Raw genomic sequence first — 55292 nt, 5'->3', positions numbered from 1 at the left:
GAGCTCGCCGCGGCCGGCACCGTCATGCGGCACTGGACGAGCAATCTGTCCGTCACCCCGCGGCCGGACGGCACCCTCAGCGCCCGGTACTACTCCCTGGCCATGCGGGCGCCCCGGGGAGAGCGGCCGGACATCTTCGCCCATGTCGTCTGCCGGGACGTGCTGGTCCGGGAGGGCGAGCGGTGGCTCATACGGCATCGGCACGTCGGCATCGACGCCCTGGAGAAGTGAGGGAACATGCGGATCGGAATCGTGTTCTTTCCCACCGTGGGACCGGCCGACAAACCCGCCGACCAGTACTTCGACGAATGCCTGCGGCTCGTGGACCTGGCGGAGGAACTGGGCTACGACCACGTCAAGATGGTCGAGCACTACTTCTTCACCTACGGCGGTTACAGTCCCGACGCAACGACATTCCTCGCGGCCGCGGCGGGCCGGACGCGCCGGGTCAGGCTCGGTACCAGCGCCACCATTCCGGCTTTTCAGCACCCCGTGAAACTCGCCGGAAAGCTCGCCATGCTCGACAATCTTTCCGGCGGGCGGCTCGACGCGGCTTTCGGACGGGCCTTTCTGCCCGACGAGTTCGAGGCGTTCGGTATTCCGATCGACGAGAGCCGCAGGCGTTTCACCGAGAATGTCGCGGCCATTCAGAAGCTGTGGTCCGAGGAAAACGTCGTGTGGGACGGGGAGTTCCACAGGTTCGGGCCCGTCACCCTGCTGCCCCGGCCGGTGCAGCGGCCGCATCCGCCCGTCTTCGTGACCACCGCGCAGAGCCTGGGCTCCGTCTCCGACGCCGCCCGGCTCGGCCACCACCTCCAGACGGTGCCGAACGCCATGTCCCGGGAGGCTCTGGAGGAGCGGCTGCAGCTGTTCCGCACGGAGTGGGAGGGGGAGGGCGAGCCGCGGATCCACCTCAGCTATCCGACCGTCGTGAACGAGGACGGCGAGGTCGCGCGCAAGGCGGGGCGGGCGGACGACGAGGCCAACACGGTGTCCTTCCGGACGGCGGTCGAGTCCTGGCGCACGGTGTCCAGTGAGGCGTACCCCGGTTACGGCAAGCTCGCCGAGAAGTTGGCCAAGGGCTCCGACTTCGACGGCAAGGTGGCCGCCAACAAGCTGCTGGTCGGCACGCCGGACTCGGTGCGGGGCCAGCTGGAGACGATCGCCGAGTGGTTCGGCGACGACGTCACCCTCAGCCTGGGTGTCCACTCGGGGCATCTGTCGTACGAGGACGCGGCCACCACCTTGCGGCTGCTCGCCGAGAAGGTGCTGCCGACGCTGTGAACAGGACTGTGCCGTCCCGGTCGGCCCCGGGACGGCACAGTCCTGTCAGACGGCCAGCGCCGCCCGGTCCAGCAGCGGCTTCCACCAGGTCGGGTTGTCCTGGTACCAGGCGACCGTGGCGGCCAGCCCTTCGTCGAGGGAGATCGCGGGGCGGTAGCCCAGCTCCTCCTGGATCTTGCCGATGCTCAGCGAGTACCGGCGGTCGTGCCCCTTGCGGTCCTCGACCGGCCGCACCCGCTCCCAGCCCGCCCCGCAGGCCTCCAGCAGTCGCCCGGTCAGCTCGCGGTTGGTCAGCTCGGTGCCGCCGCCGATGTGGTAGACCTCTCCGGCCCGGCCGCCGCGCAGCACCAGTTCGATGCCGACGCAGTGGTCGTCGACGTGCAGCCAGTCGCGCACGTTGCCGCCGTCCCCGTAGAGCGGGACGTCCTCTCCGGCCAGCAGTCGGGTCACGAAGAGGGGGATGACCTTCTCCGGGAACTGGTGCGGCCCGTAGTTGTTGGAGCACCGGGTCACCACGACGTCCAGGCCGTGGGTGCGGTGGTGGGCCAGGGCCAGCAGATCCGAGCCGGCCTTGCTCGCGGCGTAGGGCGAGCGCGGGGCCAGCGGCTGGTCCTCGCGCCAGGAGCCGGTGGGGATGGAGCCGTACACCTCGTCCGTGGAGACGTGCACGAAGCGGCCGAGGCCGTGCCGGTGGGCCGCGTCGAGCAGGACGCCCGTGCCGGTCACGTTGGTCGTGATGAACGGCAGCGCCCCATGGATCGAGCGGTCCACGTGGGACTCGGCGGCGAAGTGCACCACCACGTCATGGCCGGGCAGCACGGAGTTGACGAGTTCCACGTCCCGGATGTCACCCTCGACGAAGGTGAGACCGGGATGGTCGGCCACGGACCGGAGATTGGTGAGCGTGCCCGAGTAGGTCAGCGCGTCCAGTACAGTGACTTTCGGATCCGGGATCTTCGGAAATCGTCCCGAGAGTAAATTTCGCACGAAATGGGAGCCGATGAAACCGGCGCCGCCGGTGACGAGAATCCTCATGTTCGCAGAGACTGAGGACCTCGGCTCAATATGCGGTGGTGCCCTGCTCGGGTGGTAGTGGAATTCTGCTTTTCGCTTGTGCACCGGGGCAGTTGCCGTGCCTATGCTGCAATACATGCGCGGCATACTTCTCGCCGGTGGCACGGGGTCGCGTTTACGGCCCCTCACCCAGGCGGTTTCCAAGCAGCTCATGCCAGTGTTCAACAAGCCGATGATCTATTACCCGTTGACCACCCTCATCAATGCGGGGGTCTCGGAGATTCTGATCATCACGACACCCCATGAGCGGGAACAGTTCCAGCGCCTGCTGGGCGACGGTTCGCAGTGGGGGCTCCGGCTGGAGTACGCCGCCCAGGAACGCCCCGAGGGGATCGCGCAGGCCTTCCTGATCGGGGCCGAGTTCATCGGCGACGACCCGGTGGCGCTGATCCTGGGCGACAACATCTTCCACGGCACCGGGCTCGGCACGCAGTTGCGGTCCAGGCGGGAGATCACCGGTGGCTGGATCTTCGCCCACCAGGTGAAGGACCCCACCGCGTACGGCGTGATCGAGTTCGACGAGCAGGGCAGGGTGACCTCCATCGAGGAGAAGCCGGCCGAGCCCAAGTCGCCCTACGCGGTCCCGGGTCTGTACTTCTACGACAACGACGTCATCGACATCGCCCGCAATCTGCGCCCCTCCGCCCGGGGCGAGCTGGAGATCTCCGACGTCAACGCGGAGTACATCCGGCGCGGCCGGCTCCAGGTCACCGTGCTGGAGCGGGGCACCGCCTGGCTCGACACCGGGACCTTCACCTCCCTGGTGGAGGCGGGCGAGTTCGTCCGGGTCCTGGAGGCACGGCAGCGGCTGATGATCGGCTGTGTCGAGGAGGCCGCCTGGCGCGCCGGGCTCATCGACGACACACAGCTCGCCAAGCTCGCCGAGCCGCTGCTGCAGAGCGGATACGGCCGGTACCTGCTCGAACTGCTCGAGCCCAACCCCCCGACTGCCACTGCCCACTAGGAGGCACCGTGCGGATCCGACCGCTGTCGATCGAGGGGCTGTGGGAGGTCACCCCCCAGCAGCACGCCGATGCCCGGGGCCGGTTCATGGAGTGGTACCGCTTCGACCGGCTGGCCGAGGCGGTGGGGCATCCGCTGGACCTGCGGCAGGCGAACCTCGCGGTCTCCTCGCTCGGCGTGGTGCGCGGCATCCACTTCGCCGATGTGCCGCCCGGCCAGGCCAAGTTCGTGACCTGTCCGGCCGGCGCGGTCCTCGATGTGATCGTGGACGTGCGTGAGGGCTCGCCGACCTTCGGGAAGTGGGAGGCCGTACGGCTGGACGGGGACACCCGCAAGGCGGTGTACATCTCGGAGGGGCTCGGGCACGGGTACTGCGCGCTGACCGACGAGGCCACCGTCGCCTACCTCTGCTCCGCTGTCTACGCCCCCGACCGGGAGCGTGCCCTGCACCCCATGGACGCAGACCTGGACATCGACTGGCCGCGGCTCGGCGAGCCGTGTCTCTCCGAGCGCGACGCCGGTGCGCCCACCCTCAAACAGCTCGGCCAGGAAGGGCTGTTGCCCGACTACGACGCCTGCAGGCGCTTCACCGCGTCCCTCGACGCGCAGGCCCTGAAGGGAACCTCCGCATGAGCGCCCCCGCCGCAACGCACGTGGAACACCGCGCCGAGGTCGCCGCGCCGGCCGCGCTGGCGTACCGGCTGCTCGCCGACGTCAGCCACGGGCCACGGCTGTTCCCGAACGTCGTGCACATGGAACGCTTCTCCGGCGAGGGCGACACGGAACGGGTCGGCGTCTGGCTGACGTCCGGGGACCGCGTGTTCCCCTGGGTCGCCCTGCGCACCCTCCACGCCGACGAACTGCGTGTCGACTACCGCCAGGAGACCACCCAGGCTCCCGTCGCCGACATGGGCGGCGGTTGGATCGTGGAACCGCTGTCGGAGCGGACCTGTCTCGTGCGGCTGCTGCACGACTACCGGCCGGCCTCCGACGACCGAGCCACCCTGGACTTCATCGCCGAGACTCTGGACCGCAACAGCGCGGCCGAGCTGGCCGCGTTCAAGGAGTCGGCCGAGCGTGAGGCCGCCGACGAGCGGCTCGTCGTGGAGATCGAGGACACCGCGACGGTCGACGGCTCGGCCGCGGACGTGTACGAGTTCCTGGCGGACGCGGCGGCCTGGCCCGGGCGGATCCCGCACATCGTGTCGGTGGACGCGCGCGACGGCGGCGAGAACGTGCAGCTGCTGGACTGGGTCACGCACACCGAGAGCGGGGTGGACCACCCCTCCAAGGTCGTCCGCGTCTGCTTCCCGCGGGAGCGGATCGCGTACAAGCATCTGCTGATCCCGCCGCTCGCCGTGGTGCACACCGGCAGCTACCTCGTCGAGGAGGACGGGGACAAGACCCTCGTGGCCTCACGGCACACCGTGGTCCTCGCCGAAGGCACCGACGATGTGCCGCAGGCCCGCGACTTCACCCGTCGGGCGCTGAGCACCAGCAGCCGCCAAGTCCTCGCCCGCGCGAAGGAGTTCGCGGAGCGCAGGCGGCACGGCGGGTGACGATCCCCGAGCGGTCAGACGGTGAGCACCACCTTGCCGCACACATGGCCGCCCTCGACCTCGCGGTGTGCCTCCTCAGCGGCCGTCAGCGCGTAGGAGGCGCCGATCGGCAGCACCAGCAGCCGCCAAGTCCTCGCCCGCGCGAAGGAGTTCGCGGAGCGCAGGCGGCACGGCGGGTGACGATCCCCGAGCGGTCAGACGGTGAGCACCACCTTGCCGCGCACATGACCGCCCTCGACCTCGCGGTGTGCCTCCTCAGCGGCCGTCAGCGCGTAGGACGCACTGATCGGCAGCACCAGCTCGCCACCCGCCGCGAGGCCCGCCAGCTCGGCCAGCACATCGGCGGAACGGGCCCCTCGCAGCCGTACGATGCCGTGCTCGTCGGCCGCCCGCTGGTCCACGGTCGTACCGATCCGGGAGCGGTCGGCGACGAGTTCCAGGGAGGCGTCCACGGCCGCCCCGCCGACGGCGTCCAGGACGACGTCCACGGGGGCGATGTCCCGGACGCGCGCGACGAGCCCTTCGCCGTACACGACCGGTTCCGCGCCCAGGGACCGCAGGTAGTCGTGGTTGCGCTCGCTCGCGGTGCCGATGACGCGTGCGCCCAGGCGCCGGGCGAGCTGGACCGCGACGGTGCCGACTCCCCCGGCCGCGGCGTGCACCAGCAGGGTGTCGCCGGCACCGACCTTCAGCTCCCGCAGCGCGTTGTACGCGGTCTGCCCCACGGCGGACAGGGCGCCGGCCACCTCCCAGGACAGCGCCCCGGGCTTCACGGCGACCGCGTCGGCGGGGACCGTGAGGACCTCGGTGTAGGCGGCCATCGCGGTGAAGCCGAGCACCTCGTCGCCCACGGCGAATCCGGTGACCTCGGCGCCGACCTGGTCGATCACGCCCGCGTACTCGTTGCCGAGCCGCTGCGGGAACGTGACCGGGACCATGCCCTCGAAGTCCCCGCGGCGCAGCTTCACGTCGACCGGGTTGACCCCGGCGGCGCGGACCCGGACGCGCACCTCGCCGGGTCCCGCGACCGGTTCCTGGAACTCCAGCGGGCGCAGTACCTCGGGACCTCCGTACGCGGAGAACGCGACTGCCGTGGCCATGTGGTGTTCCTCCCGTTGCAGCACATCCGGTCAGCGATTCCCAACCACCCTACGATGCTTGGCAGTTGAGGCGCTGGAGGTGCGTCTCGGAAGCGGGAGTGAGCCATGGCTGAGAAAGACGCCGGCGACAAGCTGGACGCGCGTCTGGTGAGACTCGGCGCGATCATCGTCTGCGGCGCGTTCCTCTCGGCCATGGACGCCACCATCGTCTCGGTCGCGCTGGACAGCATCGGCCAGGAGTTCGACGCACCCCTCTCCTCGCTCCAATGGGTCGCGGCCGGGTATCTGCTCGCCCTCGCCATGGTGGTCCCGGTCACCGGCTGGGCCGCGGAACGCTTCGGCGCCCGGCGCATGTGGCTGTTCGCGCTCTCGCTGTTCGTCGCGGCCTCCGCGCTGTGCGGCGCGGCCTGGTCGGTGGAGAGCCTGATCGTCTTCCGGCTGTTACAGGGCCTGGGCGGCGGCCTGATCCCGCCGCTCGCCCAGATCCTGCTGGTGCGGGCCGCCGGGCCGCAGCGGATCGGCCGGGTGATGACCCTGGTGAGCGTGCCCACCCAGCTCGCGCCGATCGTCGGACCGAGCGTAGGCGGTCTGCTCATCCACGACCTCGGCTGGCGGTGGATCTTCTACGTCAATCTGCCCCTCGGCGCCGCCGCCCTCCTCTTCGCCTTCCTCGCCCTGGAGAAGGACACCCCCGAGCCGGGCACCTCGGGCCGCCTCGACGTCCTCGGCCTGCTGCTGCTCTCCCCCGGTCTGACCGCGCTGCTGTACGGCCTGTCCGTGCTGGAGGAGGCCCCGGACGGCTTCGGCTCCACGGAGGTCCTGGCCTACGTCGGCGGCGGTACGGCCCTGCTCGCGGCGTTCGTCGCGCGGGCCCTGCGGCAGCGGGACGTGCCCCCGGTCGTCGATCTGCGGTTGTTCGCCAACCGGGCGTTCGCCGTCTCCTCCGGGCTGCTGTTCCTGCTCGGCGCCGTCCTGTTCGGCGCGATGTTCCTGCTGCCGCTGTACTACCAGCAGGTGCAGGGGCACGACGCCCTGCGGGCCGGGCTGATGCTGGCCCCGCAGGGCGCCGGGACGGTGGTCGCGCTCGCGGTGGCCGGCGCGCTGGTGGACCGGCTCGGGCCGCGCTGGATCGTGCTGATCGGCATCGCGCTGACCCTCGTCGGCACCCTCGCCTTCACCCGGGCCGGCACCGACACCAGCGACGCGCTGCTGACCTGCTCGCTGGTGCTGCGCGGCCTGGGCCTCGGCGCGGTGGCCACCCCGCTGACCGCCTCCGCGTACCGCTCACTGGCCAAGGAGGACGTGCCCCGGGCCGCGGGGGCGCTCGTCATCCTCCAACGCGTCGGCGGCTCCCTGGGCACCGCGGCTCTCGCCGTGCTCCTCCAGTCCCGGCAGGGCGGCGAGGAGCCGTCCGCCGCGGAACTCACCGACGCCTTCAACACCACCTTCTGGTGGACCGTCGCGCTCAGCGCGCTGGCCCTGGTCCCGGCCCTGTTCCTGCCCGGCCGCCCGCGCGAGGCCGAGGGCGCCCCCGAGTCGGACGACGGCTCAAGCACCGCGTCAGCGGATTTCGAGCGGCGGCCGTAAGGCTGCGCGGCACCACACCGTACGAAGAAGGAGGGGCCGCCATGCCCGCCACCGCCACCCCGTCTCCCCGCGGCCGGACCCGCCGGCGCGCCCTGCGCACCCTGGCCGCCGCCGCACTGGTCGTCCCCTCGCTGCTCGCCGCCGGCGGCACCGCGCAGGCGGACGGCGAGGCGGCCAAGCGCTACTCGCCGGTCGGCGCGTGGACGGCCCAGGTGACCACCTCGATACCCAGCGCCGGCACCACGAGCTTCACCTTCCTCTCCGACGGAACCATGGGCAACGCCACCGACACCTGGTACCGCACGGGCCGGACGACGTTCTCGTACGACATCGCGCACCCGCACAAGGACGCCGCCGGCAATGTCGACGGCTCGGTCGTCGGGCACCAGGACGCCGTGCTGAGCGACAACGACCACTGGACCTCCCACGGCGTCTCCAAGGTCCTCGACCTGCAGGGCAACGTCGTGAGCAGCTTCACGGTGGACGTCGTCGCCACCCGGACCTCGTAACACCCCCTCAGGACCCGGTGCCCCGAGCGCGACCCCCCTTCCCGCCTCGGGGCACCGCTCGTTCTCGACCGACGAACGGAGTCCCGACCATGCGTGTGCTGTTCGCCTCCCCACCCGCCCTGGGCCATCTCTTCCCGGTCATCCCGCTCGCCTGGGCGCTGCGGTCCGCGGGCCACGAGGTGCTCGTCGCCTCCTCCGACACGGCGGTGGACGCGGCCGTGCAGGCGGGACTGCCCGTCGTCGACGTCTCCCCCGGCACCGACTTCGACCAGGTCTTCGGCGGCGGCCCCCAGCTCTCGCCGGACGAACTGGCGCGGCAGATGAAGGTGCGCGGCCAGGCGATCGTGAAGGCGGGGGGCGCCACCACCCCGGCGATGCTGGAGCGGTTCGCGACCGTCAGCGACCTGATGGCGGACGGCACGCTGCGCATCGCCGACCGGTGGCGGCCCGATCTGGTGGTCCACGGTCGGCTCCAGGGCGCGGGGCTGCTCGCCGCGCGGCGGCTCGGGGTGCCCGCGGTGGAGCACGGGTTCGGGATGCTCCGCGAGGGCGGCTTCGCGCGGGGCTTCCTGCCGTACCTCGCCCCCTCCTTCGAGCGGCACGACGTGCCCGTGGAGCTGCCCGCGCACGCCGTCCTGCACGTCGGCCCGCCGAGCCTGATGCGGGGCGAGGGCGAGGGCTGGACCATGCGGTACGTCCCCTACAACGCGGGCGGTGAACTGCCGGAGTGGCTCACCGCGCCCCGGCCGCGGGCCCGGGTGGCCGTCTCGCTCGGCACCATCGTGCCGAGGATGCTGGGCACCGGCGGTCTGGAGAAGCTGCTGGGAGCCGCAGCCGAGACCGACGCGGACTTCGTCGTCACCGGCATGCGCGAGGAGGACCTGCCGACCGTGCCGGACAACGTAAGTGTCGTGCGCTGGCTGCCGCTCAACGCGCTGCTGGAGCGGTGCGACGCCACCGTGCACCACGGCGGCTCCGGCTCCACGCTGACCGCGCTCACCTTCGGCCTGCCCCAGCTGCTGCTGCCGCACGGGGCGGACAACTTCGTCAACGCGGACGTCGTCGACCGGGCGGGCCTCGGTCTGTCCGTCGACCCGCACGAGGTCACCACCGACACCCTGGCCCGGCTGCTGACGGACCAGGAGCTGCGGGGCGCGGCCGGACGGGTGGCCGAGGAGGTCGCGCGGCAGCCGTCACCGGCCCGCATGGCGGGTGTGCTGGAGGATTTCGCGGCCCGCTGACCCACCTGCGCGGCCCGCCGGCCGGCACACAGAGGGAGGGACCGACCGGCGTCGGTCCCTCCCCCGTGTTGTTCACAGGTTGTGGATGCCGCCGTCCACCAGCAGCACCACACCCGTGGAGTACGCGGCCTCCGCGAGCCCCAGCACGGCCTCGGCCACGTCCTCGGGCGTGCCGATCCGGCGCAGCGGAGCCCCTGCGGTGACCGCCTCGCGCGGCCCGGTGAAGTCCGCGGTCCAGGGCGTGTCGATGAGCCCCGGGGCGACCGCGTTGACCCGCACCTCGGGCCCGGCGACATTCGCCAGCAGCCGCGTCAGATGGTTGATCGCCGCCTTGCTGACGGCGTACGGGATGGAGCTGCCCGTCGGCTTGACGCCGGCGATCGAGGAGATGTTGACGATCGCCCCGCCGCCGTCCGCCTTGAGGTGCGGCATCGCGGCCACGCTCATCTGCCAGGTGCCGACCACGTTGACGTCGAGGATCTCCCGCCAGACGGCGGGCGAGGCGGCCTCGAGGTCGGCGTGCGGGATGAGCCGGGTGGCGCCGGCGTTGTTGACCAGCAGGTCGAGCCGGCCGAGCCGCTCCACCACCGTCCGAACGATCCGCGCCGCCTGCTCCTCCACCGCGATGTCGCCCTGGACGTAGACGGCACCGGGCAGCGAGTCGGCGAGTTCCTTGCCCTCGTTCGGCGTGTTGCGGGAGTTGACCGCCACCCGGTAGCCCGCGGCGGCCAGGGTCCTGGCGGTCGCCGCGCCTATCCCGGAGGTCGAACCGGTCACCAGGGCGGCTCGCTGCGTCGACATGTGTGTGCCTCCTTGGGGAGTACGAGTCAGACCGTGCCGTCGTGCGTGACCCGCCGGTACCGGACGAGCCAGTCCCCCTCGTGGCGAACCAGGGTGTCCTCGGCGTAGGTGCTCGCCGTGATCTGCGGCCGCCCGCCGCGCTCGGTGGCCATGGAGAAGGCGTAGTAGCGCGTCCGTACGACGCCCTGCTCGTCCTCCGGGTCCACTTCGAGCATGCCGAGCCAGTGGCGGCGGGTGATGCCCTCGGCGACGATCTGGTCCACCCGCTTCTGGGAGGCCACGGCGATGTTCACGCGGCCGGTCAGCGGTTCGGCGACGTTCTGGTCGAAGACGCCGTCCTCGGTGAACGTGTCCGCCCACTCCTCGACGGCACCGTGGTCGAGCAGCCGCATCTGTCGGGCGTAGAACTGCTGGATCTGCTGGAACAGACTGCCCGTCATGGAGTGCTTCTCCCTCTTCTCCGCTGCGCGGGGCCCTCGTCTTCCGGCAGAGACTGACACCGGACTCTCAAGGTGAACTCGATTCATCGCACAGCGGCTGCCACGACGCTTCCTCCACGGCATCCACCTCGGAAGGGAGACCATTCATGAGGCTCGACGGAAGGGTCGCGGTCGTCACGGGCGGCACCAAGGGGCTCGGCCGGCGGATCGTCGAGGCGTTCGCGCGCGAGGGCTGCAAGGTCGTCGCGGTGGGCCGGGACAAGAGCGCCGGGGCGGACCTCGCGGAGGGCGAGGGCGAAGTGACGTTGCGCGAGGCGGACGTACGGGACCCGGGGTCGGTGAGCGAGCTGATGCGCGCCGTCGCCGAGTACCACGGCCACCTGGACGTCGTGGTCGCCAACGCCGGGGTCAGCCGTCCGGGTCCGGCGGCCGGGCTCGACCCGGACCACTTCGCCGAGACGATGGCGACGAACCTCGGCGGTGTCTTCCACTGCACCCGGTACGCGGTGCCGTACCTGGAGGCGAGCGAGTTCGGCGGGCGGATCGTCAACCTGTCCTCGGCGCTGGCCACCCGCGTCGCCCCGGGCGCTTCCGCGTACGCGGCGAGCAAGGCGGCGGTGGAGATGTTCACCAGGGTGACGGCGGTGGAACTGGCGCCGAAGGGCATCACCGTCAACGCGCTGTGCCCGGGCCTGATCGACGAGGGCATGACCCGCTCGATCAAGGACAACGAGCGGGTCTGGGCGGTGTATCAGCCGAAGCTGGCGATGGGCCGGCTCGGCACCCCGGACGAGGTGACCGCCGCGGCGGTGTTCCTCGCGGGGGCGGAGAGCTCGTACGTGAACGGGCATGTGCTGGAGGTGAACGGCGGGCTCAACTGGTAGGACCCGCGACGGCCGGCGTGCTCGACGCCGGCCGTCGTACGGGTCAGGCGCTCTCCGCCTCGGAGGCCGCGAACGCCTCGTTGACCACGGCCAGGAACTCGCGGGGCGTCTGCGCGATGGACGCGGCGTCCTCGTTGACCTCGATCCGGTGCTCGCGCTCGATCCGGCCGGTGATCTGGAGCACGGCCAGCGAGTCGTACTTCAGCTCGATCCACGTCTTGTCGAGGATGTCGCCGTCCAGGTCGACGGACTCGTCCGCTCCGGCACTGTCCCGCAGCAGCTCGGTCAGTTGGGTGAGCGTGATTTCGTTCGGCATCGTCACTCCGTCTGTAGAAGTCGGTATCTCAATCTGCTGAGCCGGTTTCTCAATCGGCGCGGCGGACCACCATCGCCGCGTTGAAGCCGCCCCGGCCGCGGGCCAGCACCAGGGCGGTGCGCAGCGCCGCGGGGCGGGGCCCGCCGGTCACCAGGTCCAGGGGCAGACCGGCGGCGGGACCGTCGACGTTGACGGTCGGGGGGATCACCTGGTCGCGCAGGCAGAGCAGGGCGGCGGCCAGGTCCAGGGAGGCCGCACCCGAGGAGAGCCGGCCGGTCATCGTCTTCGGTGCGGTCACCGGAACGCCGTTCGGACCGAAGAGCGCGGAAAGGGCGAGGGCCTCGGCTTGGTCGGCGGCGACCTCGCCCGCCGCGTCCGCGAACACCACGTCCACGTCCCCGGCGGACAACCCCGCGTCCCGCAGGGCGAGTTCGGCCGCGTCCCGGAGCCTGGAGTCACCGCCGAGGGAGGGCGCCGGGTCGAAGGTGGCCGCGTACCCGGCGATCGTCCCGTACACCTCGGCCCCCCGCTCCCGGGCGGCCCCCGCGTCCTCGGCGACCAGCAGGGCGCCCCCCTCGCCGACGACATGCCCCGAGGCGTCGGCCGAGAACGGCAGATAGGCGCGGTCCGGGTCGGTGGCCGTGCTCAGCCGGCCGTCGGCGATCTGCGCGGCCCAGCCCCATGGGCACAGCGCGGAGTCGACCCCGCCGGTGACCACGAGGCGGATGCCCTTGCGCAGTTGCCGTCGGGCCTGGGCGACCGCGTCGAGCCCGCCCGCCTGTTCGGTCACCAGCACCCCGCTAGGCCCGCGCAGCCGGTGCCGGATGGAGATCTGGCCGGTGTTGACGGCGTAGAACCAGGCGAAGGACTGGTACGCGCTGACGTACCGCGAGCCCTTGCTCCACAGCGCCTCCAGCTCGCGCTGGCCGAACTCGAAGCCGCCCGCGGAGGCGGCGGTGACCACGCCCGCCGCGTAGTCGGGCAGTTCGGCGGTGTCGACGCCCGCGTCGGACAGGGCCTCGTCGGCGACGGCGAGCGCGAGCCGGGTCATGTGGTCGGTCTGCGGCATCAGCCGCCCGGGGATGTGCTCGGCCGGGTCGAAGCCCCGCACCTCCCCGGCGAGGCGGGCCGGGTACTGGGCGGGGTCGAACCGGCTGATCTCCCGGATCCCGCTCTCCCCGGCCAGGGTCGCCCGCCACCACTCCTCCCGCCCGAAGCCGTTGGGCGCGGCCACTCCGATGCCGGTCACGACCGGGGGTGCGGTGGCCTGGGCGGCAAGCGTGGGCTCGGCGCGGGTCGCCACGTCCGTCATCGGGCGTCTCCCTTCTCGGGGCGGATGAGGACCATCGCGCTCTGGAAGCCGCCGAAGCCGCTGCCGACGCTGAGCACGGTGTCGGTGCGCTGCTCCCGGGCGGTCAGCGGGGTGTAGTCCAGATCGCAGGCCGGGTCGGGGGTGTGCAGGTTCGCGGTGGGCGGGATGACGTTGTGCTCGATGGTCAGGGCGCTGGCCGCGACCTCCAGCGAGCCGATCGCGCCGAGCGAGTGACCGATCATCGACTTGATGGAGCTGACGGGCGTCTCGTACGCGTGGCTGCCCAGACTGCGCTTGAAGGCGGCCGTCTCGTGCCGGTCGTTCTGCTTGGTGCCCGAGCCGTGGGCGTTGACGTAGTCGACGTCCGTGGGATCGATCCGCGCCTCGTCGAGGGCGACCCGGATCGCCTCGGCCATCTCCTCGCCGTCCGGGGTCAGACCGGTCATGTGGTACGCGTTGCAGCGGGTGGCGAACCCGGCGATCTCGGCGTAGACGTGCGCCCCGCGCGCGCGGGCCCGGTCGAGGTCCTCCAGGACCAGTACGGCCGATCCCTCCCCCAGCACGAAGCCGTTGCGGGAGGCGTCGAACGGCCTGGAGGCGGTCTCCGGCTCGTCGTTGCGCGGCGAGGTGGCCTTGATGGCGTCGAAACAGGCCATGGTGATCGGGGAGATGGGCGCCTCGGTGGCCCCCGCGATCATCACGTCCGCGCTGCCCTCCCGGATCAGCTCGACGGCGTGACCGAGCGAGTCGAGCCCGGAGGTGCAGCCCGTGGACACCATGGACACCGGGCCCTGGGCGCCGGCGCGCCAGGCGACCTCGGCGGCCATCGACGACGGCACGAAGTAGTCGAAGAGATGCGGTACGGCGAGGGTGTGGTCGACCTGCCAGGTGGAGCCGCCGCGGCTGACGACGTCGTACTCGGTGTCCAGGCCCATCGTGCAGCCGACCGCGCTGCCGAGGGTGACGCCGGTGCGCAGCGGGTCGAGGCCCTGTTCGAGGCCGCTGTCCCGCAGCGCCTCGCGGGCGCTGACGAGGGCGAACTGGGCCGCCCGGTCGAGGCGTTCGGCCTCCTCGGGGGTGAAGCCGTGCTCCAGCGGGTCGAAGTCGGCCTCGGCGGCGATCCGGGACCTGAACTGGGTGGCGTCGAAGGTCGAGATGGACCGGGTGGCGGTCCGGCCGGAGGTGATCAGGGACCAGAACTCCTTCGTTCCCACCCCTCCTGGGGCGACCACCCCGATCCCGGTGATGGCGACACGACGGTTCATCGGCTGCCCTTCATAAGTGTTTCCGGTCGTCAGTCGGCACGTTCATCAGTGGTTGCGCGCGTACGAGAGGCGGTGCACGTCCCGGCAGAGCCGGGCCAGCAGTTCGGGCAGGGCCCGGCCCCGCAGGAAGTGGTGGTCCCCGGTGACGGTCCGCTGGGCGTGGATCCCGTCGGCCCACGCCCGCCAGCCGGCCATCACCTCGGGACCGGCCACCGGGTCCTCGGTGCCCGCGACGGTCACCAGCGGGGCGGCCAGCGGTCCGTCGGCGGCCCGGCGCAGCTCGCGGGCGAGCCGAAGGTCGTCCCGGATGACGTCCAGCGCCGTGCGCTGCCAGATACCGCGGCGCGGAGTGCCCGGCTCTACCGCGCCGAACGCCTCCAGCACGTCGAACAACTGGTCGTCGGGCAGCTCGCAGGCGTCCGCGAGCGCGGACTCGGCGTCCGGCGGCGGACAGGCGCCCAGCACGACGAGCATCGGCGCGGTGCGGTGCGACCGCTCCAGGGCGCGGGCGACGGAGTAGGCGATCAGCCCGCCCAGGCTGTGCCCGTACAGGAGGTACGGCTCCTCGGGCGGTGGCCCGTGCCGGCGCAGCAGATCGGCGAAGAGGCCCCGCGTACTGGTGACCCGCGCCTCCCGGCGCCTCGGGCCGCGTCCGGGGAGCAGCACCGGGACCGGCCGCGCCGAGGTGCCGAGCACCGTGGACCAGCCGCCGAACGCGGAGACACCGGCGCCCGCGTGGGGGAAACAGAACAGCTGCGGGCGCGCTCCCGCCGGCCGGGGAGGTACCTCGGTGCGTGTCGTGATCCGGGAAGTACGGGTCATCGCCGCCTCTTGGGTCGTCGCGGGTCGGGTCAGTCTGGGAAGACGACCTCGACCACAGATGGAGCGGCGGTGGTGTCACGCCACAGCCACGCCCGGCGTCAGGGACCGCCCGTCGTCCCCTGAGGTCCCTTCGAGCGCCCTTCCAGGAGCGGCTGTGAGCATCCCCGCGTTGTCGGGACCGTTCGGAGCACCGTCAGGAGGACGAATGTCGGAACAGGAGTCGCGGACCGCCGTGGTGACCGGCGCGACCAGCGGAATCGGCCTGGCCACCACGCGGCTGCTGGCGCGCCAGGGCTACCGGGTCTACCTCTGCGCCCGCACCGAGGACAGTGTGCTGCGCACGGTCAAGGAACTGCGCGAGGAGGGCCTCGACGTCGACGGCCGTCCCTGCGACGTCCGGTCCACCGAGGACATCCAGCGGTTCGTGCAGGCCGCCGTCGACCGGTACGGCACCATCGACGTGCTGGTCAACAACGCGGGCCGCAGCGGGGGCGGGGTCACCGCGGACATCGCCGACGAGCTGTGGCTGGACGTCATCGCCACCAACCTCAACAGCGTGTTCCTGATGACCCGTGAGGTGCTGAACACCGGCGGGATGCGCCACAAGGACCGGGGCCGCATCATCAACATCGCCTCGACCGCGGGCAAGCAGGGTGTGGTGCTCGGCGCCCCCTACTCGGCCTCCAAGCACGGCGTGGTCGGCTTCACCAAGGCCCTCGGCAACGAGCTGGCCCCCACCGGGATCACCGTCAACGCGGTCTGCCCCGGCTATGTGGAGACCCCCATGGCACAGAAGGTGCGCTCGGGTTACGCGGCGGCCTTCGACACCACCGAGGAGCAGATCCTCGCGAAGTTCCAGTCCAAGATCCCGCTGGGCCGCTACTCCACGCCCGAGGAGGTCGCCGGGCTCGTCGGCTATCTGGTCACCGACACCGCCGCCTCCATCACCGCCCAGGCCCTCAACGTCTGCGGTGGTCTCGGCAACTTCTGACCTCCGCCGGAGCCCTCGCGCGAGCGCGACGTCCACCGGAGCTTCCCGTCCGAAGACCGTCCGATGACCCGTCCGATGACCCGTCCGATGAGGTGACACCGATCATGACCGTACGCGAGGTCGAGCACGAGATCACCATCGAGGCCCCGGCGGCCGAGGTGTACCGGCTGATCGCCGATGTGGAGAACTGGCCCCTGATCTTCCCGCCCTCCGTCCACGTCCAGCGCGTGCCGCTCGCGGGGAACGAGGAGCGGATCGGTATCTGGGCCACCGCCAACGGCAGCGCGAAGAGCTGGACCTCCCACCGGGTCCTGGACCCCGAGGCGCGGCGCATCACCTTCCGCCAGGAGGTGTCCACACCGCCGGTGGCCGCGATGGGCGGCACCTGGATCGCCGAGGAGCTGGGCCCGGAGCTGACCCGGGTGCGGCTGCTGCACGACTACCGGGCCGTCGACGACGACCCCGCCGGGCTCGAGTGGATCGACGAGGCCGTGGACCGCAACAGCCGGCAGGAACTCGCCGCGCTGAAGGCCAACGTGGAGCTGGCCACCGGCACCCCGGACCTGGTGCTGTCCTTCGAGGACAGCGTCGAGATCAACGGTTCGGCCAAGGACGTCTACGCCTTCATCAGCGAGGCGAACCTGTGGCAGGAGCGGCTGCCGCACGTCGCCAAGGTGGACCTCCAGGAGGAGACGCCCGGGCTCCAGGTGCTGCGGATGGACACGCTGACCAAGGACGGCTCGCAGCACACCACCGAGTCGGTCCGGGTGTGCTTCCCGCACCACCGCATCGTCTACAAGCAGACCACGCTGCCCGCGCTGATGGCCCTGCACACCGGGTACTGGCAGCTGGAGGAGGACGAGCGGGGAGTCACCACCGCCACCTCCCAGCACACGGTGATCCTCAACACCGAGAACATCCCCGTGATCCTGGGCGAGGACGCGGACGTCCCGCAGGCCCGCACCTTCATCCGCAACGCCCTCGGCACCAACAGCCGGGCCACCCTGGGCCACGCCAAGAAGTACGCGGAAGACAAGGCGGGGCGGTGAATCCGCCGCTTCAGGACACCGGCGCCTTCGCGGAGTGGTTCGCCGAGCGGCGGGCGGCGAACCACTACCGCGTGACGCGGGTACCGCTCGACGCCCTGGACGGCTGGCACTTCGACGCCACGACCGGGAACCTCGGCCACCGCAGCGGCGGCTTCTTCACCGTGGAGGGGATCGAGGCGTCCCTGGGCGAGGACAGCGGCACCTGGACGCAGCCGATCATCATCCAGGACGAGATCGGCATCCTGGGGATCCTGGTCAAGCGGTTCGGCGGGACGCCGTACTTCCTGATGCAGGCGAAGATGGAGCCGGGCAATGTGAACACGCTCCAGCTGTCCCCGACGGTCCAGGCCACGCGCAGCAACTACACGCGCGTGCACCGCGGCAACGCGGTCCCCTTCCTGGAGTACTTCGTGGACCCCCGGCAGGGCCGCCGGGTCTTCGACGCCCTCCAGTCCGAGCAGGGCTCCTGGTTCCTCGCCAAACGCAACCGGAACATGATCGTGGAGGTGCCGGAGGACACCGAGGTGCCCGCCCACGACAACTTCCGCTGGGTGAGCCTGCCGCTGCTGAAGGACCTGCTGCGGATCGACAACGTCGTCAACATGGACTCCCGGACCGTGCTGTCCGGTCTGCCCTTCCTCCACGACGACCAGGACCGGGGCGGCCCGTGGCCGCACACGACGGCGGAGATCCTCAGCTGGTTCACCGAGGCGCGCAGCAACCACGTTCTGGAGCGGCGGCGCATCCCGCTGAACCAGGTGAAGGGCTGGAGCCGGGGCCCGGACCGCATCGAGCACGAGCGGGGCACCTTCTTCACCGTCCTCGGGGTCGACGTCGAGGCCAGCAGCCGGGAGGTGGCCCGCTGGTCGCAGCCGCTGCTGGCGCCGGTGGACCGGGGCGTGGTCGCCTTCCTCGGCCGGCGCACCGCACCGGACGCGGACTGGCAGCTGCTCGTGCACGCCCAGAGCGAGGCGGGCACCTCCGACGTGGTGGAGATGTCCCCGACGGTGAACTGCGTCCCCCAGAACTACGCGCACCTGCCCGCCGGACAACACCCGCCCTTCCTGGACCAGGTGCTGTCCGCGCCGCCGTCCCGCGTCCACTTCGACACCGTGCTCTCCGAGGAGGGCGGCCGCTTCCACCACGCGGAGAACCGCTACCTCCTGGTCGAGGTCCCGGAGGACTTCCCGGCCGACGTACCGGACGACTACATCTGGATGACCCGCCGCCAGCTGACCGGCTTCGTCCGCTACGGCAACCACGTCAACGTCGTCGCCCGCTCACTGCTCGCCTGCCTCATGGACTAGGGAGACCCGGATGCCCGATCCCGTACGCCTGGGGCTCCTCGGCTGCGCCGACATAGCGACCCGCAAGGTCCTGCCCGCCCTGCCCTCGGTCCCCGGGACCGGGCTGCGGCTGGCGGTCGTCGCGAGCCGCACCCCGGAGAGGGCCAAGGAGGTGGCCGCCCGCTTCGGGGCGCGAGCGGTGTCGGGATACCCGGAGCTGCTCGCGGACCCCGAGGTCGAGGCGGTGTACGTCCCGCTGCCGCCCGCCCTGCGCGAGCCGTGGGTGCGCCGGGCCCTGGAAGCGGGCAAGCACGTCCTCGCGGAGAAGCCCCTGACCACGGCCCCGAGGGAGACGGCCGCCCTGGCGGCGCTGGCCGAACTGGCAGGTCTGGCGCTGATGGAGAACTACATGTTCGTCCATCACGCCCAGCACGCGTACGTACGAGAGCTGCTGGCCGAGGGCGCGATCGGCGAACTGCGGGGCGTCCAGACCTCGTTCACCATCCCGCCCCGCCCCGCCGCCGACCACCGGCTGCGTTCCGACCTCGGCGGCGGAGCCCTCCTCGACGGCGCGGGCTACCCGGTGCGGGCCGCGCAGTTCTTCCTCGGCGACGACCTCGCCGTGCTCGGCGCGAGCCTGAAACGGCACCCGGAGCACGGCGTGGACATCGCGGGCGACGCGCTCCTGCGCGGACCCACCGGGGTCACCGCCCAGGTCGGCTTCGGCATGGAGCACTTCTACACGGCCCGCTACCAACTCCTCGGCAGCGCCGGCCGGATCACCGTGGACCACGCCTTCAGCACCCTCCGGGACCACCGCCCGCTGGTCCGCCTCGACCGCCAGGACCACCAGGAACTGCGCACCCTGCCGGCGGACGACCAGGTCGCGAACACCCTCGCCCGCTTCACCGAGGCCGTCCGCGCGGGCGGCCCCACCGGGATCGCGACGAGCGTGGCGCAGGCCCGGATCGTCGAGGCGATCCGAAAGTCCGCGGCCGACCACCGATGAGTTCTCCGCCCGCCCCCGGTCTGATCTCCGACAGCGCACGCACCACGACAGGAGACGACCGAGATGACCACCCCCGCCGTCAAGGGCCCCGCAAGCTACTTCCCCTCCATCGAGAAGAAGTACGGCCGTCCGATCGCGGAGTGGAAGGACCTGATCCGGGCCTCCCCGCTCACCCGGCACATGGAGCTCGTCAACTGGCTCAAGTCCGAGCACGGTCTGGGCCACGGCCACGCCAACGCCCTCGTCGCCCACACCCTCGCCGAGTCCGGCTCCTGAGTCAGCTGTTCCACGTCTCGTCGTACGGGTCCTGCGGGGCCCGCACCAAAACCGCCTCCGTCACCAACAGATACGGAACGGGGGCGCCGTTCACCGGATCCTTCGTGGTGCGGGGGGTGTAGAGGCCCGTCACCCGGAGCCAGGTGTCCGGGCGGAGGACGGGTGGGACCTCTCCCGTCAGGGCGATCTTCACCGGCTGGGCGTCCGCCGCACAGCAGTTGAGCGTCATCCGGACCAGGTACGGGGTGCCGGAGGGGGCCGTGGCCACGAATCCCGTGATCTCCAGCCGACGGCCCTTCAGCGAGCGGCCGTGGTCGTAGACGGCTCGGGCCGCGTAGTCCGCCACGGCCAGCCGCAGGGTGCCGGTGGGCGGCAACTCGGCGTAACCGTAGGGCTTTTGCAGGGCCGTTCCGGCGCGTACGGCGCTGTAGGAACCCAGGGCCGGCGGGGCGACCAGGATCAGGGCGAGCAGGGGAAGGGCGAGGAGCCAGCTGATGCGGGGCTCGGGATGGCCGGCGTGGGCGGGGGCCCCGCGTTCGTACCAGACCGTCGCCAGCGCCGCCACGATCAGTACCACCGCCGACAGCAACAGCAGCGGACGCAGCCCTGATTTGACGTACCGCAGATAGAGGTCGGTCGTCCCGGCGTGCAGCAGCGCCGCGCCGAGCAGGAACAGGAGCGCCGCCTGCGCCTGCCGCGTCACAGGAGCACCGCCCCGGTCAGCGTGGAGACCGCCACCGCCATCACGAAGGTCGCCGGGGCGAAGCGCAGCGCGAAGGCCCGGCCGAAGGTGCCGGCCTGCATCGCGAACAGCTTCAGGTCGATCATCGGGCCCACCACCAGGAAGGTGAGCCGGGCCGTCAGGGAGAAGTGCGTCAGCGACGCGGCCACGAACGCGTCCGCCTCCGAGCAGATCGACAGCAGTACCGCGAGGCAGGCCAGGGAGAGGACCGCCAGCGCCGGGTTGGCCGCGACCTCGCGCAGCCAGCTGTCCGGCACGGCCGACTTCAGGGTCGCCGCCGCCATCGCGCCGACCACCAGGAAGCCCCCGGCGTGCATCACGTCGTGCCGCACCGAGGACCAGAACGCGGCGCCCCTGCTGAGGCCCTCCTGGGACGGCCGGGACGGCGGGCGCAGCCAGTCGGTGCGGCCGAGGCGCAGCCAGAGCCAGCCCATCGCACAGGCCACCAGCAGACTCGCGACCAGTCGGGCCAGGACCATCTCGGGGTTCCCGGGGAAGGCGACCGCCGTCGAGGTCAGCACGATCGGGTTGATCGCGGGCGCGGAGAGCAGGAAGGCCAGCGCGGCGGCCGGCGTGACTCCCCGGCGGACCAGCGCCCCGGCCACCGGCACGGACGCGCACTCGCAGCCCGGCAGGACCGCGCCCGCGGCGCCCGCGACCGGCACCGCGAGGGCGGGACGGGAGGGCAGGGCCCGGGCGAAGAACGACGGGGGCACGAACACCGCGATCGCCGCCGAGAGGAGGACCCCCAGCACGAGGAAGGGCAGCGCCTGGATCACCACCGCCACGAACACCGTCGTCCAGCTCTGCATCACCGGTGACGACAGCGCCCCGCGCAGCGGGTTCTGCAGGACCACGGCGAGGACGAGCAGGGTGATGAAGGTGAGCGGGGTGCGGGTGTGGCGGTCGTCGTCCCGCTGGTCGGGGGGCCGGGTTCGGGTGCTGGTCGCCACGGGTGGTCGCGTCCCTCCGGTGCGCTCTGTGCGGTCTTCCTCCCCTTTCTTACGGGGAGTTGGCGCCCATTGTTCAGATGCGTGCTGGAACCACCCGTCCCGGTGAGGCAGTCTTTCCCCTCGTGGGGAGCGTACCGAGTCAGGGTCAGCCGGGTGGTGCGCCACCGGCGCACATGGTGGTGTGCGGCGACGACGGGCTCGCGCACCGCCTCGCCGCCGAACTCCGGGGTGTCTACGGCGAACAGGTCACGCTCGTCGTGCCGCCCGCCGAACGGGGGTTACTGCCGCCGGTGGTCGGGCGGGCCCGGGCGGCTTCCGCCGCGCTGCTCGACCGGATGGTCAGCGCAGCCGTCGGCCGGGCCGGGGGCAACGGGACACAGCCGCAGCCCGACACCGCGCGCGTGGTCGAGGCCGACGAGATCACCGAGGCCGTGCTGGCGGAAGCGGGCGTCGAGCGGGCCGCCGCACTCGCGCTCGTCCATGACGACGACGAGGCCAACATCCGCGCCGCCCTGACCGCCCGGCGCCTCAATCCAGGTCTCCGCCTGGTCCTGCGGCTCTACAACCGGCGGCTCGGGCAGCACATCGAGGAACTGCTGGATCAGGCCGCCGCGCTGGCCACGGGGGACGGGGTCACGGACGCCTCCACCACCGTGCTGTCCGACGCCGACACCGCCGCTCCCGCGCTGGTCGCCACCGCGCTCGTCGGCACCAGCAAGGTCGTCCAGACCGACGGCTTGCTGCTGCGGGCGGTGGAACGCCAGCCCGCCGGACCCGGAGAGGTGGCTGCCCCCGGACTCGCCACGCTGGCGCTGCTGTCCTCCTCGGGGACCGACGGGGAGCAGGAACCGCAGTTGCTGCCCGACGAGGCCGCGGTGCGGGCGGCGCGGGGGCGGGGGGCCGTCGTCCTGGAGCAGGTGTCGTACTCCGGGCCCTCCATGTCGGGCGGGCGGGGTGTCGTACCGGCGTTCGCGTCCCTGTTCTCGCGGCGGCTGCGGTGGTCGCTGGCGGGTCTGGTGGGCTGTGTCCTGGCCCTGGCGGTGGCGCTGACGGTGGTCACGGACGATCACCCGCTGCACGCCACCTACGAGACCCTCCTCGACCTCTTCGCGATCAACGAACCCGCGCTGAACGAGTCCACGGGCCGACAGGTGCTGCAACTCCTCTCCGGGCTGCTCGGTCTGCTGTTGCTGCCGGTGCTGCTGGCCGCCGTGCTGGAGGCGCTGGGCACCTTCCGCACCGCCTCCAGCCTGCGCAAGCCGCCCCGCGGCCTCGGTGGGCACGTGGTGCTCCTCGGGCTCGGGAAGATCGGTACGCGGGTGCTGACCCGGCTGCGGGAGCTGCACATCCCGGTGGTGTGTGTCGAGTCCGACCCGGAGGCGCGGGGGATGGCCACCGCCCGGCAGCTGCGGGTACCGGTGGTGCTGGGGGACGTGACGCAGGAGGGCGTGCTGGAGGCCGCCAAGATCCATCGCGCGAACGCGCTGCTCGCGGTGACGAGCAGTGACACGACAAACCTGGAGGCCGTGCTGGCGGCCCGGTCCGTCCGCCCCGACCTGCGGGTCGTGCTCCGCCTCTACGACGACGACTTCGCCACGGCGGTGTACCGCACGCTGCGCGCGGCGCATCCGCGCGCCTCGACGCGGAGCCGGAGCGTGACGCACCTGGCCGCGCCGGCCTTCGCCGGGGCGATGCTGGGGCGGCAGATCCTGGGGGCTGTCCCCGTCGAGCGACGGGTGCTGCTGTTCGCGTCCGTCGAGGTCGGCGGGCTTCCGCAACTGGTCGGGCGGACGGTGGGGGAGGCCTTCCGGGCGGGGGCCTGGCGGGTGCTGGCACTGGACACGGCGACGGCCACGGAGGAGGCGGGGGGCGCGGACGCGCCGGGGCTGGTGTGGGATCTGCCCGACACGTACGTCCTCCGGGCCGAGGACACAGTGGTGCTGGCGGCCACGCGCAGGGGGTTCGCGGAGCTGCTGGGGCGCAGGCGCCGGGAGCCGGCGGGGGCGTGAGGGGGTACGTCCGGCCGGACGTACCCCCTTCTCCTGCTAGCCCTTCGGCAAGTGCCGTTCCGCGAAGTCCAGTTCCAGCCTCACCTGCTTGATCCGCTCGTCCACCACCAGCGACCCGTGACCGGCGTCGTAGCGGTAGACCTCGTGGACCGCTCCCCGGGCCTCCAGACGCTTGACGTAGTTGTCGATCTGGCGGATGGGGCAGCGGGGGTCGTTCACGCCCGCCGAGATGTAGACGGGTGCCTTGACCTCGTCCACGTACGTGAGCGGTGACGACGCCTCGAAGCGCTCCGGGACCTCCTCCGGGGTGCCGCCCAGCAGCGTGCGGTCCATCGCCTTCAGCGCCTCCATCTCGTCGTGGTACGCCGTGACGTAGTCCGCCACCGGCACCGCCGCGATGCCCAGCGCCCACGCGTCGGGCTGGGTGCCCAGCCCCAGGAGCGTGAGGTAGCCGCCCCAGGAGCCGCCGGTGAGGATCAGCCGGGCGGGGTCGGCGAGGCCGGACTCGATCGCCCACTCCCGGACCGCCGCGATGTCCTCCAGCTCGATCAGGCCCACCCGGTGCTTCAGCGCGTCCGTCCAGGCCCGGCCGTAACCCGTCGAGCCCCGGTAGTTGACCCGGACGACCGCGTAGCCGTGGTCCACCCAGGCCGCCGGGCCCGCCGCGAAGGCGTCGCTGTCGTGCCAGGTCGGGCCACCGTGGATGTCGAAGACCGTGGGGAGCGGCCCGGTGGCGCCCGCCGGCTTCTGGACCAGGGCGTGGATCCGGCCGCCCGGGCCCTCCACCCAGACGTCCGCCACGGGGACCGAACCCGGGGACTTCATGCCCGGAGGGTCCAGGACGACCTTGCCGGTCGTCGAACGGACCGTCGACGGCTCGGCGGCCGAGGACCACAGGAACTCGACCGTGCCGTCCGGGCGGGCCGTCGCACCCGAGACGGTGCCCTTCGGCGTGGGGATCCCGGTCAGCTCGTGGGTGGTGAGGTCGTAGCGGAAGAGCTCGCTACGGGCCTCGTGGCTGTGCGCGACCAGCAGCCCCGAGCCGTCCGGGTACCACTCGGCGCTCACGTCGCCCGGCAGGTCCAGGACCAGGTCCGTCTCCTCGCCCGTGGCGACGTCCCACACCAGCGGTTCCCAGCGGCCGCGGCGCTGGTGGCCGACGAGGAGGCGGCTGTCGCCGTCGACCGGGGCGAAGCCCAGCACCTCGAGGCCCAGCTCCACGGTGCCGCCCTTGGTGTCGTCCAGCTCGGCCACCGCCGTGCCGTCCGGACGCAGCACCCGCAGCGCGGAGTGCATGGCGTCGCCGTGCTCGGTGTGCTCGACGGCGATCAGCGAACCGTCGTGGGAGAGATCACCGACGCCCGCCGACTCGCGGTGGCGGTAGAGCTCGGCCGGGGGCTCGCCGAGGCGGGCGAGATGGATCGTCGTGCCCTCCTCGTCCGTGGAGCGGCCCACGATCGCCGTACGGCCGTCGCGGCCCAGGGCCAGGCCCGCGGGATAGGAGGGGTCGAGGCCCGGGGTCGCCAGCTCGTCCTCACCACCCGCGAAGGGCTGGCGGCGCCAGACGCCGAACTCGTCGCCGTCCTTGTCGTCGAACCACCAGATCCAGGCGCCGTCCGGGGAGAGCACGCCGTCCGTCGTGCCGTTCGGCCGGTTCGTCACCTGGCGCTGCTCGCCGGTGGCTCGGTCCCAGGCGTACAGCTCGTACGTCCCCGTCGCGTTCGACACGAACAGGGAGCGGTCCGGGGCGTCCTCCGCCCAGTCCGGCAGTGACACCCGGGGCGCCCGAAAGCGCTTCTCCCAGTCCGGCAGCTCCCGGCTCTGCTTCTGCTGATCCGGCGCGGCGGACCCGTTGCTCTCAGTCATGGCCCCATAGTGCCCGCCCGAGCCGACAATGCGCTGGCCCGGTCATCGCCCTGTGGACAACTTCCCGCCGCGTTCGCTGCGACCCCGCGGGACCGGTGCCCTGGGGGTGCCCGTACCGTGGTGGCGTGTACCGGTTTCTGCTGACGCCCCGTTGGTGGGGGATCAACGTCTTCGTGCTGCTCGCCATCCCCTTCTGCGTCTTCATGGGGTCGTGGCAGCTGAGCCGGTTCGAGGAGCGGGTGGACGACCACCAGGGCGCCGAGGCGCGCGCCGCGTCCGACAAGCGGGAGGCCGCGCGGCCGGTGGCTGAGCTGCTGCCGGTGGACAAGGCGACGGTGGGCAAGCAGGTCACGGCCACCGGGCGGTACGGCGAGCAGCTGCTGGTGCCGGACCGGGAGCTGGACGAGCGCCGGGGGTTCTACGTCCTGACGCTGCTGCGGACCGACGGCGGGCAGGCCCTGCCGGTGGTGCGGGGGTGGCTGCCCGGGGACGCGGATCCCTCGAAGGTGCCGGCCGCGCCCGCCGGCGAGGTCACGGTCACCGGGGCGCTTCAGGCGTCCGAGCAGCCCGGGGAGAACGGCGTGCCGGGCCAAGGAGGGCTGCCCGCGGGGCAGGCCGGGGCGATCAGCGCGGCGTCCTTGGTGAACCTCGTGCCGTACGACCTGTACGACGCGTGGGTGACCCTGAACGACGGGGACGGGGGCATGCGGGCCGTACCGGCCGGCACGGCCCAGGGTTCGGGGCTGGATCTGAAGGCCTTCCAGAACCTCGGCTACACCGGGGAGTGGTTCGTCTTCGCCGGGTTCGTGGTCTTCATGTGGTTCCGGCTGCTGCGTCGCGAGGTGGAGTTCCTGCGCGACGCGGAGCTGGGCCTGGTGGCGGAGCGGGAGGCCGAGGAGCGGGTCACCGCCTGAGCGACGGCCGTACGGCGGCCGGGGCGGCGCCCGAGCGACCGCCCCGGGGTCCTACGCCCCCGCCAGTACCCCGGTCCAGTAGACCGTGCCCGCGCAGGCGCCCGAGATCGTGGTCTGGGCGGTGGGAGCCGCCGGGGCCGCGGTGTTGGACACCGTGACCGTGCCGTCCATGGTGCCGTCCGCCCTCAGGAGCTGGGTGGACGTGCCGGTGTCGCCGCCGGTGGAGGTGCCCTCCGTCGTGGTCGAACCGTCCGTAGGGGTGGGGTCGGCGGTCGGGTCGCCGGGGTTGCCCGTCGTGCCGCCGGAGTTGTCGCCGGTCGAGGGGCAGGTCTCCGAGGGGACCCAGGCGAACTTCACCTCGTACGCGGATCCCGGCTGGAGCAGCAGGGACGTCAGTTCCACCGACGGGTCGGGCAGGGCCGTCGCCGGGTCGCCGGAGATGTGGCGGGCCGTGGAGATCTTCGTCGGGTCCGCCGCGCCGCCGGCCACCGCGCTGAGCGAGCCCGGGCTCGTGACCGTGCAGGCGGTCAGGGAGGAGTTGGTGAAGCGGAAGGTGCCGTAGACCGTGCCGACCGCGTCCGGCGCGCCCGCGCCCGAAGCGGCGACCGCCAGCTGGTCCGCCGTACAGACCGCCGCGCCCGTCTCGGTCGTCGCCGACGGGTCCGCGCTGCCGCCCGGGCCGGTGCTGTTGCCGTCGCCCTCGCCGTCGTTCTCCTTCTGCTCGTTCTCCTTGCCCTGGTGCTCGGTCGTGCCCGAGGACCCGCCGACCGAGCCGGAGCCGCCGTCGGGGTCCACGCCCTGGCTGGCGCCGCCCTGGGCCTGGGTGCCGTGTCCCGCCATGGAGGGGTTGGCGCCCGGGCCCGTGGCGTTGGACACGTGCACCAGCGCCGGCACCGCAGTACCGACGAACAGCGCGGCCGCCGCCATGCCGACGAGGGCCTGCCGCTTGCGCGCCCGCCGCGCGGGCACCGCCCGCCGCAGATGCTCGAGTGTGCCGTCCCGCGGCTCGATCTCCTGCACCGCGTCCCGCAGCAGCCGCCGCAGGTCCAGCTCCTCGGAGCCCGCCCCGGCGCCGGCCTCGCCGGCCGGGCCCAGGGCGAGCGCCCGCAGCCGGTCCAGGCCGTCCGGGTCCGGCGCGGTCGTCTCACTGGCGTCGGCCTGTTCGGCCGGGGTCGCGGGGGCCGCCTCGTGCGGGCCCTGGTCGTCCGCGTGGTGCCCGGTGGGGCCCTGGTCGTCGGGGCCGTGGTTCACAGTTCCGTTCCCAGCGTGCGAGTGCTTCGGCGCCTTGGTGCGGCGCCGCCGTTCGTCGTGGTCCCCGCTCATGCCGGCGCCTCCATCGCGACCCGCAGCGCCGCGATGCCGCGCGAGCCGTACGCCTTGACCGAGCCCAGGGATATGCCGAGCGTCTCGGCGACCTGCGCCTCCGTCATGTCCGCGAAGTAGCGCAGCACCAGGACCTCGCGCTGGCGGCGCTGCAAGCCCTTCATGGCCTTGATCAGGGAGTCGCGCTCCAGCTGGTCGTAGGCCCCCTCCTCCGCGCTCGCCATGTCCGGCATCGGCTTCGACAGGAGCTTCAGGCCGAGGATGCGGCGGCGCAGTGCCGAGCGGGAGAGGTTCACCACCGTCTGGCGCAGGTACGCCAGCGTCTTCTCCGGGTCTCTGACTCTCTTGCGCGCCGAGTGGACGCGGATGAACGCCTCCTGGACGACGTCCTCGCAGGAGGCCGTGTCGTCGAGCAGGAGCGCGGCGAGACCGAGCAGCGACCGGTAGTGGGCGCGGTAGGTCTCGGTGAGGTGGTCGACCGTGGTGCCGGCGGCCGCCGCCTCCTCGGCGTAGGGCGCCTCGGAGCCGTCACGCTGACTGGGTATGCGGGCGGGCCGCGCTGCGGGCATGGGTGCGATCACCGGCATGCCGCCGGGCGTACCGGGCATGCGGGGTCGGCGGGAAGGGCGCGGGGGCCGTAGGGCCGTGCCGCGCGTCGCCGCATGGAAGTCGAGTACCTCTGCCACGCCAGTTGGACACGCTTCCCCCCGTGAGGGTTGTACGTGCCGGACGTCACTTTTGCGTCAGGCAGCACGACTGACGGTGCCTCACATGCACTCATGCGTCCCGTTCTTCCCCTATGTCCCATATGAACGGGCGTCCCCACGCCCTGCTCATGGCGTCCCCACGCCTGAAAAACGCGTCCACACACCCGCCGTAGGGCGACCGCAAAGACGCTCCCCGCCCTCCGCGCGGTTGCGGAGGGCGGGGAGGAAATCTTCGAACGCCGAAGAGGTCCTGATCAAGTGGTACGGACCATCATCCGGCTCACATTCTTCACGCAGATCCTACAAACTTCGCCCACCAGGACCGCACGCTTTTCCGGTCGCGGGCCGCCGGTGCGACAACTCTGCCGCGGGCCGCCGGTACGGCACCTCTGCCGCGGGCCGCCCTCAGGAGAACTCGGCCGCCACCAGCTCGGCGATCTGCGCGGTGTTCAGCGCCGCCCCCTTGCGCAGGTTGTCCCCGCACACGAAGAGCTCCAGCGCCGTGGGGTCGTCCAGCGCCCGGCGCACCCGGCCGACCCAGGTCGGATCGGTGCCGACCACATCCGCGGGCGTGGGGAACTCCCCCGCCTCCGGATTGTCGAACAGCACGACCCCGGGCGCCGTGGCGAGGATCTCGCGGGCCCGGGCCACGGTGACCTCGCCCTCGAAGCGGGCGTGCACGGTCAGGGAGTGCGTGGTGATCACGGGAACCCGGACACAGGTCACCGCCACCGGCAGCGACGGCAGCCCCAGGATCTTGCGGGACTCGTCCCGCACCTTCATCTCCTCCGACGACCAGCCGTCCGCCCGGGGCGACCCGGCCCACGGCACGACGTTCAGCGCGACCGGCTCCGGGAACGGCCCGGTGTTGTCGCCGACGGCCCGCCGCACATCACCGGGGTGGGTGCCGAGCTCCGTGCCCGCGACCAGCGCCAGTTGCTGCCGCAGCGTCTCCACGCCCGCCCGGCCCGCGCCGCTCACCGCCTGGTACGAGGACACCACCAGCTCGCGCAGCCCGAACTCGGCGTGCAGCGCGCCCAGGGCGACGATCATCGACAAGGTCGTGCAGTTGGGGTTGGCGATGATGCCGCGCGGCCGCATCCGGGCCGCGTGCGCGTTGACCTCGGGCACCACGAGGGGTACGTCGGGGTCCATCCGGAAGGCGCCGGAGTTGTCGACGACGACCACGCCCTTGGCCGCGGCCACCGGCGCCCAGCGCTCGGCCACCTCGTCGGGGACGTCGAACATGGCGATGTCGACCCCGTCGAAGCACTCCTCCGACAGGGCCACCACCTCGACCTCCTCGCCGCGCACGGCCAGCTTGCGGCCGGCCGTGCGCGGCGAGGCGATCAGACGGATCTCGCCCCAGATGTCCGCGTGCTGGGACAGGATCTGGAGCATGACCGTGCCGACGGCGCCGGTCGCTCCCACGACTGCGAGCGTCGGCCGCCGGGACCCGGACATCAGCGGCCGGTGCCGCCGTACACGACCGCCTCGTCGCTGTCGGAGTCGAGGCCGAAGGCGGTGTGCACGGCGCGCACGGCCTCGTTGACGTCGTCGGCGCGGGTGACGACCGAGATGCGGATCTCGGAGGTCGAGATCAGCTCGATGTTCACGCCCGCGTCGGACAGCGCGGTGAAGAAGTCCGCCGTGACGCCCGGGTTGGTCTTCATCCCCGCGCCGACCAGGGAGATCTTGCCGATCTGGTCGTCGTAGCGCAGCGAGTCGAAGCCGATGCCGGCCTTGTTCTTCTCCAGGGCGTCGATGGCCTTGCGGCCCTCGGCCTTGGGAAGCGTGAAGGAGATGTCCGTCAGCCCGGTGGCGGCGGCGGAGACGTTCTGCACGATCATGTCGATGTTGATCTCGGCGTCCGAGATCGTGCGGAAGATCGCGGCGGCCTCGCCCGGCTTGTCCGGCACACCGACGACCGTGATCTTGGCCTCGGAGGTGTCGTGCGCGACACCGGAGATGATGGCCTGCTCCACCTTCTGGTCCCCAATCGGCTGACTGCTGACCCACGTGCCCTGAAGTCCGCTGAAGCTGGACCGCACATGGATCGGGATGTTGTAACGGCGGGCGTACTCCACACACCGGTGGAGCAGCACCTTGGAGCCGGAGGCCGCGAGCTCCAGCATGTCCTCGAAGGAGATCCAGTCGATCTTCTTCGCCTTCTTCACCACCCGCGGGTCGGCGGTGAACACGCCGTCGACGTCCGTGTAGATCTCGCAGACCTCGGCGTCGAGGGCGGCCGCCAGTGCCACGGCCGTGGTGTCGCTGCCGCCGCGGCCGAGCGTGGTGATGTCCTTCTTGTCCTGGCTGACGCCCTGGAACCCGGCCACGATGGCGATGTTGCCCTTGTCCAGGGACTCCCGGATCCGGCCCGGCGTGACATCGATGATCCGCGCTTTGTTGTGGACCGAGTCGGTGATGACGCCTGCCTGGCTGCCGGTGAAGGACTGGGCCTCGTGGCCCAGGTTTTTGATCGCCATGGCCAGCAGGGCCATGGAGATCCGCTCTCCGGCGGTCAGCAGCATGTCGAACTCACGCCCCGCAGGCATCGGTGATACCTGCTCGGCGAGATCGATCAGCTCGTCCGTCGTGTCGCCCATCGCGGAAACGACGACGACCACCTGGTGGCCGTTCTTCTTCGCTTCCACGATCCGCTTGGCGACGCGCTTGATGCCCTCGGCATCGGCTACGGAGGAGCCTCCGTACTTCTGCACGACAAGGCCCACGTGCGCTCCTCGCTCAATCCGTCTCTTTCCGCAGGCACACGTATGCGCTGCGGCCGGTTCAGTCTATCGAGCGCCCGAAATCGGCCATCGTGAAGCCACATGGTGAGACCCGGACACCCAAGACGGTCCCTGCCCCCACCTTCGGGGGAGCACTCCGCAAAGTGGGCCAGGTCACCCGTTGACGCTCTCCGTAGTCGCTCGCTAACGTCGCGTCGTCGTCGCCACACCAGGAGCACACGGCTCCATCGGGACTTGCGACGCGTGAAGGATTTCCTTCCTTGACGACTGCGACCGTCTCAGAGATCCAGCACGTCACCCCCTCCGGCCTCTTCGAGGTCCGCGCCTTCACCCCGCACTGCGAGGTCATCCGCGCCGCCGGAGACCACGCCGTCATCGGGGTCTCCCCCGGGAACAGCTATTTCTCCGCCCGGCGGGTCCTGGACCTGGCCCGCTGGGGGATGGCCCTGTTCGACCGGGTGGACTTCGTCTACACCGATCTGCACATCGCGGAGATGTACGAGGCGTCCGGCTACCGCCCCGACGACGCCCGCCGCAAGGCGGTGAAGAACCTGCGCGGGGTCCGCGCCAAGGTGCGGGGCGCGGTCCGGGCCGTGGACCCCGGCGGCACCCGGGTGCGGGCCCACGCCATGTCGGACTTCGGCGCCAACCCCGCCTACCGCGACCTGCACGAGCACCTCACGGCCCGGCTCGGCACCGACGAGGAGTTCCGCACGACCTGCGAGCAGCTCGTCGGCTCCTTCCTGTCCGGCAGGGCGGAGGACGCCACCGAGGCCCAGCGCGAGGTCTGCATGGCGTACGTCTGCGCCGAGGCGCCCCTCTTCCTGGACACCCCGGCCGTCCTCGGCGTCCCGTCCTCCCTGAACTGCTACCACCAGCTGCTGCCGATGGCCGAACTGCTCTACGCCCCCGGCGCCGGTCTGCGCGCCTCGCGCAACCAGGGCCACGCGATCGTCACCCCGGCGCAGGAGGCGACCGATGTCCACTGACCACTTGATCGACTTCCCCTTCTCCTGGCGCGGCGACCAACTCCCGCGGGAAGTCGAGGAGTTGCGCACGAACACCCCGGTCCGCCGGGTCCGCACCATCGCCGGCGACGAGGCCTGGCTGGTCTCCTCGTACGACCTGTGCAAACAGGTCCTCGACGACGCCCGCTTCAGCCTCAAGGACACCGCGGCCCCGGGCGTTCCCCGCCAGTACGCGCTGACGATCCCGCCCGAGGTCGTCAACAACATGGGGAACATCACGGGCGCCGGCCTGCGCAAGGCCGTCCTCAAGGCCCTGAATCCGAAGAGCCCGGGGCTCGTCGCGTGGATGCGGTCCTGCGCCGGCCGGCTCGTCGACGCCCTGGAACGGGCGGGCGCGCCCGTGGACCTGCGGGCCGGTTTCGCCGACCCCTACTCGGCGGGCATGCACTGCCACATCCTCGGCATCCCGCAGGATGACGCGCCCCGGCTGATGCGCAGCCTGGACATCGCGTTCATGAACTCCGCCTGCCCGGTCACGGGCGCCCGGCTCAACTGGGACCGCGACATCGCGCACATGAGCGAGCGGCTCGACGACCCGGCGACGAGCGGTCTGCTGGCCGACCTCGCGGCGCTGCGCGGGGACCCCGAGTACGCGCACCTCACCGACGAGATGCTGGCGACGGTCGGGGTGACGATGTTCGGCGCGGGGGTCATCTCGACCTCGGGCTTCCTGAGCATGGCCCTGGTGTCGCTGTTCCAGCACCCGGAACTCCAGGCGGACTTGGTGGCGGACCGCGGGAGGATCCCGGCGGCGGTCGAGGAGCTGCTGCGCGTCAACCTGTCGATCGGGGACGGCCTGCCGAGGCTGGCCCTGGAGGACGTCCGGCTCGGAGACGTCGACGTACGGGCGGGTGAGCTCGTCCTCGTCCTCGTCGAGGGCGCCAACTTCGACCCGGCCGCCTTCCCCGACCCGCACACCGTCGACCTCGGCCGCGCCAACAGCGCCGCGCACCTCTCCTTCGGCGGCGGCCGCCACTACTGCCCCGCCACGGCCCTCGGCCGCAAGCACGCCGAGGTCGCCCTCGACGTACTCCTGGACCGCATGCCAGGACTCCGGCTCGCCGTACCGATCGAACAGCTGGTCTGGCGAACCGGCTTCATGAAACGGATCCCGGAGCGACTCCCGGTCATGTGGTGACCGCACGCTGAAAACTCGGCGACCGGCCGCCTTCAACCGGTCGCCGAGTCACGGGCTGTGCCTACTTCACCGTCCGCAGCCCCAGCGGTCCCGCGATCTCCTCCGCCATGACCTTGCCCGCCTCGAACTCCAGGGTGTCGTCGCCCATGGACTGGTCCGTGTCGAGACCGTCGAGTTCTTCCAGGGGCTGGTTCAGACGGACGTGGGCGAGGACGGACTGCAGGGCGCGCAGGGTCGCCGACGCCGTGGAGCCCCAGTTGGAGAAGTAGGAGAACTGCCACCACCACAGGGCCTCGGTGGTGCGGCCCGCGCGGTAGTGGGCCATGCCGTGCCGGAGGTCGGTGATCACGTCCGCCAGGTCGTCGGAGATCCGGGCGGGAACGGGCGCCTTGCGGGGCTCGTAGGGGTCGAAGACCTCCGAGTAGACGTCCACCGGGTCCAGGATGCGGGCCAGGCGCTCACGGAGTTCGTCGACGTCCGGTTCCGGGCCGAGGTCGGGCTCGTAGCGCTCCTCGGGGACGATGTCCTCGTGCGCGCCGAGACGGCCGCCGGCCAGCAGGAGCTGCGAGACCTCCAGGAGGAGGAAGGGGATCGCCGATTCCGGCTCGTCGCCCTTGGCCACCTCGGTGACCGCTACCAGGAAGCTCTCTACCTGGTCCGCGATCTGGACCACGAAGTCGTCCGGGTCCTGGTTCGTCGCGTGCAGCGTGGCGTCAGACATCTAGGAGTCGTCTCCCCTCGAAGGCGCGGCCGAGGGTGACCTCGTCCGCGTATTCCAGGTCGCCACCCACCGGGAGGCCGCTGGCCAGGCGGGTGACCTTGAGGCCCATGGGCTTGATCATGCGGGCGAGGTACGTGGCCGTGGCCTCGCCTTCCAGATTCGGGTCCGTGGCCAGGATCAGCTCGGTCACTGTCCCGTCGGCCAACCGCGCGAGAAGTTCTCGTATACGGAGGTCGTCCGGACCGACGCCCTCGATGGGGCTGATCGCGCCGCCGAGCACGTGATAGCGGCCGCGGAACTCGCGGGTGCGCTCGATCGCCACGACGTCCTTCGGCTCCTCGACCACACAGATCACCGACGGGTCGCGGCGGGCGTCGCGGCAGATGTTGCAGAGCTCTTCCTGCGCGACGTTTCCACAGGTCGCGCAGAAACGGACCTTCGCCTTGACCTCCATGAGGGCCTGCGCGAGCCGCCGCACGTCCGTCGGCTCCGCCTGCAGGATGTGGAAGGCGATCCGCTGCGCGCTCTTGGGACCGACGCCGGGCAGCCGACCCAGCTCGTCGATCAGGTCCTGGACCACGCCTTCGTACAACGGACTGCCGTCCTTCCTGGGTTCCTCCGTACGGCCCTTCACTACGTACGGTAGAGGGCCTGCCGCCGTCTTAGAAAGGCAGACCCGGGATGCCGCCGCCGAGGCCCTGGGCGAGCGGGCCGAGCTTCTGCTGCTGGAGGGTCTGGGCGTTCTCGTTGGCCGCGTGGACCGCCGCGACGATCAGGTCCGCGAGGGTCTCGGTGTCCTCGGGGTCGACCGCCTTCGGGTCGATCTTGAGAGCGCGGAGTTCGCCGGCGCCGGTGACGGTCGCCTTCACCAGGCCACCGCCGGACTGACCGTCGACCTCGGTCCTCGCCAGTTCCTCCTGGGCGTTCGCCAGGTCCTGCTGCATCTTCTGGGCCTGCTGGAGCAGCTGCTGCATGTTGGGCTGGCCACCACCGGGGATCACGATCAGCTCCTTGTCGTATGGCTTCTGGAACGAGCCTACGTGGTCTGGTCAGCCGTCGCCCCGGCACTCTTTCGAGTGAGGCGAATGTGCGGCCTATACCTGATCAAGGGCCACTTCCGAGCGGAAAAGCGGTGAAAGCATCCCCTTCGCCACCCATTGGGCGGTAGGAAGGGTCCCGCACATGAGCATCAGCCGTCACGCGATGTGATCGGTCAGGAGCAGGTCGGGACCAGGTAGGGAGTGCCGGGTGGGTCAGCCGGAGATGCAGCCCGAGTATCCGCCGGGCGATCTTGTGGGGCGGGCGTTTCCGCTGGGCGACTGGGGCGAGCCCGCGGTACGGCTGGACGAGCTGTACCAGTGGGTGGAGCGCGGGGCGCTGGACACGGCGGCCTGGTATCTCACGGACCGGGTGTGGAAGCGGCGCGGGGCGCGGGTGCTGCGCGGAGGGGCGGCGTTGGGGGCGGTGTCCGGGGCCGCGTTGCCGTTGCTGGATCTCACCGGGGTGCTGGGTGGGGTGGCGCCGTGGGGCTATCTGGCACTGCTGCTGGCGGTGGCGTGTGTGGGCGTGGACCGGTTCTTCGGGGTGACGTCCGGGTGGATAAGGGACGTGGCCACGGCGCAGGCGGTGCAGCGGCGCCTGCAGGTACTTCAGTTCGACTGGGCCTCGGAGAGCGTACGGGAGGTGCTGGGGCCTGCGGAGGGTACGGCGAGCGAGGCGGCGGACCGGTGTCTCGGGGTGCTGCGGCGGTTCTCGGAGGACGTGACGGAGCTGGTGCGGACGGAGACGGCGGACTGGATGGTGGAGTTCCGGACCGGCTCGGCGCCGATGGGCATCCAGGGCGCCGTCGCTGGAGGCGGCCGCCAGGACGGCACGGTGGTCCAGGGCCGCTTCCCCCTCCCCCCCGGCGGCCCGACCCGCCCCAACATGCCCCGCCAACGCCCACCGGAGCCGAGGTGACGGGGGCGAGTGTCAAGGGCCGGTGACGAAGGCCCACTGACGGAAGCCGACCGGTGTCGAAGGCCCGGCGACGAAAACCGGCCGGTGCCGAAGGCCCGGCGACGAAAACCGGCCGGTGCCGAAGGCCCGGCGACGAAAACCGGTCGGCGTCGAAGGCCCGGTCCGTGTCAAAGGACCGCCGACCCAGGCCGCCGACGAAAGCCGGTCCGTGTCAAAGGACCGCCGACCCAGGCCGCCGACGAAAGCCGGTCCGTGTCAAAGGACCGCCGACGCAGGCCCGCTAACGGAATCGGTGGGCCTCGAAGGACCGCCGACGGGGCCCGCTGACGGAAGCTGGTGTCTAGGGGCGGTGCCGAAGGGCCGGCCACGGAGCCCCGGCGACGGAAGTCGGTGTCGAGGGGTCGGCCGTGGAGGCCCTCTGACAGGGGCCAGGCATCGGGGTTCCGTAGGGGGTCCGCTGACTGAGACCCTGTGACAGTGGCCCCGACGGAGTCCGCTGTCCGGGGCCCAGCGGCGAGGACCGGTGACAGAAGCCCAGCCACAGGGCCCAGCAGCGGAGTCCGGTGACAGAAACCCAACGACAGGGCCCAGCGGCGGGACGTTGGCGCGGCCCGAGGCGACGTCGTCGCCGATCGGGTTGTCCATCTGGACGCGGTAGCCGATCCGCTTACGGCGGGGCACCCGGCGCTCGTACCAGACCATGACGGCCGAGGCCACGATGCCGGCCGCGGCCGTGGCGACGGCGACGACGTTCTCTGCGCTCAGCAACTCCATCGGGTGCCCCCGCGACTCCCCGGAGCCGGACAAGTGTGCGGACACCTCATGTTCGGTGGGTGAGGCATTCCGGGCACGTCTGCGGATGTTCGCCCAGCATTCAACCAGCCGGGCGGACAACCCGAGTTGGTCACTCCCGGAGGTACGTCAGCTTCTCCCCCGTGCTCGCGTTGACCCGCTCCAGCCGCCCGTCCCCGAGCAGCGTCAGCTCCGTCGCGCCGCCCGGGGTGCAGGACGAGGCCGGTTCGCCGACGCTGACCGTGGACGGGCCGATCTCCAACGGGCCCTCCGGCGCGGGCGCTTCGGCCAGCGTCGCCTGGAAGACGCAGTGGTAGTCCGCGCCGTCCGCGACGAGCGAGAGCACGGTGTCGCCCACCTCGCCCTGCTGGAGGGTGAGCCGGCGGGTGTGGTGGCCGGCGTCGTTGTCGAGGGCGGCGGACCAGGTGCCGAGGTACTCGGCCGGGACGGTCCCCGCGTCCGGCGACCGCGCGGACACCGTCGGAGTCGGCTCCGCGGTCGACGGACCCGGTGTGACCGGCGCGCTCGTCTGCTGGGTCGCGTTCGTGTTCTTGCCGTCGTCCTCGGTGCCGTTCATGAGGGCGTAGACCGAACCTCCCGCGGCGACCGCCACGACCAGCGCCACCGTGAGGAGCAGGGCCGTGGAACGGCCGTCGCGGCGCGGCGGCCCTGGCGGGGGCACGATCGGGCCGTACGGCGCCGTGGAGCCGTAGGGCGGGGGCGGGGGCGGGTACGCCGGGTGGGGGTGGCCGTACGCCGGGTGGGGCGCGGCGCCGAAGGGCGGCGGCGGGGCCTGCGGCGGCGCCACGGCCGTGGGGAGATGCCCCATCGGCCCGCCCGCCCCGGGCTGTCCCGGAACGGGCGGCCCCAGTACGGCCGTGGGAGCGGAGTCGTCCGCCACCGCCGCGTGCTCCGGGGATCCGGTGTCCGCCCTCGCGGACCCGGGCGCCCCCGGCTCACCCGTCACCGGGTCCTCCGCGTCGAGCAACCCCACCGCCTGCCGCCCGAGTTGGGCCACCAGTGCGCTCGGCAGCCAGGGATCCCGGGAGCGGCCGTCGGAGACGGTGGCCTCGGCGCCCGTACGTTCCAGGATCCGCGCCAGGCTCGGCCGGGACCGCGGGTCCTTGCGCAGGCAGTCCCGGACCAGGTCGGCGATGCCCTCCGGGACGCCCTCCAGATCCGGCTCCTCCTGGGCGATGCGGAACATCAGGGCGTGGACACCGCTGCCGCCGGAGCCGAAGGGAAGGCGGCCGGTGGCGGCGTAGGCGAGGACGGACCCCAGGCAGAAGACGTCGCAGGCGGGCGTGATGCGGTCGCCGCGGACCTGCTCGGGCGCCATGAAGCCGGGCGAGCCGACGAGCGCCCCGGCGCGGGTGAGGCCGGACTCGGTGACCGTCTCCAGGGCCCGGGCGATGCCGAAGTCGATGACGCGGGGGCCGTCGATGGTGACGAGGACGTTGGAGGGCTTCAGGTCCCGGTGGACGATCCCGGCGGCGTGGATGTCGGTGAGCGCGTGGGCGAGCCCGGCGCCGAGGATCCGTACCGAACGCTCGGGCAGCGCCCCGTGGTCGTGCCCGACGACCCGCTCCAGGCTCGGCCCGGCGACATACCCGGTGGCCACCCACGGCACGGCGGCCTCGGTGTCGGCGTCGAGCACGGGCGCGGTCCAGTCGCCGCCGACCCGCCGCGCGGCCGCCACCTCCTGCCGGAACCGCGCCCGGAACTCCTCCTGCGCGGCGAGTTCCTCCCGCACCAGCTTGACCGCGACCGTGCGCCCGCGCTCCGACCGGGCGAGATACACCTGCCCCATCCCGCCGGCCCCGAGCCGCGCCAGCAGCCGATACGCGCCGATGCGCTGCGGATCCCCCGGCCCCAACTGGTCCATGCAGGCCCTCCCCCGCCATGCCCCCGTACGACGGATCCACGATAGTGCGGGCATACCGGGCGGTGAGCGGGCCGGCGCCTACGGTTCCGTAACAGCCGGGCCGGTCTCCTCCAGGACCTTCGACAGCCGTTCCAGCAGCCTTACGGCGTCGGCGAGTTCGGCCTCCCCGAAGGCCTCCGCGAGCCGGTCGGCGAAGGCCGCGTGGCCCGGGTCGATCCGGCGGACGGCGGCGAGCCCCTCCTCGGTCGGCGCGAGCAGTTTGGCGCGGCGGTGGGCGGGGTTGGGCCGGTACTCCGCGAGTCCCCGCTCCACCAGCAGATCGGCGATCCGCTGCACGCTCTGCCGGGTGATCCCCATCGCCCGGGCGATCCCGGCGACGGGCAGCGGCTCGCGCAGCACCGCACCGAGGACCTGCCACCAGGCGGCGGTGAGCCCGGCGGGCCTCGCCAACTCCTCGGCCACGGACAGGAACTGGCCGTTGAGCCGGAACACCCCGAGAGCACTCCGGCTCAGCAGGTCCTGCCGCTCCCGGCTCACTGGACGCCCGCCTTCTCCAGTACGGCGTAGGCCTCGGCGTCGGAGTCGTGGAACAGCCGGTACCAGGCGTCCAGCACCTCGCCGTCGTAGACCCCGAGGAGCCGGAGGATCTCGCGGGCGAAGGCGACGGGGTCGGTGGGTCCGGCGGTGACGAGCCCGCGGTCGGTGACGGCGTCGGAGTCGACGTAGTGCGCGCCTCCCCCGTACCCCGTGGCCGCGAGATAGAAGGAGACGGCACTGGTGTGCGCCCGGTCGTCGAGCAGCCCTTCCCTCGCGAGACCGGCGGTGGCGCCGCAGATCGCGGCGACGGGCACCCCGGCGTCGAGGAACTCGCGGGCCTTGCGGGCGAAGGGGGCCAGGTCGTCGGTCGTGTCCCACAGGTCGGCGCCCGGGAGGATCAGCAGCGCGCTGTCCTCGGGCCGTACGGCGTCCAGGGTCAGGTCGGGCTGGACCCGCAGCCCCCCGACACTGCGGACGGAACCGGCGGTGGGCCCGAGCGTGCGGATCTCGTGGCCGCCGCGCGCGAGGTAGGCGGTGGCGTACCCGGTCTCCCAGTCGGCGTAGGTGTCGTAGACGGCGAGGTGTACGGGCTTGCTGCTCATGACTGCCTCCTCGGTGAAACCCTGAAGCCTTATGACAGTAGACTGTCATTTAGGCAGCACGCTGTCAACCTCTGGGGCGGCCGGGGACCGGTGTCGACAACCTGTCGTGGAAAGCCGCGTCCCGCAGACAGGACGCCGATACCGATTCCGTATCGCGGACATTTACCCTCGGCCGCATGACCCCTCAGCCACACCCCGAGGTCGGCGCCGCCGTGAAGGCCGCGGACCGCGCTCATGTGTTCCACTCCTGGTCCGCGCAGGAGCTCATCGACCCGCTCGCCGTCGCCGGCGCGGAGGGGTCGTACTTCTGGGACTACGACGGCAACCGCTACCTCGACTTCACCAGCGGGCTCGTCTACACGAACATCGGCTACCAGCACCCGAAGGTCGTCGCGGCGATCCAGGAGCAGGCGGCGAGGATGACGACCTTCGCGCCCGCGTTCGCGGTCGAGGCGCGCTCCGAGGCGGCGCGGCTGATCGCCGAGCGGACCCCCGGCGACCTGGACAAGATCTTCTTCACCAACGGCGGGGCGGACGCGGTCGAGCACGCCGTCCGGATGGCCCGGCTGCACACGGGCCGTCCGAAGGTGCTCTCGGCCTACCGCTCCTACCACGGCGGGACCCAGCAGGCCGTGAACATCACGGGTGACCCGCGGCGCTGGGCCTCCGACAGCGCGAGCGCCGGTGTCGTGCGCTTCTGGGCGCCCTACCTGTACCGCTCCCGCTTCTACGCGGAGACGGAGGAGCAGGAGTGCGCCCGCGCGCTGGAGCACCTGGAGACGACGATCGCCTTCGAGGGTCCTTCGACGGTGGCCGCGGTCATCCTGGAGACGATCCCGGGCACGGCGGGAATCATGGTGCCGCCGCCGGGCTATCTGGCCGGGGTGCGTGAGATATGCGACAAGTACGGCATCGTCTTCGTCCTCGACGAGGTCATGGCGGGCTTCGGGCGCACCGGTGAGTGGTTCGCGGCCGATCTGTTCGGTGTGGTGCCGGACCTGATGACCTTCGCCAAGGGTGTGAACTCCGGCTACGTACCGCTCGGTGGCGTGGCGATCTCCGGGGCGATCGCGGAGACGTTCGGGAAGCGGCCGTACCCCGGGGGCCTGACGTACTCCGGACATCCGCTGGCCTGCGCCGCCGCCGTCGCGACGATCGGCGTCATGGCGGAGGAGGGTGTCGTCGCGAACGCGGCGAAGCTCGGCGCGGAGGTGGTCGGGCCCGCGCTGCGGGAGCTGGCCGAGCGGCACCCCTCGGTGGGCGAGGTGCGGGGCGTGGGGATGTTCTGGGCCCTGGACCTGGTGAAGGACAAGGAGACGCGCGAGCCGCTCGTCCCGTACAACGCGGCCGGAGAGGCCAACGCGCCCATGGCCGCCTTCGCCGGTGCCGCGAAGAAGCACGGCATCTGGCCCTTCGTGAACATGAACCGCACGCACGTGGTGCCGCCGTGCAACGTCTCCGAGGCCGAGCTGAAGGAGGGGCTCGCGGCGCTGGACGCGGCCCTGTCGGTGGCCGACGAGTACACGGTCTAGCCGGGGTCTAGCCGAGGCCCGGCCGTCAAGAGGCCGGTGCTGTGGCCGGTGTCACCCCCGAGCGACCCCGTAGGGCGAACGCGTAAGGTGGCGTGCTCGTACACATAGGCGAGCACGCCATCCAGCGCGACGAGGAGAACGCCCGACCATGCCCGGCTCCAGCGGCAACGGCGCGGTGACCCGCAGCACCCTGCGACAGCAGATCGCGGACGCGCTGCGGGACGAGGTGCTGGCCGGGCGGCTCCAGCCGGGGCAGGAGTTCACCGTCAAGGAGATCGCCGAGCAGTACGGCGTCTCCGCCACCCCCGTCCGCGAGGCCCTCGTCGACCTCTCCGCGCAGGGTCTGCTCGAAGCCGACCAGCACCGCGGCTTCCGCGTCCACGAGTACTCAGCCGAGGACCACCGCGGGATCGTCGAGGCCCGCAGCCTGGTCATAGACGGCATGTTCCAGGCCCTCGACGAAGGCCGGGCGGGCTACCGGGAGTCCGGCGACCCCCGCACCGTGGCCGCCCTCGCCGGCGTACGGCGCCGCGGCGAGGAGGCCCAGCGGGCCGCCAGCGCCGGTGACCTCACCGTCCTCATAGGCTATGACCTGCGCTTCTGGCGCGAACTGGGCGCGCTTTTCGGCAACCCCTACCTCGCCGACTTCCTGCACCGCCTGCGCGTGCAGTCCTGGGTGTGCACCGTGCAGCGACTGCGTCTGCTGACCGATCTGCGCGGCCGCCTGTGGTCCGGCCACACCGAGCTCGTCGACGCGCTCTCCCGCCGTGACACCACCGCCGCCCGCTCGATCATCGCCGTCTACGACACCCACTCCCTGTCGCTGATCGAACGTCTCGCGCCCTGAGGGATGGGTATGGGACCTGCACGGCCGTACCGGACGGGTCCGGCCGTGCGTACCTCCGACCGGTACTAGGGGGTACGACCCCGGCCGTACCGATTACTCTTCCCTGACCAACGCGCTACACCGCGCTACACCGTGCTACGCGAGGAGTCCTCTTTTGGCCTGTGACCTGTGGCTGGTACCGCTCGTCGACGTGTTGTGCCACACCCCCGACAACCCGTTCGCCGAGGAACTCGCGCAATACAACAAGGTGCTCGCCGAGGCCGGGCTTCCGCCGGTGCCGGTGTACCAGTACATGCCGGGCCTGTCCGGTGAGGTCGCCCCGGTGGCCGGATTCGACTACGACGCCCTGCACTTCCTGCGCCGGGCCTATCTGCTCCAGGTCTGCGGCCTGCCGGTGACGCCGGTGGACGAACTCGGCGGCGACTACGAACAGCTCCTGGAGATGTTCGAGACGACGGCCCAGCAGTCGCACCTGGTCTGGCACTACGACCACGCGGGCGCGTACGTCCCGGTGGACTTCCCGCACCCCCTCTCCAGCGACGAACTCCTCGCCGGCGGCGGCCCCTTGGGCTCGTCCCAGTCCCTGCTGAGGGAACTGGAGTTCGTGGCCCCGTCGATCGGCATCGACCCGGCCAACCCGCCGGCGGCCCCCCAACCTCCCCCGTCACCGACGGACTTGGAGGAACCGGCGGTCCCGGCGCCCTACGACCCCAGCCCCTTCGCCCGCGAACGCCATGTGTGGCTGGGCCTGCACGCGGCGGCGACGCGGAGCCTGGCGCAGGGCTCGATGATCATCTTCAGCTGAGCGGCGGATCAGCCCCCGAGCTGGGACAGCCCCTTTTGGAGATCCTCCGGGTTCATCACCGGGATGAACTCCACCTCGGCGTTGAGCTCGGTGAAGAACGGCTCGGCCGTGGGCGGAATTTGGGAGGTGTCCTGGAGATCGACGACGAGCCAGCAGGTGCGGCGGCCGCCTTCCGGACCGAAGTACGCGGCCTCCGGCCGGAGCTTCTCCAGCGCCGCCCTGATCACCTCGGGCATCCGTCCGCTGCGAATGGCCTCGTTGCCCTTCTCCGTGTCCAGGGTGGCCTTCATCAACACGCGCATGGGACTCACCTTCGCCTTCTCCCCACTTAAGAATATGCCCCATTTGCCGGGTTTCGCAGGGGCGGTGGAGGGGGTGACGCTAGGGAGAGACGGCCTGTGTGTACGCCGCGTTGACCATCTTCTGGGCCACTTCGGCGTCGGCGCGGGGGACCAGTGCGCGGAACCAGAGGGCGTGCCTGCCGTCGTGGGACGTCACGAAGAGAATCAGCTCGTACTGACCGTCCTTCGGGTACCGCTCCAGGTACCGGCCGTTCCCCTCCTCGGTCCTTTTCCAGGTCCCCACACCGCCACCCGACCACCGTTCGCGGAACGCGTCGCTCAGTGAGGAGGTGCACCCGTCCGCTCCGCAGGGCAGATCACCCATGTCCAACAGGGGTGGCTCGTCATCCGTGATCCCGCACCGAGCGGTCGTTTCGCCGTTCTCCAGCGGCTGCTTCCCCTCCACGCACCGGAGTCCGGACGGAATCCGCACCGGCACGCTGAGCCGGTCGAAGGTCTGGATGTCCGAGTGCTCCTCACCTCTCCAGACCGGGCCCAGTACGGACCGCTCCGGCACCCGCTTGTACGCGGCAGTGCGCAGTCGGTGGGCCACCTGGGCCGGGGGCACTTCCGCGAGATGGCGGCGGTCAGGCCCGACCAGTTCCTCGGGCACCCCGGCCCGCAGCAGGGTGGTCCGGGCGATGATGGCGGCGACCTCCGAGACCCGGTCGAGGGTGGCGTACTCCTCGCTGTACTCCAGCCACAGCGTGATGTTCCCCGCCCGTACGTTGACCGTGGCCATGGGCTCACCGTGCGGGCCGGTGTGAGACGCCTCGATCATCGCCTCGTCGCCGAGTCCGGGCAGCGGTTCGTCCCCGTCCACCCTGTCCTCCCGCATCCCCCGCCGTGCCTCGTCGACGGCACTGCCTCCACTGCCCCATTCGGACATCCACGCGTACGGGCTGATCACGAGCCTGCGGTCGGGCCGGAACGGCGAGCTCTCGTCGAAGGCGCACGCGCCCTCGAAGGGCTCCGACCGGACCGGCTCGACGATCAGTTCGTTGACCTGCGCCTGACTGACCAGAGCACAAGGGTGGGGGATACCCCGGTAGGGGAGCCTGAGGTCGAGGCTCAGCACAGCCGCCGCCAGCACGAAGGCGAAAAGGACCACTGCCGGCGCGGGGCCGAGCAGGACTTCGAGCGACAGCGGTCCGCTCCGGTGCCGGGTCCGGACCGGACTGCTGACGCCGTCCTCGACAGCCCCCTCGCCCTCGGCGAGGCGATTACGCAGTTCGATGTGGCGAAAGCGGTAGAGGCCGCCGGACTGCCGCAGCACCCCCCTTCTGTGCGCGTCGCGCAGAAAGGTCATCACCCGCCACGGCAGCGCACCGGTGCAGGACAGATACAGCCGGGCCACGGACAGCCGTCCCGACGCCGACACCGACCACCGGCACACCATCCAGGCCAGAAAGAACAGGCCCATGGAAACAACCCAGTCGAGGGTGCTGACCGGGCCGCGATTGGCGGTGCGATGCCACATGACGACAAGGCTGGAGAGAAGGATCAGCAGGCCCTCACTGAGCCATAGGCGCGGCGGCAGTCGGAGGGGGGCGAGGAGACCGAGCACGAGCTGGGTACGACGGTCCGCACGCAACAGTTCCGCGGGCTCAGGCGCGTCGGCCGGGTCGGCGAGCCTGGCGAGTACGTCGGTCAGCCGGGTGAGGACGCCCAGGCCCAGCGCGACGCCGCAGTAGGCCGCTGTCGTGATCACCCACCAGGACAGCCCCAGCGTCGCCAGCACACCGACCACCAGCGCCCCGAAGAGCACGATGAACAGCAGGAGGCGGACCTCCGGGCGCAGGTTCCGCAGATCGGCGATACCAGGCCAGTACAGGCGTTGCGGGGCGTCCGCCGGAGCATCGATGCTCCAGTCCACCATCGCCGCCACGGAGCCCAGGATCAGCACGGCCGCCCACGGCGGCACCAGGCACCACTCCTGCCACCAGGGGGAGTCGTAGTCCGTCACCCCGATGGCCAGGGCGGCGACCACCATGGAGAGCCCGGTGCCCAGCCAGCGCACCCACCACGGCATGACCTCCCCAAGCCGCCACCACGCGATGTCCTGCTCCCCGTTGGCGCGCAGATACCCCGCGAGGTGACCGGCCCAGCTCCGCGCCTGCCTGCCCGTCCAGCCGGCCTTCTCGGTGTCCTCGTAGGCGGCCGAGAGGAAGGCGTCGTACAAGTGGCGTTCCACGACGGTCTGTTCACGGAAGCGCTCGTCCTCGATCAGTTCCCTCGGATCGGCGCGGGTGCCGGTGTACACGACGCGGGCGAGGCTGACCATCAGCGGCGTACTCAGGACCGTGCGGAGGGTGACCACCTCGGGTGCCTGGTCCCCGGAGTCGGACAAACGCGCCAGCACCGGGGCCCACTTCGTGCTCGTGGGGCCCTTCGGGCGGGCCGTGCGGGGGAGGTAGTGCTCCAGGTCGACGACGGTGAGGGGTTCGAGCTGGACGACCGCGGCGGCCGGCAGCACGATGTCCGCTTCCTCGACCGCGGCCTCGTACTCCTCGATACGGCAGGTCAGGACCAGCCTGGCCGGTTCGTTCAGGCTGCGGCGCAGGCGGGCCAGGGCCCTGGGACGAGAGGGCTCGGGCAGTTCGTCGAGGCCGTCGAGGATCGGCAGGATCCGTCCGGAGGTGAGCAGGTCGTGGGCGAGCTGAGGGCTGCGCAAGACGGCGGGGTGCTGGGCGGCGAGACGGCGGGCCGCCCAGTGCCAGAGGTCCTCCTCGGTGCAGTTCCAGGACGCGATCGGAAGAAGGACGGGGACCGGCGCACCGGGTTCGAGCGTGTCCAGCAGGCACCGGGCCAGATGCAGCACCAGCGCGGACTTGCCCGCTCCGGGGGCGCCGAGAACGACCAGGCGCCGGCTGGGAATACCGGCGAAGAAGGGGCCGATCGCGTCGAAGTCGCCGTCCAGATCGAGGGGACGGTCGTCCGGCGCGCCCGCCTTGATCGGGGTGCGCCGGATGTTGGCCGCGTGGTCGGTCAGCTCGGGCCTGGCGGCCGACCACCGTATGGGGATGGGTGCCGGATCGTGCACATGCAGCTGCTTCTCGTCGCGGGAGTACTCGTCGGCGAGCACGGCGGCCAAGGCGCCTGCTGCCGAGTTCAGTTGGGCGGGCGTCGGTTTGCGGCGCGGCGCCCTGCGTTCCCGCAGCCAGGCGGAAAGGCCCAGCTGGACCGTCGCCCACCACAGGGACCCGGCGACCACCAGCACCGCGCCCGTCAGCGCGAGGATCCGCCGGGCTCCCGGCGACAGCATCTCCTCGTCCCCCTGGAGCAGGGCCATGACGACGAAGACGAGCACGCCGAGCAGCACGATGACCCCGGCCGTGCGCAGCGACGCCGCTCCGGCGCCGGCCGACTGGTCCTCGGGGCGAGGGCTGTCGAAGTGCACGGGACCGCTGATGTCCCGCACCATGATGACCGGGCCCTCGAAGTCGCCGCCCGAGATCTCGTGCTTCGTGCCGAAGCCGTCGTCGCGCTCCCCCGGCATTGCCGCCGCCCGTTTCCTAACGGCCGAAGTCGAGCGGGCCGTTGATGTCCCGTGCCTGGATCACCGGGCCCCTGAAGTCGCCGCCCCTGACCTCGTTGTGCGTGTCGCCGGAGCCGGTCGCGCGGGCGGTCGATTCCCGCCACGCCTCGGCCTCACCGCGCCACGCGTCCAGCGCCCGCGCGAACTCCGGGTGGTCCTGGGCGGCGCGCAGGGCGAGCACGTTGGCCAGCTCCCGGGCTCGTTCCGTGTCGTCCGCGTGCTCGGCGAGGGCGGTCAACTCCTCTTCCGCGCTGGGCGCTTCACCGGTCGGACGCCGGCCCACCAGCCTGCGCAGCGACTCCCAGACCTGCTGCCCCGCGGCGCCCGCGGTGCCCGAGGCCAGGGCCATCAACAGTTCGGGCGCGATCTCCACGACCACCCTCCCCCGTGCGTCGGTGCGTCGTGCGTCGAGGGTAGGGCAAAGGCAACCGCTCGGGGAGGAGTTGGACACAGAAGGCGCTAACGGCCGCCCGCCCCCGGAGTGATCAGTCCCGTCTCGTACGCCACGACCACCGCCTGGGCCCGGTCGCGCAGCCGGAGTTTGGCCAGGATCCGGGCCACGTGGGTCTTCACGGTGGCCTCGCTCAGGGTGAACCGCTCGGCGAGTTCGGCGTTGCTCAGACCGGTACCGAGGGCCTGGAGGACCTCCACCTCGCGCGGGGTGAGGACGGACAGGTCGCGGTGCAGGGCCGCGGTCCGGGTGTCCTGCGAGACGAACCGCTCGACCAGGCGCCGGGTGATCGCGGGCGCGAGCAGCGCGTCCCCGGAGCGGGCCAGGCGCACGGCGGCGACCAGGTGTTCGGGGGTGACGTCCTTGAGCAGGAAGCCGCTGGCGCCCGCGGTGAGGGCCGCGTAGACGTAACGGTCCAGGTCGTAGGTGGTGAGGATCAGCACGCGCGGAGGCGGATCGGGGACGACGGTGCCGGAGAGGATGCGGCGCGTGGCCTCCAGACCGTCCAGGCCCGGCATGCGTACGTCCATCAGGACGAGGTCGGGACGGGTGCGCCGGACCGCCTCCAGGGCCTGCTCGCCGTCGGCCGCCTCCGCCACCACGTCGATGCCGTCGGCGCTCAGGATCATGGCGAACCCGGTGCGCACCAGCGCCTGGTCGTCGGCGATCACCACGCGGGGTGCGGATACGAGGGCGGTCACGGGGCCGCCGCCGGGATCACCGCACGGACCCGGAAGCCGCCCGTCGGGCGTATCCCCGCCTCCAGGGTGCCGCCGTACACCGCGAGGCGTTCGCGCAGGCCGGTCAGGCCGTGGCCGCCGCCCGGGCCGGCCGGGGCGGCGGTCGTGCCGCCGGTGTCGGTCACCTCCACGCGCACCGCGTCCGGGGTGTGCTCGACGCTGACCCGGGCCCGGGCGCCACCCGCGTGCCGGACGACGTTGGTCAACGCCTCCTGCACCACGCGGTACGCGGCCAGGTCGGCCCCCGGAGCCAGCGGGGCCGGGGTCCCGGTGACGGTCAGCTCGACGGGGACGCCGGTGGCGCGGACCCGGTCGGTGAGCGCGGTGAGCTGCCCGAGTCCGGGCTGGGGGGACAGCTCGGGATCCAGGCCCAGCTCGGGGTCGTTCGGCTCGTCCATCGTCAACAGGCCCATCACATGGCGCAGTTCGGCCATTGCCGTGCGCCCGCCCGCCTCCACGGCCAGCAGCGCCTCGCGCGCCCGGTCGGGCGCGGCGTCCATCACCTTGCGGGCGGCGCCCGCCTGGATCACCATCACGCTCACATTGTGGGTGACGACGTCGTGCAACTCCCGTGCGATCCGCGCCCGTTCCAGCTCCACGGCGAGCCGGGTGGCGGCCTGCTGCTGTTCCTGGAGGTCCTGGACGCGCTGCTGCCAGATGTGGATCGCGTTCGCCGCGAGCCCCATGCCGAGCAGCACCAGGAACGGCACGAAACCGGGGGTGAAGGAGGGCAGGTACTGCTCGTGGAGCACCGCCATCAGTACGGCGCCCACCAGCAGGCTGAGCAGGGTGTGCGCCCGGTGCGGACTGTGCAGGGCCGCGCTGTACGCGGCGACCGTACAGGTCAGGAAGGTGTACACGGTCGGGTCGGCCGTCCCGGAGCGCTGGCTGAACAGCAGCGTCAGGACGAGTACGGCCCAGAAGGCGGCCAGCGGATACCGCCGCCGCGCGATCAGCGGCAGCGCGGTCAGCGCGGCCAGCAGGAGCGTCCCGGCGTCCGCTGCCAGTCCCTCGGGCGGCGGGACCGGGCCCACGGGCGGCGGCGGGGGCGGGAAGGCCGGCTCGCCGAACGGCGCCACGACGGCGGCGTGGTCCTGGCCCTGGCCCTGGACGCCGCCCACCGTGCACAGGGCCAGCACCAGGGCGAGCACCGTGTCCGCCGTCCACATCCACCGTGACGGCCTGGGCGACGGCCCCGGACGCAGCAGCGCCGCGAGACCCGTCCGCCATCGCTGTACCCCCGCCCCGTTCATGGGTCCAGTCTGGCGACCGCCCGCCGCCCTGGCATCCCTCCGGCCGCCGAGCCGCCGTACATCCACCGCGTACATCCCGGGGATGACGTGCCCGCCGCGTCCTCCCGGCACGGCAGCCGCACTCGCCGCCGCGGGCGACGCCCCAGGGCCGGGCCCGCTCCTAGCGTCTCGCTGAACCGTCCGACGCAGACCCGGGAGAGGCCATGGAGACACCCCTCATCGACATCCGCGAGGTGAGCCGGAGGTACGGGGAAGGACCGCCGGCGCTGGACGGCGTCGGGCTCACCGTTCGGGCAGGGGAGGCGGTGGCCGTCCTCGGTCCCTCGGGCAGCGGCAAGTCGACGCTGCTGAACCTGGTCGCGGGACTCGACCGGCCGGACGCCGGCAGCGTCACGGTGGACGGGCTGCGGGTGGACGAACTGGGTGAGGCGGCCTCGGCGCGGTACCGGCGGGCGCGGATCGGCATGGTCTTCCAGTTCTTCAACCTCCTCGACGACCTGACCGTCGCCGAGAACGTGCTGCTCCCCGCCCAACTGGCCAAGGTGCCCCGCGCCGAGGCCCGCCGCCGGGCCGCGGACCTGTTGGCGCGCCTCGGCATCGACCGGCACGCCGACGCGCACCCCGGCCGGTTGTCCGGCGGGGAGCGGCAACGGGTCGCGGTGGCCCGGGCCCTGATGAACCGTCCGGCGCTGCTGCTGGCCGACGAGCCGACGGGGGCGCTGGACTCCGCCGCCGGGGAGGACGTACGGGAGCTGCTGACCGCGCTCAACGCCGACGGGCAGACGATCGTGCTGGTCACCCATGACCCCGTGCTCGCCTCGTCCTGCACGACCCGCACGATCGAGCTGGTGGACGGGCGGGTCGTCCGGGACACGGCGGCGGTGGCGCGGTGAGCGCGCTGGGCGGGGTGGTGCGCGCCGGGCTCGGGCGGCGCCGTCTCCAGACGACGGTGATGATTCTGACGACGCTGATCGCGGTCACCGCGTCGGTGCTGGCGGCCGGGGTGCTGGTCGCTTCCCGGGCGCCCTTCGACCACGCGATGGCCGAGCGGTCCGGCGCCCATCTGGCCGCGTGGTTCGACGCCCGCAAGGCCACGGCCGCGCAGCTGGCGGCGACGGCACGGGTCTCGGAGGTCTCCGCGGTGGCCGGTCCCTTCCGGACGGTGTCGGTGAGCCCGCGCACCGACGACTCCGTGCCGCTGCCGGAGCTGACGGTCGTCGGGCGGGCGGAGGCGGGCGGCCCGGTCGACCGGCTGGACCTGGCCGACGGGCGGTGGGCGACGGGGCCCGGCGAGATCGTGCTGGCCGAGGGGGAGACCGCGCTGTCGCCGGGCGCGGAGCTGCGGGTCGGCGGCACGACGCTGACGGTCGTGGGTCTGGCCCGCTCGGTGACCGGCACCGCCGACGCGTGGGTGACTCCGGCCCAGGCGAAGGCCCTGGCCGCCGGGGGCGGTGCCGCGGGGTTCGAGATGCTGTACCGGCTGCGCGCGGCCGGAACCGAGTCGGAGCTGTCGGCGGGCCGGGCGGCGATCGAGGCGGCCGCTCCGGAGGGCGCGCTGACCGGCACGCTCTCCTACCTCTCCGTCCGCCGGGAACAGCTCGCCAACGCGCTGGCGTTCGTGCCGTTCGTGGCCGCGTTCGGGGTGCTGGGCCTGGCCATGTCGGTGCTGATCATCGGCGTCGTCGTCAGCGGTTCGGTCGGTTCCGCCACGCGCCGGATCGGCATCCTGAAGTCCCTCGGCTTCACCCCGGCGCAGGTCGTACGGGCCTACGTCGCCCAGGCCCTGGTCCCCGCCACGATCGGCTGCGCCCTGGGCGTGGCCCTCGGCAACGTCCTGTGCGGGCCGGTCCTGGGCGGCGTCGAGGACGTCTACAACGGCGCCCCGGCGACCATCCCGTGGTGGCTCAACGCGGCGGCCCCGACCCTCGCCCTGGCCCTGGTCACCGCTGCGGCCCTGCTACCGGCCCTGCGCGCGGGCCGGCTGCGCCCGATGGAGGCCCTCACCCCCGGCCGCACCCGAAGAACCCGCCCCGCCCGCCCGGCACTCCGACGGAACCCCCGCCCAGCGAAAGGCACCCCAGCACCCCGCACCACGCCCCACCCGGCCGACAACACCCCAGCACCCCGCACCACACCCCACCCAGCCGACAACACCCCAGCACCCCGCACCACACCCCACCCAGCCGACAACACCCCAGCACCCCGCACCACACCCCTCCCGGCAGACCACACCCCAGCCACCCGCCCCCAACTCCCACCCCGTCCGACCACGCCGCCCCGGCCGCCGGACGGCACCCCTGACCCCCGCACCGAACCCCGACCCCGCCCGAGCACGCCACGACCGTCGGACCGCGTCCCAGCCCTCCGCCCGGCGCGCCGGGTCCGGCGGCTGGTCTCCAGGCTGCCGCTCCCCCGCCCGGTCACCCTCGGTCTCGCGCAGCCCCTCGACCGGCCCGCGCGGGCCCTGACGACCGGTGCCGCCGTCGCGCTCGGGGCGCTCACCGTGACGTTCGCCGTGGGGCTGGCGCTCACGCTGGGGGCCGTGCAGGAGCAGCGGATGCTCGACTCCGCGGCGCCGGTCGTCGTGGAGACCGGGCGGGGACAAGGGGGCCCGGGCGGGGCCGTGACCATGCCCGCGCCGGGGCAGCGGCCGGTTCGGCAGGCCGATCCGGCCGATGTCGTGGCCGCCCTCGACGGCCAGGCCTCGACCCGGCGTTACTACGCTGCCGCCCACGCCGAGGTGAGCGCCGCCGGGATCCCGGGGCGGACCGCGGTGACCGCGTACGACGGGGACTCCTCCTGGGGCGCCCCCGCGATGGTGGCGGGCCGGTGGATCAGGGGAAGCGGGGAGGCCGTCGTCACCGAGCGGTTCCTCGACACCGCCGGGGTCCGGGTCGGAGACACCGTCACCCTCTCCGCGAGGGACCGCAGCACGACCGTACGCATCGTGGGCGAGGCCTTCTTCACCGAGGACGAGGGCATGACCCTGCTGACCGGGACCGCCACGCTCACCGCCCTCGGCCTCGACGCGGCCCCGGCCCGCTTCCACGCGCAGCCCGAATCCGGCACCTCGACGTCGGCCTACGTCGACGCGCTGAACGAGGCCCTGGCCGACACGGGCGCCCTCGCCCTCACCGACACGGGCAACTCCTCCAGCGTCATCGCGGCCATGGACGCGCTGATCGCCACGCTCACCCTGCTGCTCGTCGCGGTCGCCGGACTCGGCGTGCTCAACACCGTCGTCCTGGACACCCGCGACCGCGTGCACGACCTGGGCGTCCACAAGGCTCTCGGCATGACACCCCGGCAGACCGTCACGCTGACGCTCACCTCCGTCGGCGCCCTCGGCCTGCTGGCCGGAGCCGTGGGCGTCCCCGCGGGAGTGGCGCTGCACCACTACGTCGTCCCGCTCATGGGCGACGCCGTGGGCATGAACCTGCCCCCTCGGCACATCGACGTGTACGCCCCGGCCGCCCTCGCCCTGCTCGCCCTCGGCGGACCGCTGATCGCGATCGCCGGCGCCCTCCTGCCGGCCGGCTGGGCCGCCAGGACGGACACGGCACGGGCGCTGCGCACCGAGTGAACGAGGAGGGGCGCCTCCGTCGCACGGAGACGCCCCTCTTCGGCTTCGACGAGCCACAAACGCAGCCGCAGCCACAGCCGCAGCCGCAGCCGCAGCCGTCAGATGAACGAGTTGATCTCGATCGTCTCGTCCCGGCCCGGACCCACGCCGATCGCGGAGATCGGGGCGCCGGACATCTCCTCCAGCGCCTTGACGTACGCCTGGGCGTTCTTCGGCAGGTCGGAGAACGACTTCGCCTTCGAGATGTCCTCGGACCAGCCCGGCAGCATCTCGTAGACCGGCTTCGCGTGGTGGAAGTCGGTCTGCGAGTAAGGCAGTTCCTCGACCCGCTCGCCGTCGATCTCGTACGCGACGCAGACCGGGATCTGCTCCCAGCCGGTGAGCACGTCGAGCTTGGTGAGGAAGAAGTCGGTCAGGCCGTTGACGCGGGTCGCGTACCGGGCGATGACCGCGTCGAACCAGCCGCAACGGCGGTCACGGCCGGTGGTCACGCCCCGCTCGCCACCGATCCGGCGCAGCGCCTCGCCGTCCTCGTCGAACAGCTCGGTCGGGAACGGACCCGAGCCGACCCGGGTGGTGTACGCCTTGAGGATGCCGATGACCCGGTTGATCTTCGTCGGACCGACGCCAGCACCCGTGCAGGCACCGCCCGCGGTCGGGTTCGAGGAGGTGACGAAGGGGTACGTGCCGTGGTCGATGTCCAGCAGCGTGCCCTGGCCGCCCTCGAAGAGCACGACCTTGTCGTCCTCCAGGGCCTGGTTCAGGATCAGCACGGTGTCGGCGACGTACGGCTTGATCTGCTCGGCGTAGCCCAGCAGCTCCTCGACCACCTGGTCCACGGCGATGGCGCGCCGGTTGTAGAGCTTGGTCAGCAGCTGGTTCTTGACGTCGAGCGCCGCCTCGACCTTCTGCTGGAGGATCGACTCGTCGTAGAGGTCCTGCACCCGGATGCCCACGCGGTTGATCTTGTCCGCGTAGGTCGGTCCGATGCCGCGCCCGGTCGTGCCGATCTTCCGCTTACCGAGGAAGCGTTCCGTCACCTTGTCGACGGTGACGTTGTACGGCGTGATGATGTGCGCGTTACCGCTGATGAGGAGCTTGGACGTGTCGACGCCTCGCTCGTTCAGCCCGCTCAGCTCGGAGAGCAGGACCGACGGATCGACGACGACGCCGTTGCCGATGACCGGCGTGCAGCCGGGGGAGAGGATTCCGGAGGGGAGGAGGTGCAGGGCGTACTTCTGGTCGCCCACGACCACCGTGTGACCGGCGTTGTTTCCGCCCTGGTAGCGGACCACGTAGTCGACCGATCCACCGAGCAGGTCGGTGGCCTTCCCTTTACCCTCGTCACCCCACTGAGCACCGAGCAGCACAAGTGCGGGCACGCGCGTACACCCCTTCCGGGCGGGGCATGTCCAACGGCAGGGGTGTACGCCGCACCTGTGCGGGTGATACACCAGCGACCTCCATTGGCCGCAAACCGTCGGACCGGATGCCCCGGAATAGACGAAGCCCCTGGCGCAATAGCGCAAGGGGCTCTTGCACAAAGATGCTACCCGAGGAAGCGAGGCATGGCCGAGGTGGCGACTTCCGCGACGTCCGATCAGCTGCTGGTGGTCATCGACCCGGTCGCCCGGCATACGGACGGGGAGTCCGTCAGGATCGCGAAAGACGTGCTCAGCGCGGGTGCCGCGACGAAGGTGTGCCTGCCGGAGGGTCCCGAGGAATTCGCCCGGGCGCTGGCCCGCAGGGGCTCGCGCCGGCCTGTCGTGGTCGGCGACGACCGGGCGCTGGTGCGCGCGGTGTCCCTGCTGCACCGGCAGCGGGAGCTGGCCGGATGCGCGCTGTCGGTGGTCCCGGTGGGCCCCGTGCTGACGCTGGCCGGGGCGCTGGGGGTGCCCACGGGCGCGGTGGCGGCGGCGCGGGCGGTGCTGGACGGGGTCGAGCGGCGCATGGACGTGCTGGTCGACGACAGCGACGGGGTGGTGCTGGGGGCGCTGCGGATTCCGCCGCTGCCGCCGACCGGCGGCTCACAGACCGTGGAGGGGCGGCCCTGGCTGCGGACGTACCAGTCCCTGGTCCGCACCCTGGCGCCGACGCGCCCGGTCCCCGTCGTCCCGCGCCCGGGGCCCTCCCGGCTCCGGGTCGAGGTGGACGGGGTGACCCTGGTGGACCTGGACCAGCCGGTGGCGGGCGTCTCGGTGACCCCGCACGGCGCGGGCACCGCGTCGGTGGAGGTCCGTCCGGCCTCGGTGGGCGCGGAGGCGGCGCCCCTGCTGGCGCGGGGCCGCCGGGTGACGGTGTCCGGGACGGACTTCAGATACCGCGCGGACGCCCTGGTGGCGGGCCCGGTGCGCAGCCGGACCTGGACGGTCTGGGAGGACGCGCTGGGACTGGTCGTACCGGCCTAGCCAGTGCCGCGTCAGGCAACGTTTGCCCGTCAAGGAGCGGCGTCCGGTGCGTGCTCTCGGCGTGCCGGGTGCAAGCCCTCGTACTGGATGTACTTGG

General features: G+C 72.0%; 53 protein-coding genes and 1 pseudogene (1 of these 54 running past the window's edge). 25 read left to right on the top strand and 29 right to left on the bottom strand.

The features are described from left to right. Both ACWDRW_RS33505 and ACWDRW_RS33500 read left to right on the top strand, forming a co-directional pair. A protein-coding gene (locus ACWDRW_RS33505) for a nuclear transport factor 2 family protein (RefSeq protein ID WP_451730088.1) crosses the window boundary here: on the top strand, window positions 1-231 show its 3' portion. Its footprint begins 213 nt before the window's first position; the window shows 231 of its 444 coding nt (coding positions 214-444); its start codon lies off the left edge, out of view; the stop codon is at window positions 229-231. Between the two features lie 6 nt (window positions 232-237). After that, window positions 238-1284 carry an LLM class flavin-dependent oxidoreductase gene (locus ACWDRW_RS33500; protein WP_451730085.1) on the top strand — a complete coding sequence of 349 codons (1047 nt, stop codon included), beginning with the start codon at window positions 238-240 and terminating at the stop codon, window positions 1282-1284. A gap of 45 nt (window positions 1285-1329) precedes the next feature. Here ACWDRW_RS33500 and rfbB read toward each other — a convergent pair whose 3' ends face one another. Further along, the gene (gene rfbB / locus ACWDRW_RS33495; protein WP_451730083.1) at window positions 1330-2319 is read right to left on the bottom strand and encodes a dTDP-glucose 4,6-dehydratase; all 990 of its coding nucleotides are present in this window, start codon (window positions 2317-2319) and stop codon (window positions 1330-1332) included. A 115-nt stretch (window positions 2320-2434) separates the two neighbouring features. On the opposite strand from rfbB, the gene rfbA reads away from it, so the two are divergent. From rfbA to ACWDRW_RS33480, 3 genes are read left to right on the top strand one after another with little or no spacing between them, the layout of a single operon-like run. After that, window positions 2435-3322, top strand: a complete 888-nt coding sequence (rfbA, locus tag ACWDRW_RS33490) for a glucose-1-phosphate thymidylyltransferase RfbA (RefSeq protein ID WP_451730080.1) — start codon at window positions 2435-2437, stop codon at window positions 3320-3322. A gap of 14 nt (window positions 3323-3336) precedes the next feature. Continuing rightward, window positions 3337-3954 carry a dTDP-4-dehydrorhamnose 3,5-epimerase family protein gene (locus tag ACWDRW_RS33485; RefSeq protein ID WP_451730107.1) on the top strand — a complete coding sequence of 206 codons (618 nt, stop codon included), beginning with the start codon at window positions 3337-3339 and terminating at the stop codon, window positions 3952-3954. Then, window positions 3951-4880, top strand: a complete 930-nt coding sequence (locus tag ACWDRW_RS33480) for an aromatase/cyclase (RefSeq protein WP_451730077.1) — start codon at window positions 3951-3953, stop codon at window positions 4878-4880. The genes ACWDRW_RS33485 and ACWDRW_RS33480 overlap by 4 nt, the downstream gene beginning before the upstream one ends. Before the next feature lie 14 nt (window positions 4881-4894). On the opposite strand, the gene ACWDRW_RS33475 is transcribed toward ACWDRW_RS33480, so the two are convergent. Continuing rightward, the gene (locus tag ACWDRW_RS33475; RefSeq protein WP_451730074.1) at window positions 4895-4996 is read right to left on the bottom strand and encodes a zinc-binding dehydrogenase; all 102 of its coding nucleotides are present in this window, start codon (window positions 4994-4996) and stop codon (window positions 4895-4897) included. Between the two features lie 78 nt (window positions 4997-5074). After that, entirely contained in the window at window positions 5075-5980 is a 906-nt protein-coding gene (locus ACWDRW_RS33470) for an NADP-dependent oxidoreductase (protein ID WP_451730071.1), read from the bottom strand. 105 nt (window positions 5981-6085) lie between these two features. On the opposite strand from ACWDRW_RS33470, the gene ACWDRW_RS33465 reads away from it, so the two are divergent. From ACWDRW_RS33465 to ACWDRW_RS33455, 3 genes are all read left to right on the top strand, one after another. Next, window positions 6086-7567 carry an MDR family MFS transporter gene (locus tag ACWDRW_RS33465; protein WP_451730068.1) on the top strand — a complete coding sequence of 494 codons (1482 nt, stop codon included), beginning with the start codon at window positions 6086-6088 and terminating at the stop codon, window positions 7565-7567. Window positions 7568-7608: 41 nt separating this feature from the next. Then, the gene (locus tag ACWDRW_RS33460; protein ID WP_451730065.1) at window positions 7609-8076 is read left to right on the top strand and encodes a hypothetical protein; all 468 of its coding nucleotides are present in this window, start codon (window positions 7609-7611) and stop codon (window positions 8074-8076) included. Window positions 8077-8165: 89 nt separating this feature from the next. Beyond that, window positions 8166-9317 (top strand): nucleotide disphospho-sugar-binding domain-containing protein, encoded by a 1152-nt coding sequence (locus ACWDRW_RS33455; protein ID WP_451730063.1) that lies wholly within the window; start codon window positions 8166-8168, stop codon window positions 9315-9317. A gap of 72 nt (window positions 9318-9389) precedes the next feature. Here ACWDRW_RS33455 and ACWDRW_RS33450 read toward each other — a convergent pair whose 3' ends face one another. Together ACWDRW_RS33450 and ACWDRW_RS33445 are read right to left on the bottom strand one after the other, a co-directional pair. Further along, entirely contained in the window at window positions 9390-10118 is a 729-nt protein-coding gene (locus ACWDRW_RS33450) for an SDR family NAD(P)-dependent oxidoreductase (protein ID WP_451730060.1), read from the bottom strand. Between the two features lie 26 nt (window positions 10119-10144). After that, complete coding sequence (locus ACWDRW_RS33445) at window positions 10145-10558, bottom strand: nuclear transport factor 2 family protein (RefSeq protein ID WP_451730057.1); 414 nt, start codon at window positions 10556-10558, stop codon at window positions 10145-10147. A 146-nt stretch (window positions 10559-10704) separates the two neighbouring features. Between ACWDRW_RS33445 and ACWDRW_RS33440 the strand changes: the two genes are divergently transcribed. Next, on the top strand, window positions 10705-11442 hold the full coding sequence (locus tag ACWDRW_RS33440; protein WP_451730055.1) for an SDR family NAD(P)-dependent oxidoreductase: 738 nt from the start codon (window positions 10705-10707) through the stop codon (window positions 11440-11442). 43 nt (window positions 11443-11485) lie between these two features. On the opposite strand, the gene ACWDRW_RS33435 is transcribed toward ACWDRW_RS33440, so the two are convergent. From ACWDRW_RS33435 to ACWDRW_RS33420, 4 genes are read right to left on the bottom strand one after another with little or no spacing between them, the layout of a single operon-like run. Continuing rightward, window positions 11486-11758 (bottom strand): phosphopantetheine-binding protein, encoded by a 273-nt coding sequence (locus ACWDRW_RS33435; RefSeq protein ID WP_451730052.1) that lies wholly within the window; start codon window positions 11756-11758, stop codon window positions 11486-11488. Window positions 11759-11807: 49 nt separating this feature from the next. After that, window positions 11808-13070, bottom strand: a complete 1263-nt coding sequence (locus tag ACWDRW_RS33430; protein WP_451730049.1) for a ketosynthase chain-length factor — start codon at window positions 13068-13070, stop codon at window positions 11808-11810. Next, window positions 13067-14335, bottom strand: coding sequence for a beta-ketoacyl-[acyl-carrier-protein] synthase family protein (locus ACWDRW_RS33425; protein ID WP_451730047.1), 1269 nt, complete (start codon window positions 14333-14335; stop codon window positions 13067-13069). Before ACWDRW_RS33425 ends, ACWDRW_RS33430 begins: the two co-directional genes overlap by 4 nt. Window positions 14336-14380: 45 nt before the next feature. Continuing rightward, on the bottom strand, window positions 14381-15157 hold the full coding sequence (locus ACWDRW_RS33420) for a thioesterase II family protein (protein ID WP_451730044.1): 777 nt from the start codon (window positions 15155-15157) through the stop codon (window positions 14381-14383). Between the two features lie 205 nt (window positions 15158-15362). Here ACWDRW_RS33420 and ACWDRW_RS33415 point away from each other — a divergent pair, with 205 nt between their 5' ends. From ACWDRW_RS33415 to ACWDRW_RS33395, 5 genes are all read left to right on the top strand, one after another. Beyond that, entirely contained in the window at window positions 15363-16148 is a 786-nt protein-coding gene (locus ACWDRW_RS33415) for a 3-oxoacyl-ACP reductase (protein WP_451730041.1), read from the top strand. Between the two features lie 104 nt (window positions 16149-16252). Next, a complete protein-coding gene (locus ACWDRW_RS33410) occupies window positions 16253-17197 on the top strand; it encodes an aromatase/cyclase (protein ID WP_451730039.1) in 945 nt (314 codons plus the stop codon). Further along, complete coding sequence (locus ACWDRW_RS33405; protein WP_451730037.1) at window positions 17194-18504, top strand: NDP-hexose 2,3-dehydratase family protein; 1311 nt, start codon at window positions 17194-17196, stop codon at window positions 18502-18504. Before ACWDRW_RS33410 ends, ACWDRW_RS33405 begins: the two co-directional genes overlap by 4 nt. A 10-nt stretch (window positions 18505-18514) precedes the next feature. Beyond that, window positions 18515-19492 carry a Gfo/Idh/MocA family protein gene (locus tag ACWDRW_RS33400; protein WP_451730035.1) on the top strand — a complete coding sequence of 326 codons (978 nt, stop codon included), beginning with the start codon at window positions 18515-18517 and terminating at the stop codon, window positions 19490-19492. A gap of 63 nt (window positions 19493-19555) precedes the next feature. After that, window positions 19556-19768, top strand: coding sequence for a DUF4287 domain-containing protein (locus ACWDRW_RS33395; protein WP_451730032.1), 213 nt, complete (start codon window positions 19556-19558; stop codon window positions 19766-19768). Between the two features lies 1 nt (window position 19769). Here the strand turns inward: ACWDRW_RS33395 and ACWDRW_RS33390 are convergent, their stop codons facing one another. Next, the gene (locus ACWDRW_RS33390; protein WP_451730030.1) at window positions 19770-20471 is read right to left on the bottom strand and encodes a TIGR03943 family putative permease subunit; all 702 of its coding nucleotides are present in this window, start codon (window positions 20469-20471) and stop codon (window positions 19770-19772) included. Then, the gene (locus tag ACWDRW_RS33385; RefSeq protein ID WP_451730027.1) at window positions 20468-21463 is read right to left on the bottom strand and encodes a permease; all 996 of its coding nucleotides are present in this window, start codon (window positions 21461-21463) and stop codon (window positions 20468-20470) included. Before ACWDRW_RS33385 ends, ACWDRW_RS33390 begins: the two co-directional genes overlap by 4 nt. Before the next feature lie 173 nt (window positions 21464-21636). Between ACWDRW_RS33385 and ACWDRW_RS33380 the strand changes: the two genes are divergently transcribed. Beyond that, window positions 21637-23472, top strand: coding sequence for an NAD-binding protein (locus tag ACWDRW_RS33380; protein WP_451730105.1), 1836 nt, complete (start codon window positions 21637-21639; stop codon window positions 23470-23472). Window positions 23473-23508: 36 nt separating this feature from the next. On the opposite strand, the gene ACWDRW_RS33375 is transcribed toward ACWDRW_RS33380, so the two are convergent. Beyond that, entirely contained in the window at window positions 23509-25338 is a 1830-nt protein-coding gene (locus ACWDRW_RS33375; RefSeq protein WP_451730024.1) for a prolyl oligopeptidase family serine peptidase, read from the bottom strand. Window positions 25339-25463: 125 nt separating this feature from the next. Between ACWDRW_RS33375 and ACWDRW_RS33370 the strand changes: the two genes are divergently transcribed. Further along, window positions 25464-26252 carry an SURF1 family protein gene (locus ACWDRW_RS33370; protein ID WP_451730022.1) on the top strand — a complete coding sequence of 263 codons (789 nt, stop codon included), beginning with the start codon at window positions 25464-25466 and terminating at the stop codon, window positions 26250-26252. A 51-nt stretch (window positions 26253-26303) separates the two neighbouring features. On the opposite strand, the gene ACWDRW_RS33365 is transcribed toward ACWDRW_RS33370, so the two are convergent. The 4 genes from ACWDRW_RS33365 to ACWDRW_RS33350 form a co-directional block, all read right to left on the bottom strand. Continuing rightward, complete coding sequence (locus tag ACWDRW_RS33365; RefSeq protein ID WP_451730019.1) at window positions 26304-27575, bottom strand: hypothetical protein; 1272 nt, start codon at window positions 27573-27575, stop codon at window positions 26304-26306. Beyond that, a complete protein-coding gene (locus tag ACWDRW_RS33360; RefSeq protein WP_451730016.1) occupies window positions 27572-28183 on the bottom strand; it encodes a SigE family RNA polymerase sigma factor in 612 nt (203 codons plus the stop codon). The genes ACWDRW_RS33365 and ACWDRW_RS33360 overlap by 4 nt, the downstream gene beginning before the upstream one ends. Before the next feature lie 504 nt (window positions 28184-28687). After that, on the bottom strand, window positions 28688-29746 hold the full coding sequence (locus tag ACWDRW_RS33355) for an aspartate-semialdehyde dehydrogenase (protein WP_451730014.1): 1059 nt from the start codon (window positions 29744-29746) through the stop codon (window positions 28688-28690). Next, window positions 29746-31017 carry an aspartate kinase gene (locus ACWDRW_RS33350; RefSeq protein WP_451730011.1) on the bottom strand — a complete coding sequence of 424 codons (1272 nt, stop codon included), beginning with the start codon at window positions 31015-31017 and terminating at the stop codon, window positions 29746-29748. The genes ACWDRW_RS33355 and ACWDRW_RS33350 overlap by 1 nt, the downstream gene beginning before the upstream one ends. 278 nt (window positions 31018-31295) lie before the next feature. On the opposite strand from ACWDRW_RS33350, the gene ACWDRW_RS33345 reads away from it, so the two are divergent. Then, the gene (locus ACWDRW_RS33345; protein WP_451730008.1) at window positions 31296-32024 is read left to right on the top strand and encodes a tRNA-dependent cyclodipeptide synthase; all 729 of its coding nucleotides are present in this window, start codon (window positions 31296-31298) and stop codon (window positions 32022-32024) included. Beyond that, entirely contained in the window at window positions 32014-33201 is a 1188-nt protein-coding gene (locus ACWDRW_RS33340) for a cytochrome P450 (protein ID WP_451730005.1), read from the top strand. The genes ACWDRW_RS33345 and ACWDRW_RS33340 overlap by 11 nt, the downstream gene beginning before the upstream one ends. A 61-nt stretch (window positions 33202-33262) precedes the next feature. Here the strand turns inward: ACWDRW_RS33340 and ACWDRW_RS33335 are convergent, their stop codons facing one another. From ACWDRW_RS33335 to ACWDRW_RS33325, 3 genes are all read right to left on the bottom strand, one after another. Then, entirely contained in the window at window positions 33263-33922 is a 660-nt protein-coding gene (locus tag ACWDRW_RS33335) for a DUF5063 domain-containing protein (RefSeq protein WP_451730002.1), read from the bottom strand. Beyond that, entirely contained in the window at window positions 33915-34514 is a 600-nt protein-coding gene (recR, locus tag ACWDRW_RS33330) for a recombination mediator RecR (protein ID WP_361275583.1), read from the bottom strand. The genes ACWDRW_RS33335 and recR overlap by 8 nt, the downstream gene beginning before the upstream one ends. A 70-nt stretch (window positions 34515-34584) precedes the next feature. After that, on the bottom strand, window positions 34585-34923 hold the full coding sequence (locus ACWDRW_RS33325) for a YbaB/EbfC family nucleoid-associated protein (protein WP_451729999.1): 339 nt from the start codon (window positions 34921-34923) through the stop codon (window positions 34585-34587). Window positions 34924-35170: 247 nt separating this feature from the next. Between ACWDRW_RS33325 and ACWDRW_RS33320 the strand changes: the two genes are divergently transcribed. Beyond that, entirely contained in the window at window positions 35171-35881 is a 711-nt protein-coding gene (locus tag ACWDRW_RS33320; protein ID WP_451729997.1) for an SLATT domain-containing protein, read from the top strand. A 600-nt stretch (window positions 35882-36481) separates the two neighbouring features. On the opposite strand, the pseudogene ACWDRW_RS33315 reads toward ACWDRW_RS33320, so the two are convergent. The 4 genes and pseudogenes from ACWDRW_RS33315 to ACWDRW_RS33300 form a co-directional block, all read right to left on the bottom strand. Beyond that, a pseudogene (locus ACWDRW_RS33315) lies at window positions 36482-36655 on the bottom strand (phosphate ABC transporter substrate-binding protein); the annotation flags it as partial. Between the two features lie 130 nt (window positions 36656-36785). Further along, entirely contained in the window at window positions 36786-38558 is a 1773-nt protein-coding gene (locus tag ACWDRW_RS33310) for a serine/threonine-protein kinase (protein ID WP_451729994.1), read from the bottom strand. A 78-nt stretch (window positions 38559-38636) separates the two neighbouring features. Next, window positions 38637-39095 carry a MarR family winged helix-turn-helix transcriptional regulator gene (locus ACWDRW_RS33305; RefSeq protein WP_451729991.1) on the bottom strand — a complete coding sequence of 153 codons (459 nt, stop codon included), beginning with the start codon at window positions 39093-39095 and terminating at the stop codon, window positions 38637-38639. Next, complete coding sequence (locus ACWDRW_RS33300; RefSeq protein ID WP_451729988.1) at window positions 39092-39697, bottom strand: type 1 glutamine amidotransferase family protein; 606 nt, start codon at window positions 39695-39697, stop codon at window positions 39092-39094. The genes ACWDRW_RS33305 and ACWDRW_RS33300 overlap by 4 nt, the downstream gene beginning before the upstream one ends. 176 nt (window positions 39698-39873) lie before the next feature. Between ACWDRW_RS33300 and ACWDRW_RS33295 the strand changes: the two genes are divergently transcribed. From ACWDRW_RS33295 to ACWDRW_RS33285, 3 genes are all read left to right on the top strand, one after another. After that, window positions 39874-41229 (top strand): aminotransferase class III-fold pyridoxal phosphate-dependent enzyme, encoded by a 1356-nt coding sequence (locus ACWDRW_RS33295; RefSeq protein ID WP_451729985.1) that lies wholly within the window; start codon window positions 39874-39876, stop codon window positions 41227-41229. A 148-nt stretch (window positions 41230-41377) separates the two neighbouring features. Continuing rightward, the gene (locus ACWDRW_RS33290) at window positions 41378-42076 is read left to right on the top strand and encodes a GntR family transcriptional regulator (protein ID WP_451729982.1); all 699 of its coding nucleotides are present in this window, start codon (window positions 41378-41380) and stop codon (window positions 42074-42076) included. A gap of 154 nt (window positions 42077-42230) precedes the next feature. Then, entirely contained in the window at window positions 42231-42881 is a 651-nt protein-coding gene (locus tag ACWDRW_RS33285) for a hypothetical protein (RefSeq protein ID WP_451729979.1), read from the top strand. Between the two features lie 8 nt (window positions 42882-42889). Here ACWDRW_RS33285 and ACWDRW_RS33280 read toward each other — a convergent pair whose 3' ends face one another. The 5 genes from ACWDRW_RS33280 to ACWDRW_RS33260 form a co-directional block, all read right to left on the bottom strand. After that, complete coding sequence (locus ACWDRW_RS33280; protein ID WP_451729976.1) at window positions 42890-43183, bottom strand: DUF3303 family protein; 294 nt, start codon at window positions 43181-43183, stop codon at window positions 42890-42892. 79 nt (window positions 43184-43262) lie between these two features. Beyond that, on the bottom strand, window positions 43263-46721 hold the full coding sequence (locus tag ACWDRW_RS33275) for an NACHT domain-containing protein (protein ID WP_451729974.1): 3459 nt from the start codon (window positions 46719-46721) through the stop codon (window positions 43263-43265). Window positions 46722-46737: 16 nt separating this feature from the next. After that, window positions 46738-47133, bottom strand: a complete 396-nt coding sequence (locus ACWDRW_RS33270) for a hypothetical protein (protein WP_451729971.1) — start codon at window positions 47131-47133, stop codon at window positions 46738-46740. Window positions 47134-47219: 86 nt separating this feature from the next. Beyond that, window positions 47220-47912 carry a response regulator gene (locus tag ACWDRW_RS33265; protein WP_451729968.1) on the bottom strand — a complete coding sequence of 231 codons (693 nt, stop codon included), beginning with the start codon at window positions 47910-47912 and terminating at the stop codon, window positions 47220-47222. Then, on the bottom strand, window positions 47909-49204 hold the full coding sequence (locus ACWDRW_RS33260) for a sensor histidine kinase (protein ID WP_451729965.1): 1296 nt from the start codon (window positions 49202-49204) through the stop codon (window positions 47909-47911). The genes ACWDRW_RS33265 and ACWDRW_RS33260 overlap by 4 nt, the downstream gene beginning before the upstream one ends. A 203-nt stretch (window positions 49205-49407) precedes the next feature. Between ACWDRW_RS33260 and ACWDRW_RS33255 the strand changes: the two genes are divergently transcribed. Next, window positions 49408-50097 carry an ABC transporter ATP-binding protein gene (locus tag ACWDRW_RS33255; RefSeq protein ID WP_451729962.1) on the top strand — a complete coding sequence of 230 codons (690 nt, stop codon included), beginning with the start codon at window positions 49408-49410 and terminating at the stop codon, window positions 50095-50097. Beyond that, window positions 50094-52787 carry an FtsX-like permease family protein gene (locus ACWDRW_RS33250; protein ID WP_451729959.1) on the top strand — a complete coding sequence of 898 codons (2694 nt, stop codon included), beginning with the start codon at window positions 50094-50096 and terminating at the stop codon, window positions 52785-52787. The genes ACWDRW_RS33255 and ACWDRW_RS33250 overlap by 4 nt, the downstream gene beginning before the upstream one ends. Before the next feature lie 98 nt (window positions 52788-52885). On the opposite strand, the gene ACWDRW_RS33245 is transcribed toward ACWDRW_RS33250, so the two are convergent. After that, window positions 52886-54169, bottom strand: a complete 1284-nt coding sequence (locus ACWDRW_RS33245) for an adenylosuccinate synthase (protein WP_451729956.1) — start codon at window positions 54167-54169, stop codon at window positions 52886-52888. Between the two features lie 186 nt (window positions 54170-54355). Between ACWDRW_RS33245 and ACWDRW_RS33240 the strand changes: the two genes are divergently transcribed. After that, on the top strand, window positions 54356-55195 hold the full coding sequence (locus ACWDRW_RS33240; protein ID WP_451729952.1) for a diacylglycerol kinase: 840 nt from the start codon (window positions 54356-54358) through the stop codon (window positions 55193-55195). Window positions 55196-55292: the final 97 nt, after the last annotated feature.

The organism is Streptomyces sp. NPDC003635, from assembly GCF_053587635.1.
Note: the sequence above shows the minus strand (reverse complement) of the source record. Positions and strands in the feature narration are given on the sequence as shown.

Excerpts from the sequence above, each read along its gene's own strand:
- ACWDRW_RS33355 (WP_451730014.1), bottom strand. The coding sequence starts at position 29,746 with ATGTCCGGGTCCCGGCGGCCGACGCTCGCAGTCGTGGGAGCGACCGGC.
- ACWDRW_RS33440 (WP_451730055.1), top strand. The coding sequence starts at position 10,705 with ATGAGGCTCGACGGAAGGGTCGCGGTCGTCACGGGCGGCACCAAGGGG.
- ACWDRW_RS33400 (WP_451730035.1), top strand. The coding sequence starts at position 18,515 with ATGCCCGATCCCGTACGCCTGGGGCTCCTCGGCTGCGCCGACATAGCG.
- ACWDRW_RS33280 (WP_451729976.1), bottom strand. The coding sequence starts at position 43,183 with ATGCGCGTGTTGATGAAGGCCACCCTGGACACGGAGAAGGGCAACGAG.
- ACWDRW_RS33415 (WP_451730041.1), top strand. The coding sequence starts at position 15,363 with ATGTCGGAACAGGAGTCGCGGACCGCCGTGGTGACCGGCGCGACCAGC.
- ACWDRW_RS33340 (WP_451730005.1), top strand. The coding sequence starts at position 32,014 with ATGTCCACTGACCACTTGATCGACTTCCCCTTCTCCTGGCGCGGCGAC.
- ACWDRW_RS33240 (WP_451729952.1), top strand. The coding sequence starts at position 54,356 with ATGGCCGAGGTGGCGACTTCCGCGACGTCCGATCAGCTGCTGGTGGTC.
- ACWDRW_RS33275 (WP_451729974.1), bottom strand. The coding sequence starts at position 46,721 with ATGCCGGGGGAGCGCGACGACGGCTTCGGCACGAAGCACGAGATCTCG.
- ACWDRW_RS33300 (WP_451729988.1), bottom strand. The coding sequence starts at position 39,697 with ATGAGCAGCAAGCCCGTACACCTCGCCGTCTACGACACCTACGCCGAC.
- ACWDRW_RS33455 (WP_451730063.1), top strand. The coding sequence starts at position 8,166 with ATGCGTGTGCTGTTCGCCTCCCCACCCGCCCTGGGCCATCTCTTCCCG.
- rfbA (WP_451730080.1), top strand. The coding sequence starts at position 2,435 with ATGCGCGGCATACTTCTCGCCGGTGGCACGGGGTCGCGTTTACGGCCC.
- ACWDRW_RS33500 (WP_451730085.1), top strand. The coding sequence starts at position 238 with ATGCGGATCGGAATCGTGTTCTTTCCCACCGTGGGACCGGCCGACAAA.
- ACWDRW_RS33430 (WP_451730049.1), bottom strand. The coding sequence starts at position 13,070 with ATGACGGACGTGGCGACCCGCGCCGAGCCCACGCTTGCCGCCCAGGCC.
- ACWDRW_RS33435 (WP_451730052.1), bottom strand. The coding sequence starts at position 11,758 with ATGCCGAACGAAATCACGCTCACCCAACTGACCGAGCTGCTGCGGGAC.
- ACWDRW_RS33480 (WP_451730077.1), top strand. The coding sequence starts at position 3,951 with ATGAGCGCCCCCGCCGCAACGCACGTGGAACACCGCGCCGAGGTCGCC.
- ACWDRW_RS33465 (WP_451730068.1), top strand. The coding sequence starts at position 6,086 with ATGGCTGAGAAAGACGCCGGCGACAAGCTGGACGCGCGTCTGGTGAGA.
- ACWDRW_RS33450 (WP_451730060.1), bottom strand. The coding sequence starts at position 10,118 with ATGTCGACGCAGCGAGCCGCCCTGGTGACCGGTTCGACCTCCGGGATA.
- ACWDRW_RS33255 (WP_451729962.1), top strand. The coding sequence starts at position 49,408 with ATGGAGACACCCCTCATCGACATCCGCGAGGTGAGCCGGAGGTACGGG.
- ACWDRW_RS33375 (WP_451730024.1), bottom strand. The coding sequence starts at position 25,338 with ATGACTGAGAGCAACGGGTCCGCCGCGCCGGATCAGCAGAAGCAGAGC.
- ACWDRW_RS33395 (WP_451730032.1), top strand. The coding sequence starts at position 19,556 with ATGACCACCCCCGCCGTCAAGGGCCCCGCAAGCTACTTCCCCTCCATC.
- ACWDRW_RS33410 (WP_451730039.1), top strand. The coding sequence starts at position 16,253 with ATGACCGTACGCGAGGTCGAGCACGAGATCACCATCGAGGCCCCGGCG.
- ACWDRW_RS33335 (WP_451730002.1), bottom strand. The coding sequence starts at position 33,922 with ATGTCTGACGCCACGCTGCACGCGACGAACCAGGACCCGGACGACTTC.
- ACWDRW_RS33365 (WP_451730019.1), bottom strand. The coding sequence starts at position 27,575 with ATGAGCGGGGACCACGACGAACGGCGGCGCCGCACCAAGGCGCCGAAG.
- rfbB (WP_451730083.1), bottom strand. The coding sequence starts at position 2,319 with ATGAGGATTCTCGTCACCGGCGGCGCCGGTTTCATCGGCTCCCATTTC.
- ACWDRW_RS33310 (WP_451729994.1), bottom strand. The coding sequence starts at position 38,558 with ATGGACCAGTTGGGGCCGGGGGATCCGCAGCGCATCGGCGCGTATCGG.
- ACWDRW_RS33295 (WP_451729985.1), top strand. The coding sequence starts at position 39,874 with ATGACCCCTCAGCCACACCCCGAGGTCGGCGCCGCCGTGAAGGCCGCG.
- ACWDRW_RS33380 (WP_451730105.1), top strand. The coding sequence starts at position 21,637 with ATGGTGGTGTGCGGCGACGACGGGCTCGCGCACCGCCTCGCCGCCGAA.
- ACWDRW_RS33470 (WP_451730071.1), bottom strand. The coding sequence starts at position 5,980 with ATGGCCACGGCAGTCGCGTTCTCCGCGTACGGAGGTCCCGAGGTACTG.
- ACWDRW_RS33425 (WP_451730047.1), bottom strand. The coding sequence starts at position 14,335 with ATGAACCGTCGTGTCGCCATCACCGGGATCGGGGTGGTCGCCCCAGGA.
- ACWDRW_RS33460 (WP_451730065.1), top strand. The coding sequence starts at position 7,609 with ATGCCCGCCACCGCCACCCCGTCTCCCCGCGGCCGGACCCGCCGGCGC.
- ACWDRW_RS33445 (WP_451730057.1), bottom strand. The coding sequence starts at position 10,558 with ATGACGGGCAGTCTGTTCCAGCAGATCCAGCAGTTCTACGCCCGACAG.
- ACWDRW_RS33290 (WP_451729982.1), top strand. The coding sequence starts at position 41,378 with ATGCCCGGCTCCAGCGGCAACGGCGCGGTGACCCGCAGCACCCTGCGA.
- ACWDRW_RS33420 (WP_451730044.1), bottom strand. The coding sequence starts at position 15,157 with ATGACCCGTACTTCCCGGATCACGACACGCACCGAGGTACCTCCCCGG.
- ACWDRW_RS33360 (WP_451730016.1), bottom strand. The coding sequence starts at position 28,183 with ATGCCCGGTACGCCCGGCGGCATGCCGGTGATCGCACCCATGCCCGCA.
- ACWDRW_RS33260 (WP_451729965.1), bottom strand. The coding sequence starts at position 49,204 with ATGAACGGGGCGGGGGTACAGCGATGGCGGACGGGTCTCGCGGCGCTG.